We start from the raw sequence: 44,689 nt of genomic DNA on the forward strand, positions 1-44,689 counted from the left end.
CGGGACGCCGGGCGGCACCTGGACGCGGTCGGACTGCAGTTGTTCCTGGAGGCCGACGCCCCGCGTGTGTCGTGCGAGCGGCACGGGGTGGTGGTCGCGGCGGTGCCCTGGGCCCGACACGACGCCGGGCACACGTACGACTTCGACCAGCAGGTCGCCTGGCTGGCCACCGAGTGCTCCAAGTCGGCCACCGCACAGTTGATGCGGGTCGCCTGGCGCACCGTCGGCGCGATCCTGGCCCGCTACCAGCGTGATGCGGAGGCCGGGATCGACCGCCTCGCCGGGCTGCGACGGATCGGCGTCGACGAGATCTCCTACCGCAGGGGCCAGAAGTACATGACCGTGGTCGTCGACCACGACACCCGGCACGTGGTGTGGATGGCAGACGGCCATGGCAAGGACGTCCTGCGCTCGTTCTTTGATGCCCTGGGTGCCGAGCGCGCCCACCGGCTCACGCACATCAGCGCCGACGGCGCGGAGTGGATCGCGGACGTGGTCGCCGAGCGGGCCCCGAACGCCGTGCGCGCCATGGACCCCTTCCACGTGGTCGCCTGGGCCACAGAGGCGCTGGACGAGGAACGCCGCGCGAGCTGGAACCGGGCCCGCCGCCAGGCCGCGGACCCGGACCTGGCCCGCAGGCTGAAGCACTCCCGCCACGCGCTGTGGAAGAACCCGAGGACCTCACCGACCGGCAGACGGCCAAGCTCGCCTGGATCGCCGCCAACGACCCGCGCCTGCACCGGGCCCATCTGCTCAAGGAGGGCCTGCGCACGATCTACCGGATCGCCCGGGCCGAGGGCGTCCACGCTGCCGTCGCCGCGCTGGACCGCCGGCTGTCCTGGGCCGGACGCTGCCGCATCCCCGCCTTCGTCGACCTCGCCCGCAAGGTCCGACGCCACCGCGACGCCATCCTGCACGCGATCGTCGAGGCGTTGAGTAACGGGCTGATCGAGTCCACCAACACCAAGACACGCCTGATCATCCGACGAGGGTTCGGCTTTCGCAGTGCCGAGGCCGTCATCGCCCTCGTCATGCTCTGTCTCGGCGGCACCCGGCCTGCCCTGCCCCGCCGCCAACTCGTCTGATCACACCCACAGATCCAGCAGAAGAGCCGCATTTGGGCAGGGGGTGAGTCGCGCGTCACACGCCACACAAAGGGGGGAGTAATGGCATGTCCACGACACCATGTCGGGATCCAGTCAGGCCGATTGGCGACATCCGGAAAGCCTTCCGATGCCCTCGGCGAGCGGCGAAGCTATTGATCGCCGCCAGGGAAACAGCCGGAAGCGGTAGCCGAACGGAGCGTCAACCGCGGGACGCCCGGCCCGGCCCAGCACACCTCTCCCACCAGCAGAAGCAAGGACTCCGTCATGATCCGCACCCGTATCGCCCAGGCCACCGCGGTCGCCGCCGTCTTCCTCACCGCGCTCCTGATCGCCCCCGCCGCCTCGGCCGCCACCGCCGGGACCACGCCCGGCTCGACCGCCGTCACCTCCGACAGCCTCGGCTGGGGCGGCTGAGCACGCGATGGACATCGTCTACGCCAGCCTGAAACGCCGACACCCCGGCACGGGGGCGGAGGCGAGCGAAGCGGCCGAGGCCGTGGACGCCCTGTGGGCGCACGCCAAACCCGCCGACGGACTCCAGCACGCCAGCGCACAGCCCGCCTTGGACCGGATCGACCTCCTTCTCTACCTCCTCAGCCGCGACCCATCCGACCTGCCCGACGCCGTCGGCCGCGCCCACAGCCTGGTCTCCCGCAGCCACCGGACCTCGCCCCTGCTCCGCCGGTGCTACCTGCCCCCGGAGCCGCCGGGGGCCACCGGCCACACCGCCCGGTGACCACTGCGCCGCCAGCCGCCTGACACATCCCGCGCCCCCGCACCGCCGTGCCGTACGACCCGCGATGGCGCCCACCGAACTTCGCACCACCCCTCCGGCCGGGGCGACCACTGCCCGCCGGATACCCGACCGACCGTTCCGCCGCCCGCCGGCCCTGAACTTCCCGCTGCCCGCTCCCGGCCGGACACGCCCCGCCAGGCATGCCAGCAGTGCGCCAACAAAAACCTGCCCCGCTCACGACTTGGAGCTTTGCCATGTCCCGCGCCCGTACCCGCCTCGCCTCCTCCGCAGCCGCCGTCACCCTGGCCGCCTCCGGTCTCAGCATCCTGGCCGTCCCCGGTGCCCACGCTTCGACGCTCACCGATTCGATCGTCCAGACGGCCACGAGCCAGCTCGGCAACAACGCCTGCGGAAACGGCGGATACTACGCTTCCGGCACCGGCCAGCACTCCAGTTGCTCCGGCGGCCACCAGGCACACGCCTGGTGCGCGGACTTCGCCGGCTGGGTGTGGGCGCAGAACGGCGTCCAGAACCTCGGCATCCTGAACGACCTCGCCAACAGCTTCCAGACCTACGCGAACAAGTACCAGGGCGGGCTGTCCGGCACCCCGCACGTGGGCGACGCCGTCTTCTTCCACCCGAACGGCTTCAGCGGCACGGACTACGACCACGTGGCGCTCGTCACCGCGGTCAACTCGAACGGCACCATCGACTACATCGGCGGCAACCAGGGGAGCCCGAGCAGCGTCAGCCGCAACGCCGGGATGCCGTCCCAGCCCGGCTCGGTGGTGTGGACGACCAGTTCCGGATACCGCGTCAATGTCCAGGGCTACGCCAGCCCGGTCGGCGGCACCACCACGCCCCCGCCTGTCACCGACCCGGTCGCCCCCCAGGTGACGGACGTCGCGCCGGCCGCCGTCTACAACCCGGACAACGGCACCTCCGAGATCTTCGCGATCGGCACCGACGGCGTGCTGTCCCACGCCTACAGCACCAACGGCGGCCAGTGGAGCGACTGGTACCCGATCGACTCCTCGTTCCACTTCACCGGCAAGCCCACCGCGGTCTACAACCCGACCAACAAGACCACCGAGGTCTTCGCGATCGGCACCGACGGCGTGCTGTCCCACGCCTACAGCGTCAACGGCGGCCAGTGGAGCTCCTGGAGCACCATGGACCCCGGCTACCACTTCACCGGCTCGCCGTCCGCCGTCTACAACCCGTCGGTCAACGCGGTGGAGCTGTTCGCTGTCGGCACCGACGGCAAGCTCAACCACAAGTACTACGCGGGCGGCGCCTGGTCGGCGTGGAACACCATGGGCAACTGGACCTTCGTCGGTTCCCCCACCGCCGTCTACGAGCCCGACCTCAACACCGCCGAGGTGTTCGCGATCGGCACCGACGGCGTGCTGTCCCACGCCTACAGCACCAACGGCGCCGCGTGGAGCGACTTCTTCACGCTGGACCCGAGCTACCGCTTCACCGGAGCCCCGGCCGTCGTCTACAACCCGAACAACAAGACGGCCGAGGTATTCGCGGTCGGTGCCGCCGACGGCGTCATGTCGCACGCCTACAGCACCAACGGCGGCCAGTGGAGTGGCTGGGCCACCCTCGATGCGGGCTACAAGTTCGCCGGCGTGCCCTCGGCGGTCTACAACTCCACCACCAAGGCCGTGGAGCTGTTCGGCACCGGCACCGACGGCGTCGTCAACCACAAGTACTACCTCGGCAGCTCCTGGTCGTCCTGGGCGTCGCTCGGCAGCTGGAAGTTCGCCGGCACTCCGGTGGCCCTCAACGAGCCGAACACCAACGCCGCCGAGGTCTTCGGCATCGGCCAGGACGGCGTGATCTCGCACGCCTACACCAGCAACGGCAGCCCCTTCAGCAGCTGGTACTCCCTGGGCACCTGGAAGTTCAACACCCACTAATCGCAGGTCAACCCGCCCGCGGCCGCCGGGTCCCTCGGACCCGGCGGCCGCGCCCGTCTTCGCCTGACCGCAGCCACCGGCTGCTCCCACGACTTCCCGAAGGACCTCCAGATGACCCGCACCCCTTCCCACGCCCGCACTCGCATGAGCACCACCGTCGGCGCCCTCGGCCTGGCCGTGGCGGCGGCCTCCCTCGGCGCCGGCCAGGCGGACGCCGCCTCGGTGGCGACCTGGGACAAGGTCGCCCAGTGCGAGAGCACCGGGAACTGGTCGATCAACACCAACAACGGCTACTACGGCGGCCTGCAGATCAGCCTGAGCAACTGGAAGTACTACGGGGGCACCGCGTACGCGGCCCGCCCGGACCTCGCGACCAAGCAGCAGCAGATCCTGATAGCGGAGAAGATCCTCGCCGACCAGGGTGCCGGAGCGTGGACCTGCAGCCCGGGCACCGGCCTGGCCACCGACCGCACCAACCCGTACCCGGACCCGACCCCCACCCCGACGCCGACCCCGATGACGGCCCCCTCCTCGGCGGCGGCCCCCGTCCTCTACAACCCGGATACGGCGACAGCCGAGGTGTTCGCGGTCGGTGCGGACGGTGTGCTGTCCCACAGCTACAGCACCAACGGCGGTGCCTGGACCGACTGGTCCACGCTCGACCCGTCCTTCCGGTTCTCGGGTGCCCCGGCGGTGGTGTACAACCCGGTGAACAAGGTCACCGAGGTGTTCGCGACCGGCAAGGACGGCGTCATCTCGCACAACTACCTGTTCAACGGCGGCCAGTGGAGCGGCTGGTCGACCCTCGACCCGTCGTACAAGTTCTCCGGCAGCCCGACCGCCGTCTACAACGCTTCGACAAACGCGATCGAACTGTTCGGCACCGGCACCGACGGTGTGCTGAACCACACCTACAACCTCAACGCCGGCTCCTGGCAGGGCTGGACCTCACTCGGCACCTGGAAGTTCGCACGCACCCCCACCGCCGTCTACAACCCGGACACCAAGACGGCCGAGGTGTTCGACATCGGTGCGGACGGTGCGCTGTCCCACAGCTACAGCACCAACGGCGGCGCCTGGACTGACTGGTCCACGCTCGACCCGTCCTTCCGGTTCTCGGGTGCCCCGGCGGTGGTGTACAACCCGGTGAACAAGGTCACCGAGGTGTTCGCGACCGGCAAGGACGGCGTCATCTCGCACAACTACCTGTTCAACGGCGGCCAGTGGAGCGGCTGGTCGACCCTCGACCCGTCGTACAAGTTCTCCGGCAGCCCGACCGCCGTCTACAACGCTTCGACAAACGCGATCGAACTGTTCGGCACCGGCACCGACGGTGTGCTGAACCACACCTACAACCTCAACGCCGACTCCTGGCAGGGCTGGACCTCACTCGGCACGTACAAGTTCGCCGGCAACCCCACCGCCGTCTACGAGTCCGCCACGCACGCGGCCGAGGTCTTCGGCATCGGTGCCGACGGCCTGATCTCCCACGCGTACAGCGCCAACGGCGGCACCTGGAGCAACTGGACCACCCTCGGCACCTGGAAGTTCCAGACCACCTGATCCTGAGCGGCGAGGAACCCGCACTGCCCCGGGGCCCGATCAGCCCCGGGGCAGAGGACTGCGTGGGTACGGCCGGTGCGGCCTTCGGTGCGCGGAGGCGAGAAAGGACGGTCTGCCCGGGCCCGCTCGGGCGCCTCCAAAAGCCATTCTCTTCCAAACCCTCGCCCGCGCGTCCCCTCCCGGCGTCGTCCGCCCTCGCCGTGCGGGCCTACGGCTGGGCCGGGTCGGTGGTGAAGCGTTCGGGGTGGGCGGCGCTGGCGTAGGCGACGGTGGTGGCGACGGAGATCCCGAACAGGTGCATGAGGTGGACCGGGTCGCCGGTGTGGCGGGCCTCGTCGAGGATACGGTCGGCATCCATGCTGCGTGAGTGCCCGTAGAACCCGTCGGGACTCCGCTGTCCCCGCGGAGGCATCGACGGGCGGAGGCTGCTGCTGACTTGCTTCCCCTGATTTTCGTCGTCGTCCGGCGGCGCCGCAAGCGCCGACGGACGGTCATCGGGCGCACGAGGCGCCGAGTCGGTCGGCTTGGTTCGCGCCTATTGACTCGGCCCGCTCCAAGCTTTGACAGCAAAGCTTGGAAGCCGCCTTTGGCGACACCGGATGGCGCAGTCACCGGCGGAGGTCCAGCCTGGACTGGAAACGCGCTAATCACTCTCATCAAAAACGACAAGCAGAGAAGATGGTTCGGCCCGAGTGGGCGTTAAGTCCGATCTTCCCCGGTTTGTGATCACTCGATCGTGGGTACTGGCCGCTATGCGACAACTCCGTGGGCATGTCCATGCTGAGATGCCAGGCATGGAGAGAGAGCCGTACCCCAGTGACTTATCGGATGCACAGTGGCCGCTGATCGAGCCGATGATCACGGCCTGGAAACAGGACCGGGTGGCGCGGTCGGCGACCGGGGATCCGGGGTCCTGCGACCTGCGAGAGGTCGTGAACGCGATCTTCTACCAGAACCGGACGGGCTGTCAGTGGCGCTACCTACCCCATGATCTCCCGGCCTGGTCGGCGGTGTTCTACTACTTCAGCCTGTGGCGCCAGGACGGGCTGGACCAGCGGATCCAGGAACTCCTGCGCTGCCAGGTGCGGGAGAGGGCCCGCCGATTAGAGGACCCGTCCCTGGTGATCATCGACACCCAGTCCGTTCGGGCGGCCGCCGGTGTTCCGAAGACCACGACGGGACTGGACGCCAACAAGAAGGTGTCGGGCCGCAAGCGGGGACTGGCTGTCGATGTGATGGGCCTGATCATCGGCGTCGTCGTCCTGACCGCCTCCGCCCATGACAACGCCGCCGGCACCGCCCTGCTCGACCAGGCCGCCGAACGGTGCGGCAGTCGGCTGGAGAAAGCCCTGGTGGACCAGGGTTTCAAGGACGAGGTCATCATCCACGGTGCCCTGCTGGACATCGACGTCGAAGTCGTCCGCCGCAACCCGGCCGACCAGGGCAAAGGATTCGTCCCGCAACCGAAGCGGTGGGTGGTCGAGCAGACGAACGGCACGCTGATGCTCCACCGGCGCCTCGCCCGTGAGTACGACTACCGGCCCGATACCTCCGCCTCGCGCGTCTACCGGGCCTCCACCGCGAACATGACCCGCCGCCTCACCACACCCGCCCCGGCCTGGCGCGACACCCTCGGACTGGCCGCGTGAACGTCACCGAACTCCTGGCCGGCCTCCAGGCCCGGCAGGACGAGGCCACCACCCGGGCCGCAGAACTGCGCGACCAGATCGAGCACCTCACCGCCGCCCTGGCCGAGACCGAGGCCCGTCTCGCGGACCTGACCACCACCCGAAAGATCATCACGGAGGTCGCGCCGACAGGAACCGAACCGGAACCGCCCGAGAGGAACACCACTTACCAGGCCATCGTGAACGCCTTCAACCAGTACCCCGGCCGGGCGTTCCAAGCTCGCGAGCTGCACGAACTCCTCGACATGCCCACCGATGAGGCGTCCGTCAACATCACCCGCAGCCGCCTCGGACGCCTCACCCGCCAAGGCTTCCTCACCCAACCCGGACGAGGCCGCTACCAGAAACGGACTTAACGCCCACTGAGACTGGACCGCAGCGACCTGACCGGCGAACTGCTCCGGTGGGCACGACGCGAGATCCTCATCAAGACCGGACCCGGAACCTTCAAGATCCCGGCCGGGCCACCCAGGCCCTCCAAACTCGCCGTTCGCCGCGAGGACGTGCTCGCTGTCATGGCGACGGCGCCCGACCGCCACTGGCACACCCGCGAGATCGCCGCCGCGCTGAACACTGTCAAGGAGAACACCCTCACCATCCACCTGAGCGCCTGGGCACGCAAGAACCTGCTGGTCAAGACCGCACCGGCAACCTACGCTCTCCCCGAAGACGCACCAGCAGACGCCCGAACCAGCCAGCCCAATGCCGCGAACTCGCCGATCTACGCGTTGATTTGACAGAACTGCTCAAACCATAACTTTTCGGCATTGCCTCGGCGTTCGTCAGCACGAGGAGGGCTGTTCATCGCTGGCCCTGCCGGCTCGGGAGCATCGTGAGGGCCCGCGAGCGCTGAGCCACCAGTTCGTCGTAGGTGCCATCGCGCTCGGCCCACCGGTGCATCAGGACGCCATTGACGAGGATCTCGCGCGGAGTGGGCTCGCTCCCCAGCAGGTCCATCACCTCGGTGGCAAAGTCGTCGAGCGGCAGCGCGTGCGGATTCACCTTTTCCTGTCCTGCCGTGGCGACGGCCGGGGGGACGAGCTCGACGACGTCGACGCCGGTGCCGTCGAGCTGCGCGCGCAGTGCCTCGGAGTAGGCGTGCACCGCGGCCTTCGAGGCGGCGTAGCTGGGCATGGGCGGGAACGGCAGGAAGGCGATGCCGGAGGTGACGGTGATGAAGGTGCCGGCACCCCTCTGGACCAGGTGCGGAGTGAAGGCATCGATGACCCGGATGGTGCCGAGCAGGTTGGTGTCGATCGTCGTTGCTGCCGCCTGGAAGTGCGCCGGGTCGCGCAGGTCCTCCAGGAGCATGACGCCCGACATCGTCACCACGGTGTCCAGCTCCGGGTATCGGGCAAGCGCGGCGTCACGGAAGGCTTCGACGGAGGCGCTGTCGGTGACGTCGACGCCGATCGTGCCGAATCCCTCCTCGGCGAGTTCCGAGAGCGCCTCCGGGCTGCGGCCGCCAATGGCCACGGTGCTGCCCGCCGCAGCGAACCGCCAGGCCAACTCCCGCCCGATTCCGGATGTTGCGCCGACGATGAGAACAGTGCGGTTGGAGAGGTCCATGGGATCTTCCCTTCAGTCCGGGGCGCCGCCGGGCGTGCAGGCCGGCGGCGCAGACAGTGAGGCTCTGTCTCTTTCAAAACAGTGCTGTCGCAGTCTTGACGGCATCCGACGGGTGTAGAACGGCCCCCGTCTTCCCTGGTCCTGCCAGGGCCCCCTCTGAGATACGCGCACCGCACTACGGTGTCGGTATGAAGGACGAGAAATCCGGCAACCGGCTCGGCAGCTACCTACGTGCCCGGCGTGAGCTGGTCTCTCCGGCGCAGGCGGGACTCCCGCCCGGCGGGAACCGGCGTGTGCCGGGCCTGCGCCGCGAGGAGGTGGCCCTGCTCGCCGGCATCAGTCCCGACTACTACTTGCGCCTGGAACGGGGCCGCGACAAGAACCCCTCGCCGCAGGTCCTCGAAGCCATCGCGCGCGTGCTGCAGCTCGACGAGGTCGAGCGGACGTATCTGCTGGGCCTCTCGTCGGCACGCCCGAGAGCGCCGCGCCGTCGGCGGCCCGAGCACGTACCGGCGCGGGTGCACGAGTTGCTCGGGCACCTTCAGCTTCCCGCGTTCGTCGAAGGGCGAGCGTTCGACGTCCTGGCCTCCAACCCCATGGCGATCGCCCTCTCCCCCCGTCTGCGGCCCGGCGAGAACCGGCTGCGTTCCCTCCTCCTGGACTCCGAGGAACAGGCCTTCCAGCAGGACTGGGCAAGGGCCACCGCCGACTTCGTGGCTGCCCTGCGCACCACCATCGGGGACGACACCGACAATCCCCGGTTCGTCGAGCTCGTCGGCGAACTCGCCCTGTCCAGTCAGCGGTTCCGCACCCTCTGGGCCCGCCACGACGTCCGCACTCTGGATGGAGGCACGACCACGGTGAACCACCCCGTCGTCGGCGAACTCCGTCTCCACCGCGACAAACTCGCCATCGACGACGTCATCCTCGTCATCTACTACCCCGACAAAGGCAGCGACAGCGACGAGAAACTGCGCCTCCTCGCCGCACTCGCACACACCGAGCCCGCCTACACAGCGCGCGGCATGGCCGACGCCGCACTACGCAACTGGCCACCCGTCTGAGGCGCGCCCGGAGTTTTGTGTTTTTCGACCACCAGGGAAGGGGCTTGACGCCCTCGGGGTATCAGCCTGCCGCGTCAGTGCCATCACCGAGCCGGTGATGGCACATCACCCGCCACTCAGCACCTTCATATTCCTGCGATCCGCACGCTCCCTCGGGCATCGACTGTGAGATGGGTGGCCAGTTTCGCAGCGCCGCGTCGGCCACCTGCTGGAGTTCGGAGCGGTCCGACAATCATGGTGGGTCGTCTAGGTTTCTCACCGAGGCTCGGCGTGGGGTGGTGCGGGGATCCGGCGATGAACGTCCTCGAACAGATCCCGCATCGCCATGTGGAAGATCTCGGCCTGGTGTTCGCCGACAAAGGCGGTGTGTCCGAAGACTTCCAGGACGACCATGCCGTGCATGTGCCCCCATGCGCTGACGAGGAGAGCGGCCGCAGGAGGCGGCAGGGTGTCCGGGCCGTGCGGAATCAAGTGTTCCAGGTCCGCCTGGAGGGCTGACGAGAGGACCCGGGTGCCGGCCGCGGCCAGTTGTGACGTGGTGAACCCGCCGAACAACTCGCGCTGGAAGACCTCGCCCACCCGGCGCATCGCCTGAACGGTCGGACCCTCGGCCGGTGCCTCGTAGTGCCGCAACGGCGCCCCGTACAGCAGCTGGAATCGCTCGGGGTGGGTAACGGCCCATCGGCGGTAACCCTCGGCGGCGGCCAGGAACCGCAGAGCAGCCGGTTCGTCCGCCATCGTGTCGACAGCCGCTGTCACGGCGTCAGCCAGGTCCTCGTACGCCTTGGCGACGAGAACCGTGACGAGGGCGTCCCGGTTCGGAAAATAGTGGTAGAGCCCCTGCACGGTCATACCGAGGCCACGGGCGACCGCTCTCAGGGACAGGGCGTGCAACCCGTGCTCGGCGAGGTGGCTCTCGGCAGCGGCCACGATCTCCTGGGTGGCGACGGCCCGGCGTCGCTGGCGCAGGGATGGCAGGACCGTCGCGGACGCGTCTGCGGACATACGGCGATCCTATGGTGCCGACCCGACGGGGTCTCAGAGGTCTACGACTATCTGAATACCTAACAGTGTCAGGTAAATCTCCTCCTGCTCAAAGGCCGATCGCCTGACTAGCGTCGTGCCCTGGTGATGAAGAGCGCGGCGCCGCGCCCCCTCTGGCGGGGCGAAGGAGATCTGCGCCGCACTGCGCCGGCCCATGCCCGGCCCACCCCGTCTTGCCCCCAGAAGAAGCTTCAAAGGAGATCATCCGTGTTCGAACGTGTGGCCGGATTGGCGATTCGCCGATCCCGGCTGGTCCTGGTCGTCGCCGCCCTGGCCGTGGCCCTTATGGGGGTCGTGGGAGCGGGCGCCTTCGACAAGCTGAAGGGGGGTGGCTTCGATGACCCGGCCTCTCCCTCCACCCGGGCATCGAAGGTCATCGACGAGAAGTTCGGCGGCGAGACCAACCTCGTCCTGCTGGTCGGCTCCCCCGCCGGCCGCATCGACACCCCCGCCCACCGAGAGACCGGCCAAGCCCTGGTGGCCGAGCTCAAGAGGGACAAGCGCCTCAGCAACGTCGTCTCGTACTGGGAAACCAACAGCCCAGACCTGCTCTCCAAGGACGGCCGCGAGGCCATGGTGCTCACCCACGTGAGAGGCGACGCCACCCAGCAGCGGAAATACGCCAAGGAGATCCTCGACACCTACAGCGGCACCTACAGGAACACCCTCACCGTCCAGGCCGGAGGGGGCGCCGCCGTGGGCGCAGACCTGTCGAACCAGGTGGTCGAGGATCTGATCCTCGCCGAAGGGATCGCCATACCGCTGACTCTCGTACTGCTCCTGTTCGTCTTCGGCAGTGTGGTCGCGGCCCTGCTGCCGCTGATCATCGCGCTGATCGCCATCATGGGATCGTTCGCCCAGCTCTTCCTGCTCGGCAGCGTCACCGATGTCGCCGACACCGCGACCAACCTCACCACCGCCCTGGGCCTGGGACTGGGCATCGACTACGCCCTGCTGATGGTCAGCCGCTTCCGGGAGCAGCTCGCGGCCGGGGTGAGCGTGGACGACGCCGTCCGGCGCACCGTGCACACAGCGGGCCGCACCGTCGCCTTCTCCGCCGCTACCGTCGCGGCCGCCCTCGCGGCACTCCTGGTGTTCCCGCAGTACTTCCTGCGCTCGTTCGGCTTCGCCGGAGTCGGCGTCGTCGCGATCGCGGCCCTGAGCACCCTGTTCGTGATGCCGGCCCTGCTGAAGGTTCTGGGGCACCGGGTCAACAGCGGTCGGCTGCCGTGGGCGAAGACGCGGAACTCCGCCGCCCGCGCACCCCTGTGGGGACGGGTGGCACGCACCGTCATGCGGCGGCCCGCGCTCACCGCACTGCCCGTCCTCGCGGTGCTGTTCTTTGCGGCCGGCCCGCTGCTGAACATCACCTTCGGCACGCCGGACGAACGCGTGCTGCCCAAGGACGCCGAAAGCCGCCAGGTCTCGCAGGCACTGCGCCAGAAGTTCGGCGGCAGCGAGGACTCGGCCCTCCACATCGCCATCAACCAGCCCGTGGACAAGACCCCGCTGGCGTCGTACGCAGCCCGACTGGCCGCGCTCAAGGGCGTCGAGCGCGTCGAGACCAGCACGGGAACCTACACCGCGGGCCAATCCACGGCGACCGGGCCGGGCGACCCGACGCTGGGCCGACCCGACGCACAGCGGATCAGCGTGATGAGCGGCCTGACACCGAAGTCGGACGCGGCCCAGAGCCTCGTCGAGCAGGTGCGCTCGGCCACCCCTCCCCCAGGGACACACCCCCTGCTCGGCGGAACGGACGCCGAACTCGTCGACTCCAAGGAATCCATCGGCGACCGGCTCCCCCTGGCCGTGGCCCTGATCGTCGTCACCACCTTCCTGCTGCTCTTCCTGTTCACCGGCAGCATCGTGCAGCCGCTGCGCGCACTGGTCCTGAACGTGATCAGCCTGGGAGCCACCCTCGGCGTGATGACCTGGATCTTCCAGGACGGCACCCTCTCCTCACTGCTCGGCTTCACCGCACAGCCGATGGAGATGACGATGACCGTGCTGATGTTCTGCATCGCCTTCGGCCTCTCGATGGACTACGAGGTCTTCGTCACCAGCAGGATCAAGGAACTCCACGATCAGGGAGCGGACAACGAGACCGCCGTGGGCAACGGACTCGGCCACACCGGAAGCATCGTCAGCGCGGCGGCCTGCCTGCTCGCGGTGAGCTTCTTCGCCTTCGGCACCTCCAAGCTCAGCTTCATGCAGATGTTCGGCCTCGGCAGCGGACTGGCCATCCTCATCGACGCCATCGCCGTACGCGGCGTCCTGGTCCCCGCCGCGATGCGGGTGCTCGGCCGCTCGGCCTGGTACGCGCCCCGCCTCCTGCGCAGACTCCACAACCGCTACGGCCTGAGCGAGGGCGGACCCGAGCCGACCTCCCCATCCGGACCCGCGGCGGTGGCCCCGGCACCCACGGCGAACTGGACCAGGGGCTGACCAGCAAGCGCCGCCCGGCGCGACTCCGGTTTCCGTCTGTCCGCGCGCCACCGCGAGTCGGCACACGGCGGCGAGCTGCCTGCCCGGATGGCCTGATCATGCAGGACCACTGGTCACACGGGGGCACGCTTCGACACCGCCGGGGGCCCGGTACGGGCCCCCGGCGCTCAGGAATCCAAAGACGAGACGGTGCCGTACCAAGTTTTGAGGAGAAGGCCATGATCTTCCATATCAACCGCTTGACGCCCAAGCCCGACCTGAGTGAGGAGCAGCTCAAGGCCTGCCTCGACCTGCTGCGCCAGGTCGGCGAGACCTGTCCCGCCGTGAAGTCGTACGTGGTCGGCCCACACCCCACTGGGGGCTTCGCATACGGAGCCGTGTTCGTGATCGAAGACCTCGACGGCTACCACGAGTACCTGAACCATCCCGCGCACGTCCGCCTCGAACTGGAAGGCATCGGCTACCTCGCGCGGTTTGAGGCCTTCGACATCACGGACTCCGCCGACCCCGAGATCAAAGCAAAGATCGAGCAGGTACAGGCTCGCCACTTCGCCGAACACCCCGAGATCGCCGCACTCGTGGCACAGGCCGCCTCTTTCACCAGGCCCGGCGGCGAAGACACAACAACCCCGTCCTCCTGAGCGGCGAAATCCTGCCGGGCGCCCCACGGCCACACCCCTGACGAGGCGCCAGGCGTAGAGCGCACATTCAGAGCGCGCCCAGCGCGCAACAACCCGCGGAACCAGGAGCTCGCAATGAACACGAACGACCCGATCGACCGGCTCAAGGACGCGATCAACTCTCACGACCCTCACCAGGTCGCTGACTGCTTCACCACCGACTATCGGTCCGAGACCCCGCATCGGCCGCAAGACGGCTTCACCGGGAATGACCGGGTGCTCATGAACTGGACCGCCATCTTCGGTCGGCTGCCCGACATCCGGGCCGAGGTTCTTCGCCGCACCACGGCTGATGCCGAACTGTGGTCGGAATGGGAGATGGTCGGCACAGCCCCGGACGGCACCCAGGCCGTCATGCGTGGGCCAGTCATCATGACGACCCGCGACGGACGCATCGACTGGACACGTTTCTATCTCAGCCCTGTCGCGGTCAACGTCAACGGATGAGCTGACTGAGGTTTTCTCAACGAAATGGTCTGGTCCCCGCCGAGGTATGAAGGGCGGCCGCGGACAGACGTGAGCCCCTGGTAGGACAGGTCTTTCTCACAGGATGCCTGGTCACCGGGGGCTTCACGTTGGTCACCTATGCTGCAGTACTCGTTCCGCACATCGTGGAAAGGCTGGCCAATGAATCGGCTGGGCCGTGGGTGAGCGGGTCAGTAGGCTGCGGCCATGTTCGAATACCACGGCTGGATCAACGTTCAGGAGAGCGCCAGCGCCGACGATGACGACTACGACGACGGCCGTCTGCGGGGGATCGTCGAGGGCATCGAGCGGCGCATCCGGGAGATCGGCAGCCCGTATCTGCTTGATCTGCGATGGATGAACGGGCAGGTGTTCATCCACTTCGGGGGATTCCGCAACCACCGGGACGCGGAGATCATGGAGTTCTTCGGGGAGGTCGGTGAGCGGGCTCCGGGTTCGTATGGCCTGTTGCATGTGCACGATGACGAGGACCCTGTGAGTTCCCCGTCTTGATCCTTATGCCGTGAAGGGCTCTGGCAGCTGAATTCGTAGATTGAGCTGGAATCTATGGGGTCTCGCTCAGATGGCTCCTGGGATGGCCAGGAAGTGCTGGTGGAACTACTCCGGCAAGCACAAGACCCACGGCCTGCTGTTCCTCGCGCTCACCGACGAGCGGGGCAACCTGGCCTGGATCTCCGCGGCGTAGCCGGGCCGCTCCAGTGAGATCACCACCGCCCGCCACAACCAGATCACCGCACACCTTCGGGACGCCGGCCTCGGTGCCCTGGCCGATCTTGGCTTTGTCGGCCTCGATGACAACCCTGACGACCCGGTGATCGTCACCGGCCGCAAGGCCACCCGAGGCCACCCGCTCACCGCCGCGCAGAAGGAAGCGAACAGGCTGGTCAGCCGCGAACGCGCGGCCAACGAGCACGGCTTCGCCGACCTCAAGGCGTGGCGCATCCTCACCAAGGTCCGCATGAACGCCCGCCACGCCACCAAGCTCCTGCGGGCACTGCTCGTGCTGACGAACGCCGAGGTCAGCCGCTGACGGATGATCACCTGCTGGCGATCACGCTCCCGAGCAGCCCGAGGACCCCACCCCCGCCCCACACCAGAGCCCGTGACCTGCAGCTTTGAGGATGAAAACCTCTCACTGGTCGCACCGTACCCGCGCGCTCTGCGCCTGCCCCAACCGTCAGCGTGGGTGCCGGTGGGACATGGACGCCGGGCCTGACGGCCCGGGTGGTTGCGGTGGCTCCCGGCCCTGTCGGGTCGGCCGGTTGTTCGGCGGTGTGGTCTGGGGGCTGCCCGGATCGGGGACGGGCAGTGGCCAGTTGGGGTGGGCGAGGTGGTGGCGCAGGGCTTCGAGGCGGGCGAGGTGGTGGTCGAGGGCGGCGGTGACGGTGCTCGTGGTGGCGGCTACTCGTGCTTCGAGGTCGTGGATCCGGTCCAGGAGGTCCTGCCAGCGCCTTTCGGCGGCGGCGACGGGGTCAGGCGCGGCGTCGGTCGCTGTCATCGCGGAGCTGGGCGGTGTGGTGGGTGAGGGCGTCGAGGCGGGTGGCGAGGTCGCCCTGGCCGGTGCCGAGGTGGGGGCGGATGGCGGCGAGGGGCTCTATGAGGTCGGCGGGGTCGGTGGCGCCGAGGGCGGCGGTCAGGGCGGCCTGGGCGGGGCGGGCGCCGGGGGTGAGTGCGGTCGTGGTGATCTGGGCGGCGAGGACCCGCAGCTCGGCGGCGTTGTCGCGGGCCCAGGCGGTCACGGTTCGGTCGGCGGCCCGGCGGTCGCGGGCGGCCTTGACGCGTTCCGCTCCGGTACCGGCCTGCGTCGTGCCACTGGCGGGCTTGAGGCGCAGGTAGCGGTTCTCGGCGGCCTGGCGGCTGGCGACGCCCATGGGGCGGGCGAGGTCGGCCCAGGTGGCGCCGGCCTCCCGGGCGGTCTCCACCAGGCCGGCTTCCCAGCCGGCGAGTTCGGTGCGCAGTTCGCGCAGCAGCACCAGGGCGGCCAGCGCCTGCCCGGAGCCTTCCTGCTCGTCAGGGGTGGTCGGAGGCTGGGACGCGGGGTCCTGGGCGGTGCGGACGGCGTCGTCGATGGCGGCCAGCGCCGCCGCGGCCGCCAGGAACGAGGCGGGCTCGACCGGCCGGGGACCGTCAGGGGCGGCTCTGCGGGGCTTCTCGCTCATGCAGTCACTCTACAGGCGACACCAGGGCTTGTCATCGGGTGAATGACGCGCTAGAAAGGAGTCAGGTGAAGCGCACTGGCACCCATTCGATCAGTGGAGGTGTTTCGCGATGCTGCTGCGCACCGACCCGTTCCGCGAGCTGGACCGTCTGACCCAGCAGTTCCTCAACACGACCGGCACCTGGTCGCGTCCGACGCCGATGCCGCTGGACGCCTACCGGGCCGGCGACGAGTACGTCATCTGCTTCGACCTGCCGGGGGTTGACCCGGAGGCGATCGACATCGACGTCGAGCGGAACATGGTGACCGTCAAGGCCGAGCGCCGCCCGCGCCAGGAAGGCGAGGGCATCAAGTGGGAGCTGTCCGAGCGCCCGCTCGGCGTGTTCTCCCGCCAGGTCATGCTCTCCGACACCCTCGACCCCTCCGGGATCACCGCCGACTACGACGCCGGCGTGCTGACCCTGAAGATCCCGGTCGCCGAGAAGGCCAAGCCCCGCAAGGTCGCGATCAGCCACAGCGGCGACCGCAAGCAGATCCAGGCCTGACCGGCCCCCGATGCCGTTCCGCGCCGCCCCTGATCTCTCCCCCCTCGATCAAAAGGGGCGGCCGGAACACCCCCGACCGCAGGCCGCCCCCGCCCGGACCGGCCTGCCCACAGCGACGCGGAAACGCCATGAACGGCCAGAGCAACCAACCCTTCATCGTGCGGGCCAACGGCGAGATCGACCTCGACACCGCCCCCGCGCTGCGTCGTACTCTGGCCGCCGCGCTCGAGTCGCACCGGGAGGTGGTGCTCGATCTGTCGGAGGTGACGTTCATGGACTGCGCGGGCCTGGGCGCCCTCGTCCGGGCCCGCAACCAGGCCGACCGCAGCGGCAGGCGCCTGGTCCTGCACGACGCCGGGCGCCGCGTCGTCCGGCTGCTGAAGCTCACCAGTCTGTACCGGCGCCTGGCCGTCGATCCCTGACTGTCGGCGGGCGACGCCCGGGCCGGCCCTTGGGACGGAGGGAGAACCGCGATGACTCTTCGATGGGAGGCGTTCCTGGAGGAGGTCCGGGAACGCGGTGAGTACGCCACCCCGCAGGAGGCCGAGCGCGCGGCCCGGGTCGTCCTGGCCCTACTGGGCGCCCACCTGGTCGGCGACGTGCGCGCCGAACTGGCCGCCCGCCTGCCGGAGACCATGGCCCTGATCCTGCTCAACCCCTTGCAGACTGCCGAGCCGCTCAGCCCGGAACGGTTCGTGCGCGCCACCGCCGCTTGGATCGAGGGCGCCACCGAAGCCACGGCCCTGTGGGACATCGGCGCCGTCCTCAGCACGGTGGCCGACGCCGCCGGCGAGGACCTCACCGGGCGCGTCCTGCTCCAGTTGCCGCCCGGCTACGACCTGCTGTTCGGCCGGCCGACTGCAGGGACACGACCCTGACCACTCCCCTCACCCCGGCCGCGGGCCCGCGGCCGGCCAGCCCCTGGAAGGCTCCACGGTCATGACCCGCTACCGCCACCTTCTCCAGCAGGTCCGCGCTGAACTTTCCCGCCGGAAGACAACCGAGGGCTCGTACCGCTGAGTTCGCGTCTTGGACCCGCGGGAGGCCGGGAGTCGCGTCAGCCGATCTGTGGCAGGTCCTCGAACGAAGGGCCGGGCCACCACCGCGCGGCGCTTGCCCGGAGGCGGTCTGACGGTGACGGAGCGGCTGCTCACAGGATCGTCACCCAAAGTGGCCTCCACGGGGCTCGCCCGCGACTCAACGCGGTGGGTCGAGCACGTTGCGGATGTGGGTGGCAATGTGCAGATTGAGGCGTGTCTCGACGACGCCGAGGTCGTGGCCGGTGATCTCGCCGATGCGCTGGAGGCGGTAGCGGACCGTGCTGCGGTGGATGAGGAGCATCTCAGAGGTCGCGTCGTAGCTGCAGCCGCTCTCCAGGTAGCGCGAGAGCGTCATCACCAGCTCGGTGTGGTGCTGGGCGTCGTAGTCCAGCAGCCGGCCCAGCCATACGTGGACGAAGAGGTCGGCTTCCCGCTCGCCTTCGCCGGTGCCCATCATGCGGCACAGGCCCAGCTCGTCGAAGGCGGTGCTGCCGTACGGGTCCTGGGAACGGCGGCGGACGGCGAGGGCACGGACGGCCTCGTCGTAGGAGTGCGGCAGATCGGCGAGGACCTCGCACTGGCCGCCGACCCCGATCGCGCCTGCGCCGGTGCCCAGGCCCTCTGAGACGGCCTTGTACAGCTCGTCCCCGAGATGACGCGGGTCCTCACCGGCCACCAGGACGACCGCTGTCGCGCCACGAGAGCCGATGAGCACGTCCCGGCGCAACCGCTCCGCCGCCCGTGTCACCGCGTCGCAGAGCGCGGCCCCCTCGGGTGCCCCTGGCCACTCCAGTACGGCGACCTTGTGCGGCCGGTGCAGGTCGTGGCCCAGGGCTGCTGCCTGGGTGAAGGCGTCCTTGGTCCCCTCACCTGAGACCAGCCGGTCGACCAGGTCGCGGCACAGCGCGGGCTCCAGCTCGGCCAGTCTGCGCTCGTGGAAGAGAAGGGGAGCCAGGAGCCGGGCGGCCTGTTCGAGCGCCGATGTGTCCGCTTCCGCCGCCCGCCGGTCCGGATCATCCAGCACGATGACACCGAGCAGGTCTCCCGCCATTTCTATGGGCATGACCAGTCGGTCACGGTCCCGGACGGCGCCGGGCTGGCGCCGCGCGCGGTGCATCAGGGCGTCCCGGCGCCGGTCCTCCGACTCGGGGCGGGTTCCGCTGCCGACTCCCCTCTGGGGGCCGCCCGCGCAGGGACCTGCCCAGGCCCGGGGGTTGCCGAAGCTGTCCTCGGTGAGGGTCGCGAATCCTGTGTGCTCGTGCAGGGCCTGGAGGATTCCCGCCTCGCCTCTGCCGGAGACAGCGGCGCGGGAGAGCGCCTCATAGGTGGCGAGCCGCGAGGCCAGGGCGGAGGCAGTCCTCCTACCGAGGGCCACGGTGGGTGAGCCGTTCTCGGGCTCCGGCAGGTTCCCGGTATCGGACAGGTCCCCGCTCACCGGTATGTCCCCGGACCCGGCGGCCGGCTCGCCCCGGTGCCCGGTGAGGCGTGCGAGGACTGTCCCGGTCTGCCGCGCGAGCAGATCGGTCATAGCGGTCTCTTCAGCCGAGGGTGTGGTCGGGGACCGGACGACGAGATAGCCGAGGCAGGTTTCCCGGTACCGCAGTGCGATGGCCCACGCCCACGGTCCGCCCAGCTTGTGCAGGTGGTGGCTGCGGCCGTCCAGGGAGTCGATCCGCCGGTCGAGCAGGTCGGCGGCCACCACGTCGGCAGCGGCTGCTTCACCCGGGGCTCCGCCGGTTGGGCCCGCCTCGGGTTCCCGCGCCGCATCCCCGGGCCGGGCGACCGCGGTGGAAGCCGCCCGGAGTGGTGGGCAGCGCCGCGCCAGACCGTTGTGGACGGCATAGGCCGCTTCGGCGGTGAAAGGGCCGGTGGCGGCGATCGCCGCCATAGCCCCCCACAGCACCTCGCGCTCGTCCTCGCCGTCGAGCATGACCGTCACCAGGCGTAGCAGCGCGTGCTGCGCGGCCGCCGGCTGCGGGACGGGGAGGAGGGGGCCGGTGGTCGGAGAAGGCACGGCGTCCATGGCAGGTCCATGTGCGGCTCGGAAGTCCTTACCGTCTACCCGCTACGCCGCTCGACACACGTTCCCACGATGTCCGGTCCCTGTCCTCGGGGACCGGAACCGCAGCGCGGATTGGTCCTGCCGAGGCGAGGAAGTGCGCCGCGTACCGCGCGAGGCTGCTACCAGGTGTGGTACGCCGTCCGTACGCCTGGCTGCCCGCCGACCGGTCCCGCGTCGCGACGGAGGAGATTCCCATGGCGAAGGCAGTTGGCATCGATCTCGGCACCACCAACTCGGTCATCGCGGCCTGGGAGGGCGGTGAGCCCTCGGTCGTCCCGAATGCGGAGGGGGCCAGGACGACCCCGTCGGTGGTCGCCTTCTCCGAGGACGGTCAGCGGCTGGTCGGACAGCTCGCGCGCCGGCAGTCGATCCTCAACCCCAAAGGCACCATCACCTCCGCGAAGCGGTTCATCGGACGTCGCTACGACGAGATCTCCGACGAGGCCAAGGCGGTCTCCTTCGACGTCGTCGAGGGGCCCGGCGGGGTGGCCCGTTTCGAGGTGAGGGGAAAGCAGTACGCGCCGGAGGAGATCAGCGCGCAGGTGCTGCGCAAGCTCGCCGACGACGCCGGGAAGTCGCTCGGCGAGAAGGTGACCGAGGCGGTCATCACCGTACCTGCCTACTTCAACGACGCCCAGCGCCAGGCCACCAAGGACGCCGGGAGGATCGCAGGCCTCGACGTGCTGCGGATCATCAACGAGCCGACCGCCGCGGCGCTGGCCTACGGGCTGGACAAGAAGGGCCACGAGACGGTCATGGTCTTCGACCTCGGCGGCGGCACGTTCGACGTCAGTCTGCTGGACGTCGGCGACGGTGTGGTGGAGGTCCGCGCCACGGCGGGCGACTCCCACCTGGGTGGCGACGATTTCGACCGCCGTCTGGTGGACCACTTGGCGGACGGCTTCCAGAAGGCCGAGGGCATCGACCTGCGCAAGGACCCGCAGGCTCTGCAGCGACTGTTCGAGGCGGCCGAGAAGGCGAAGACCGAGCTGAGTTCGGTCAGCCAGACCCAGGTGAGCCTGCCGTTCATCACGGCGGACGCCTCCGGGCCGAAGCACCTCACCGAGACGGTCCGCCGCTCCACCTTCGAGCAGATCACCTCGGACCTGGTGGAGCGCTGCCTCGAACCGGTCAGGACCGCGATGGGCGACGCCAAGGTCACCGACAACGACATCGACGAGGTCATCCTCGTCGGCGGCTCGACCCGCATCCCGGCCGTGCAGAACCTGGTCCGCCGGCTGACCGGCGGCAAGGACCCGAACATGAGCGTCAACCCCGACGAGGTCGTGGCGCTGGGCGCCGCCATCCAGGCCGGCGTGCTCAAGGGTGAGGTCAAGGACGTCCTGCTGCTGGACGTCACCCCGCTGTCGCTGGGCGTCGAGACAGCCGGCGGCGTGATGACCAAGATCATCGAGCGGAACACCACCATCCCCGCCCGCCGGTCCGAGACCTTCTCGACGGCTGAGGACAACCAGCCGGCCGTGGACATCGTCGTGCTCCAGGGCGAACGCGAGCTGGCCGCCGACAACCGGGTGCTGGGCCGCTTCCGGTTGGAGAACCTGCGGCCGGCCCGGCGTGGGGAGACCCAGATCGAGGTCACCTTCGACATCGACGCCAACGGCATCCTCAAGGTCAGCGCCAAGGACCGGGACACTGGCGCCGAGCAGTCGATCACCATCAGTGAGGGCTCCAACCTCGACCCCTCCGAGGTCGAGCGGATGATCAACGAGGCCGAGAGCAACCGCACCAGCGACCTGGCCCTGCGCGAGGCCATCGACGCCCGCAACGAGCTCGACGCCGCCGCGTACCAGGTGGAGCGCCGGTTGGACGACCTCGGCGACGCCGCTCCGGAGCACGAGCGCGCCCGCGCCCGACTGCTCATCGACGAGGCCCGTTCCGCCGTCAAGGAGGAGGCGCCGACGGAACGGTCCCGGAGCCTGGCCTCCGAACTCCAGCAGATCCACGCGGCGCTGGCCGCCCACGCCGCCGGACCGGGCGAAGCCGGGGGTGGAGCCCAGCCCGGTGCGGCGGCGCCCGGCCAGGGTCCCGAGGGCGGCTCCCCGAGGGGCGACGACGACGTCATCGACGCCGATTTCGACAGGAGCTGAGGCGGCGACATGTCCGATCAGGAACAGACGCGTCCCGCCGAGGACCGCTCCCCTCCCGAGCCCGAGCAGACGTCGCCCGAGCAGACGCCCACACCGCAGACGATCCCACGGGCCCCCGGGGCCGGGGAGCAGGAGCAGCCGCCCCGCCGCCCCGAGGTCGAGGAGCTGGAGGATCGGTGGCGGCGAGCCCTCGCCGACCTCGACAACCTCCGCAAGCGTTACGCCCGTGAGCTTCCCCGGGAACGGGAGGCTGAGCGGGCCAAGGTGGCCGCGGCGTTCCTCCCGGTCGTCGACAACCTCGAACTGGCCCTCGCCCACGCGGGCGCCGACGACCCCGGCACGATCGTCAGCGGAGTCCGGGCGGTACGCGACCAGGCCGTCGAGGTGCTGCGAAGCCTCGGCTACCCCCGTTACGACGAGACCGGCGTCCCCTTCCAGCCCGAGCAGCACGAGGTGGTGTCCGTGGTGGACGAACCGGACACAACCGCGGGCACCGTCGTCCAGGTGCTGCGGCCCGGGTACGGCGAACCCGGCCACCAGCTGCGGCCGGCCGCGGTAGCGGTCAGCCGCAAGTGGGAGTGAGGCCGCCATGGCAGACGACTACTACGCGGTGCTGGGCGTCCCCCGCACCGCCGGCGCCGCCGAGATCCAGCAGGCGTTCCGTACCCTGGCCCGCCGCTACCACCCGGACGTCAACCGTGATCCGGCCGCAGAGGAGCGCTTCAAGCAGATCAACGAGGCGTACAGCGTGCTGTCCGACCCCGACACCCGGTCCCGCTACGACCGCTTCGGCCCCGACTTCCGGCAGATTCCGAAGGACTACGACGAGCGTGTCGCGGCCGGCCAGGGCTTCGGCGGCGGAGCCGGCGCGTACCGCGGCAGTCCCTTCGGAGGCACCCGGGGCGCCGACCGGGCAGGCGCCCGGACCTGGACGGAGACCGGCTTCGACGCCTCTGGCGTGGACTTCGAAGATCTCTTCGGAGGGATGTTCGGCGGCCGGGCGGGGGGCGCCGGACGGGGCAGCCCCATCCCCGGCGCGGACCAGGAGGCCGAACTCACGCTCAGTGTGGAGGAGGCGTACCGCGGCGGCCGGCGGAAGATCACCCTCGGCGGTCCCGGCGGGGAACGCAGCTACGACGTCACCATCCCGGCCGGCGTCGTCGATGGGCAGCGCATTCGGCTCGCGGGGGAGGGCGGCCGAGGCCGCGGCCCGGGTTCCGCCGGGGATCTCTATCTGGTGGTCCGCATCGCCCCCCATCCCCGCTATCGGCTCGTCGGGCGCGACATCCACGTCGAACTGCCGGTTACCGCCTGGGAGGCCGCGCTAGGGGCGACGGTGCCGGTCTCCGGTCCGGGCGGGACGGTCAAGGTGCATGTGCCGCCCGGTACCTCCACCGGCCGCAGGCTGCGGCTGCGCAGCGAGGGGATGCCCGACCCCAAAGGTTCCCCCGGTCACCTCTACGCCGAAATCCAGGTGATGGTGCCGCCCTCGCCCAGCCCGCGCGAGCGCGAGCTGTTCGAGGAACTGGCCGCCGTCTCCTCCTTCGACCCGAGGAAGCAGACATGAGAGCCGAACAGCGTTCTCCCGCCGAAGGCACCGGACAGCCCGGCACCAGGGCTGCCTATCCCCTGGTGCGGGTCTACCGAACCAGCCCCGGCCCCTATCAGCTCCCCATGGCCGGAGTGGCCAGCAGGAGTGGACTGCCGCCCGAACTCGTCAGCCGCTTCGTCGCCCTCGGGCTGGTGGACGCCGAGCGTGATGCCCGGGGCCGGCTGTGGTTCCGGCCGAGCGCGCCGTCGGCCATCGCCCGGGTGCAGCGGCTACGGACCGGACTGGGCCTCAACTACGCGGCCATCGGCGTCGTCCTGGACCTGCTCGACCGCATCGAACGCCTGGAAATCGCACTGCGGCGCAGCGAACGAGCCGCCAAGGAGCCCACACCATGGACATGAATCGCCTCACCCAGAAGTCCCAGGAAGCGCTGCAGGAAGCGCAGAGCGTCGCGGTACGGATGGGCCAGACCGAGGTCGACGGGGAGCATCTGCTGCTGGCCCTGCTCGATCAGCAAGACGGCCTGACCACCCGTCTGCTGGCCGGTGCCGGCGCAGACCCGGCAGCCCTACGGGCCGCCGTCGAGGCCGATCTCGCCAAGCGTCCGCGCACGACCGGTCCGGGCGCCGCCCCCGGCCGAGTGATGGTGACCCAGCGGCTGGCCCGACTGCTCGACACCGCGGAGCAGGAGGCCAAGCGGCTCAAGGACGAGTACGTCTCCACCGAGCACCTGGTGCTGGCCCTGGTGGACGAGGGTTCGATCACCGCAGCCGGCCGGCGGCTCGGTGAACAGGGCGTCAACAAGGACTCCTTCCTCACCGCCCTCACCACAGTGCGCGGGAATCAACGGGTCACCTCCGCCAATCCTGAGGAAGCGTACGAGGCCCTCGAGAAGTACGGGCGCGACCTCGTTGTCGAGGCCCGCAGCGGTCGCCTCGACCCGGTGATCGGGCGTGACGCAGAGATCCGGCGGGTGATCCAGATCCTCAGCCGCAAGAGCAAGAACAACCCGGTGCTGATCGGCGAACCGGGCGTCGGCAAGACCGCCATCGTGGAGGGCCTGGCCCAGCGGATCGTGCGCGGCGACGTGCCGGAAGGGCTGCGGGACAAGACGGTGTTCTCGCTCGACATGGGCTCGCTGGTGGCCGGGGCGAAATACCGCGGCGAGTTCGAGGAGCGCCTCAAGGCCGTGCTGTCCGAAGTCAAGGGAGCCGAGGGCCGGATCCTGCTGTTCGTGGACGAGCTGCACACCGTCGTCGGGGCCGGTGCCGCCGAGGGCGCGATGGACGCGGGCAACATGCTCAAGCCGATGCTGGCGCGCGGCGAGCTGCACATGATCGGCGCCACCACGCTGGACGAGTACCGCAAGCACATCGAGTCCGACGCGGCCCTGGAACGCCGCTTCCAGACGGTCCAGGTGGACGAGCCGACCGTCGAGGACGCGATCTCCATCCTGCGCGGCATCCGGGAGCGACTGGAGATCTTCCACGGCGTCAAGATCCAGGACGGCGCACTGGTCGCAGCCGCCACCCTCAGCCACCGCTACATCAGCGACCGCTTCCTCCCGGACAAGGCCATCGACCTGGTCGACGAGGCCTGCGCGCGGCTGCGGACCGAGATCGACTCCATGCCCGCCGAACTCGACGAACTCACCCGCCGGGCCACCCGGCTGGAGATCGAGGAGGCCGCGCTGGACCTTGAAACCGACCCGGCCAGCCGCGCCCGCCTGGAGGACCTGCGGCGTGAACTGGCCGATCTGCGGGGCGAGGTGGACGCCAAGCACGCCCAGTGGGAGGCCGAGCGCCAGGCCATCCGCAAGGTCCAGGAACTGCGCCAGAAACTGGAACGCGCCCGGCAGGAGGCCGAGCAGGCCGAACGAGCCTACGATCTCAACCGGGCCGCCCAACTGCGCTACGGAACCGTCAGCGAACTGGAGCGCCGGCTGGCCGCTGAGGAGGAACAGCTCGCCAACAAGCAGGGCGAGAGCCGGATGCTGCGTGAGGTGGTGACCGCCGAGGAGATCGCTGAGATCGTCTCCGCGTGGACCGGCATCCCCGTCACCCGGCTCCAGGAGGGCGAGCGGCAGAAGCTGCTCAGGTTGGACGAGATCCTGCGCGAGCGGGTCGTGGGCCAGGACGAGGCCGTCCAGCTCGTCGCCGACGCGGTGATCCGGGCCCGCTCCGGGGTACGCGACCCGCGCCGGCCGATCGGCTCGTTCATCTTCCTCGGCCCGACCGGCGTCGGGAAGACCGAGCTGGCCAAGACGCTGGCCGCCGCATTGTTCGACAGCGAGAGCAACATGATCCGCCTCGACATGAGCGAGTACCAGGAGCGGCACACCGTCAGCCGCCTGGTCGGCGCGCCCCCCGGATACGTAGGCTACGAGGAGGGCGGTCAGCTGACCGAGGCGGTGCGTCGCAAGCCGTACTCGGTCGTCCTGTTCGACGAGATCGAGAAGGCGCACGCCGACGTCTTCAACACGCTGCTCCAGGTGCTGGACGACGGCAGGATCACCGACGCGCAGGGCCGTACCGTCGACTTCCGCAACACCGTCATCATCATGACCTCGAACCTGGGCTCCCAGCATCTGCTCCAGGACGCCACCCAGGCCGGCGAGATCAAGCCTGAGGTGCGGGACCTGGTGATGGGCGAACTCAACGGCCATTTCCGGCCCGAGTTCCTCAACCGGGTGGACGACATCGTGCTCTTCCACCCGCTCGGCATCGCGCAGATCGAGCGCATCGTCGACCTGCTGCTGGAGGACCTGCGCCACCGCCTCGCCGAGCAGCGGATCGACCTGGTACTCACCGAGGACGCCCGCCGGCTGATCGCGGCCGAGGGCTACGACCCGGTCTACGGCGCCCGGCCGCTGCGCCGCTTCATCGCGCACGAGGTCGAGACCAGGATCGGCCGCGCGTTGCTCAGCGGCGAGGCACGCGAAGGCGTGACCATCCTGGTCGACGCCAGGGCCGCAGAACTGACCGTCACCCTCCAGGACGAGCTGCAGGAGCGGTGATGACTACTTCTCCAGAAGGCCGCGCCGCCCGCAGGGGCCGTGACGGCAGTACCGACGGCGCCGGGGCCTCGCTGCCGACGGTCGCCTGCGCCAACTGCGGCCGGACCAACCGTGTACCCGCCGCGGCGGAGGGCAGCCCGCGCTGCGGAAACTGCCGTGCCCCGCTGCCGTGGATCGCCGAAGCGGGCGACGCCGACTTCGGGGAGGTCGCCGAGCAGGCGAGCCTGCCCGTGCTCGTCGACCTCTGGGCCACCTGGTGCGGTCCCTGCCGAATGGTGAGCCCAGCCCTCGAACAGGTCGCCAAGGATCTGGCCGGCCGGATCAAGCTCGTGAAGGTCGACATCGACAAGTCGCCGGCTCTGGCGCGGCGGTTCGAGGTCCAAGCCGTACCCACCCTGCTGATCCTCGACCATGGCAGGCCCGTCGCCCGCCAGACCGGAGCCGCGCCCGCCAACGCGCTGCGCCGGTGGGTGGGCGAGTCACTCTCGGCGCCCCGCGGACCGGCCGACTCCACCTCCGGGAGGCCGCGATGACCAGCCTTCCCGACCCGCACCTGTCCATGGTTCGGCCCGTGGCGCCCAGAACACCGCAGGGTTGCGAGGACCGCCTGCGCACGGGGACTCCGTGGCTGCACCTGCGCCTGTGCCTGACCTGCGGCAACGTCGGCTGCTGCGACTCCTCGCCGATGCGGCACGCCTGCGTTCACGCGGCGACCCGCGGGCACCCGATTGTCCGGTCGTTCGAACGCGGCGAGGACTGGCGGTGGTGCTTCGTGCACGAGGCGATGGTCTGAGCCCGGCGTACTCGCCCGGCGTCTATTCCAGCACCATTGCTTCCGCCGCTGCTCTCCGCATCCGCCTTCCGCCTTCGCCTCCGTTTCCACCGAAGGGAGTGAATCGTGCCGACGCTCACGCCGACAGCTGACGTCTACGGCGCTTATCCGCTGCTGTCGGACGACCAGATCGCGATCCTGGGATCCTGCGGACAGGTACGGCCGGTCCGCGAGGGGGAACAGCTCTTCCGGGCGGGCGACCTCAGCGAGGAGTTCTTCGTGGTCCTCAGCGGCACGGTGGCCGTGGTCGAAGGCCACGGCGAGCAGGAACGGGTCGTCCACCTGCACGAGGCGCACAGCTTCCTCGGCGAACTCGGCGTACTGGAGGGCCAGACCGCCCTCCTCAGCGCGGTGGTGAGCACGCCTGGCGAGGTTCTCGCGGTCGGTTTGGCCGCCCTGCGCGACCTGCTCAGCCGCGAACCCGCGCTCGGCGACGTGATCCTGCGGGCCTACCTGCTGCGCCGCACGATGCTGGCCGGCGCGGGCACGGGCTTCCGTATCATCGGCTCCGCCTTCTCCCCCGACACCCGGCGGCTGCTGGACTTCGCCGCCCGCAACCGCCTCCCGCACCGCTGGGCCGATCTGGAGAAGGACACCGAGGCCGAGGCGCTGCTGACGCGTCTTGGCATCGCTCCGGAGGACACTCCGATCGTCGTCTGGCACGAGCACCGGGTGCTGCGCAATCCCTCCAACGCCGAACTCGCCCAGGTGATCGGGCTGCGGACCGAGACCGTCGCGAGGGCTGTCTGCGACCTGATGGTGGTCGGCGCGGGGCCCGGAGGCCTGGCCGCAGCAGTGTACGGCGCCTCCGAGGGGCTCTCCACCGTCGTCCTGGACGCGGTGGCGACCGGCGGCCAGGCCGGTACGTCCTCCCGGATCGAGAACTACCTCGGTTTCCCCGCGGGGATCTCCGGCATGGAGCTCGCCGAACGCGCCGTCGTGCAGGCCACCCGGTTCGGCGCCCGTATCACCGTCCCCGCCGAGGCCGCTGGCCTCGAACAGCGCGACGGTGCCAACGTGGTGCGGCTCGCCGACGGCAGCACGGTCGCCGCCAACAACGTGGTGGTGGCCACCGGCGCTCGCTACCGGCGGCTGACCGCCCGCGGCGTCGAGCGGTTCGAGGGACTTGGGGTCCACTACGCCGCCACCCTCTGGGAGGCACGGACCTGCCGTCTTGACACGGTGGCCGTCGTCGGCGGCGGCAACTCTGCCGGCCAAGCAGCCCTGTTCCTGGCGCGCGAGTCGCCCGCCGTGCATCTGCTGGTCCGCGGCGGAGACCTGGGCCACAGCATGTCCCGCTATCTGATCGACCGGATCGAGCAGCACCCACGGATCCATGTCCGGCTGCATACCGAGGTCCAAGAGGTCACCGGCGAGGACCGGGTCGAAGCCGTCGTCGTCCAGGACAACCGCACCCGCGGGCAGCAGGTGCTGGAGGCCCGTGCCCTATTCGTCTTCATCGGTGCGCGCCCTGCCACCTCCTGGCTCGCCGGCGCCGTCACTCTGGACCCGCGCGGCTTCATTCCGACCGGGCAGGACGTGGCCCATGTGGCAGCGGACCTCTGGAAACCCCTGGGCCGCGCCCCACTCGCCCTGGAGACCGGCCTGCCGGGGGTCTTCGCCGTCGGCGACGTCCGCAGCGGCTCGGTCAAGCGGGTGGCCTCCGCAGTCGGCGAGGGCGCCATGGCCGTCCGCCTGGCCCACGAGCACCTCGAGGAGGTGAGACCACCCGTCATCCGATGACCTCAGCTCATCCATCGACGCGAGAAAGGAAAAATGCCATGCCCGTCATGGGTATTCCCAAGTTCGAGCGCTTCTTCCGCGCAGCCGCCGGCCTCGATGTCAACAAGAACGACCTCAAGCGCTACAACGACTTCGTGGACGCCAAGCTCTACGACCTCTTTCTCATCGGCATGGCCAATGCCAAGGCCAACGACCGGGACATCGTCGAGCCGCAGGACCTCCCCGTCACCAAAGGCCTGCAGGAGAGTATCCACGCCTTCAAGAAGCTGGATGAGGGCATCGAACTACGCCCACTGCTCGACCAGCTCGCAGCCCGCCCTGCCCTCGGCATGGAGGCCGCCGAGGACACCCAGCAGCGGCTGCCCGTCCTGGCCGGCGGCCTCAGCGTCGCCCTCGCCCGCGCCCTCAGAACCATCGCCCGTGACACCCGCCGCCCCTCCACGGACCAGTGGGATGAGGCCTTCGAACTCTTCGACCTGCTGATCTGAGCGGGTATCCACCAGGCCGGCGGTTCCGCCGGCCCTGCCGGGTGAGATCGTCCTTGCCCAGGTGCAGCAGGTCGACGGCGACGAAGTGCGCCGGCCACTCCCGTGACGCCGCCTCCGCCCGGGCACCGCGCGCTGTGGCGCGGGCCTGGAGCCGCTCGAACACGAGCCGGTCGTTCTCCCAGACGACCAGCTCCCCGTCCAGCCCCGCCCCGGTGGGGAGCTGGGCGAGCGCGGCCTGCCGGATCTCGGGGAAGGCACAGCGGCCAAGTCGGCGCCATGCCGCGAGCGCAGAGAACGACCCGGCCGCCAGGATGGACGACAAGCCCGGTCCGGAAGCCGTCGAACCTGGGCTCTGCGGCGTGGCCGGCGGGCAGCGCGGGCTCGCTCACCGCGAGGGCCGGCATCGGCTCCGGCAGCGTCCACGTCATGGCCAGCGCCTAGCGCGGTTCGCGCCAGGCCGCGCAGCCAGGGGTGGGCGTGGTCGGTGTCGTAGCGCTGATGCCACGACAGGTTATCGGTGCCGACGGCAGTTCGAGCGGGAGGGGGAGCACGACCAGGCCGAGGTCGGCGGCTGCGGACCGGGTGGTGGCTTCGGGGACGGTGATCAGGAGATCGGAGCCGCGCGCGAACTCCAACGCGGCCGCTTCCGTGGGCGCGGTCGCCACCACACGGCGGGTGAGGCCGAGCCGTGCGAGGGCGTCGTCCGTGGCCAGCGGGCGCAGCAGCCGCAGGTTGCGGACGTCGCCGACGAAGAGCGCGCCGCCGGGGGCGAGCAGCCGCGTCAGCTCCCCGACCACGTCCGCGAGGTAGTCGGCGGACGGGAAGTACTGCACCACCGAGTTGATCACGATGGTGTCGAACTCCCCGGCGGGCAGGCCGTCGGTGTCTGCGCCCAGGCGAAGCGCTTTTCCTATTTGCCTATTACCGGTGATCGCCTTCATGACGGCTGCCGAGCTCGCGCGCCACCCTCCGCCGCAGGGCGGGGAACGGCAGCCCGCCACCACCCAGCACCGCCTCGTGGAAGACCCGCACGTCGAACCCTGCGCGCAGCTCCGCCTCGGCCCGCGCCCGGAGCCCGCCGAACTCCAGGAAGCCGGCGCGGTAGGACAGCGCCTGCCCCGGCAGGTCCGTCGCGTAGCGCAACAGGTCCGAGTCGATCTGACCGTCCGCCTCGGTGGAGTTGGCCCGCATGAACTCCCGGGCCTGCGCGAGGCTCATCGTCCCGAGGTTCAGCCCGGTGTCGACCACCAGCCGCTGCGCGGTGAACCGCTCCTGCGCGAGGCGCCCGTACGCGTCCCACGGGTCGTCGTAGAGCCCCATCTCCCAGCCGAGCCCCGCCGCGTACTCGGCCCAGCCCTCGCTGAACGCACCGAACTCGGCTGCCTCACGCCGCAGTCGCGGCAGTGAGCGATCCTCCGCCTGGCGGGCGAGGTGGAAGTGGTGCCCCGGCGCCAGCTCGTGGTAGATCAGGGAGGCCGAGCCGATCAGCGATCTGCCCTCCAGGCCCGACCCGTTGTAGCGGTAGCGCCCGAGCGGACTCGCCGCGGTCGGCAGCTCGTAGTACCCGAAGGTCATCCCCGCCTCCAGCGCCGGGTCCAGCCGCGCCAGCCCGTACGACGCGGCCGGCAGCACGGCGAACCACTGCGGCAGCAGCGGGGCCAGCCGGTCGAGGTGGCCGCGGAACCGGGCCTCGACCTCCTCGGGCGTCCGGGCGTACAGCCGGGGCTCGGACCTGAGCCGGTCGTGGAACTCGGCCTCGGAGCCCTGGAAGCCCAGGGTCGCGCGCACCTCCCGCATCCGCCCGGCCAGTTCGCGGCACTGGTCGCGGCCGAGCTCGTGGAGCCGCTCGGGCGGGGTGTCGCCCCCGGTGCCGGTCCGGACGAAGTCCCGGTACGCCTCCTCGCCGCCCTCGTAGCGCGCCCAGCCAACCTCCTGCGGCGCCGCTGCCGGATAGGCCGGGTCGTCGACGAGGCCGAGCAGCCGGTCGAAGGCCGGCGTCAACTCGGTCTCCACCAGCCGCCGTACGCCGTCCCGGAGGCGTCCTCGCTCAGCCGGCCCCAGGCCGCCGAGCCGGTCGTCCGCCACCGTCACCCGGCGCGCCGCGGAGGACCGCAGGCCCTCGACCGTGGTCCGCACTCCGGCCAGGGCGGGTGCGGGCACCCGGAAGCCGCGCGCGGCCTGTCCGACCACCTTGTCGCCGATCGAGCCGACCACCCGCGCCAGTTCGCGCACCAGCGTCAAGTAGCGCCCGGCGTCGCCTCGTTCGTCGAACCGGAAGGGACCCAGGACGGCGTCGACGTACAGCGACAGCGGGAACAGCCGGTACGGCGTGACGGCCGGCGTCAGCCAGTACCACCGGCGGGCCCGCAGCTCCTGCTCGGCCAGCGCCGCGAGGACGGCCGCGGTGTCGGCGTCGGCACCGGACAGCTCCGCACCGTCGAGCACCCGGACCCGCTCCAGCACGCCCGCCGCGAACCGTGCCCGCTCCTCGGCCTCCGCGAGCGACGCCCCCGGCAGCGCCTCGACCGGGAGCCCCTGACGGACTCGCAGCAGCGGATCCCGCTCCAGCAGGAACTCCCAGTAGCGGTCCGCCAGGTGACCGACCTCGCGACCCGGTTCGTTCGTCCTCATGCCGACATCCTGGCCGTGCCGGACCGCCACGTCACCCGGCCGGCGACACCCAGGCCGCGACACCCCTCGAAAGAGTGAATCAAGATCTCCGCCCCGCCGTCACGCACCGACGCCCACTGCTCCCACCCAGGCGAGAGGCGGCGCCCCTCATTCGAACACTCCTTCCCCGCACGCGCGTTGAATCTCCGCCGCCGATGCCGGAGGGCACCATGACGGCATGCCCCGTCGCACCCTGCCGGTCGCCCTGACGGCCGCCATGACCGCTGCCGCCGTCGCGCCGAGCGGCTGCGGCGGCGCCGCCCCGTCCTCGACGACCACACCGCTCGTGGACCGCGGGGACCGTCCGCATCGCGGCGGCCGGTGAGACGCCGGGCTTCGACCCGTACTCCGCCTTCGGCGCCGCCCGGGCCCACTACTCCTACGTCGCAGCTCCAGCCGTTCACGGACGAGTGGACTCCCGGCCGACGGCTGGCCCACCGGTTGCCGCGAACGCCAGCATGGGCGCCATGACCACCACGTGCCCCCGAGCCGAGCGGGCCGCCCAGGCCCGAGAGGCCGAAGCCCAGCTCGCCGCCGCCGGAATCGACGGGGTGGCGTTCGGCTGGGTCGACAACGCCGGGCTCACCCGGGTGAAGTCCGTTCCGCTCGCCCAGCTCGAACACGCCGCCGAGTACGGTGTCGGCGCCGTACCCTGCTTCGACGTCTCCCTGGTGGACGACTCCTTCACGACGACGCCTTCGAGCATCGGCCCGGTGGGCGACCTGCGGCTCGTCCCCGACCTCGACCGGCTCACCCCGCTCGCCGCCCAGCCCGGCTGGGCCTGGGCCCCGGCCGACCGCTACACCCAGGACGGCACTCCGCACCCCCGGCTGCGAGCGCCACTTCGCCCGCCGGGTCACCGAGGCCGTCGAGCGGCGCGGGCTCTCGGTGCGGGCCGGGATCGAGATCGAGTGGGTGGTGGCCGACGCCGCCGGGGCCCCCGCGACGGTCGGCCCCGCGTACGGGATGACCCGCTTCATCGAACACTCCGACTACCTGCGGGAGGTGCTGCGCGCCCTCACCGCCCAGGGGTTGGCCGTGCTCCAGCTCCACCCCGAGTACGCCGCCGGGCAGTTCGAGGTCTCGGTCGCCGCCGAGGGGCCGGTCGAGGCGGCCGACACCACGATGCTGGTGCGCCACACCATCCGGGCCGTCTCCGCCCGGCACGGCCTGCGGGTCTCGTACGCGCCCGTCTTCACCGAGGGCTCGGTCGGCAACGGCGGTCACCTGCACCTCAGCCTCTGGCGACAGGACCAAAACCTCGGGGCACCGCTCGATAGGCAGAACCACCCGAACGGCGTCGGTGTGAGCCTCCACGGCCTTGACGATCAGGTCCCGCCGGACGCTGTCGCGCACGAGGAGCCTGATCAACTCCCTCCGCAGCTCGTGGCCGGCGTCGTTCCAGGCCTTCCGGATGCTCGCCTCTTCGAGCAGTCACCATCGCGACCGGTTACCGCACGTAACGCCGGTCTGCCGTCCGCTCCGCGGACGCGGGGAAGTGCCTCTGGAAGCACGCCGCGAGCAGAGTCGAGAGCTCAACCGGACAGGACCCCGCCCAGCCGCCGCGTCATCGCGGTCCGTGGGTGTGCAGGAAGACCACCGGGCCGCCCTCCAAGCGGCCGGCCGCGTCCAGATCGAGCAGGGCGGCGAGCGCCTTGGCGGTGTAGGTGCGCTCCAGGGCCAAGCCGGCCTGCGCGGAGGCGCGCGCGAGGGCCTGGTCGCCGGCCCGGGTGGGGTGGGCGTAGCCCTCTCCCAGCCAGGCCGTCTCGGTGCGGATCGCGCCGGGTGCAGGCTCGGCTCCGCTCAGGTCGGCGCCCCGGGACCGGAGCAGGGCGGCGGAGCGGCGGGCCAGTCCGAGGAGGGTGGCGGAGTCCAGCCGCAGGGTGTCGTTGACCACGACGCCGAGGACGCGGGTGCGCAGCCCGGCGAGGCGCAGCCCGAGGGCCAGCCCCGCGGCGGTACCGCCGGAGCCCACGGGGGTGACCAGCCACGCCGGTTCCGGCAGTTCCCCGGCCCTGACCTGTTCGCCCAGCTCCAGGGCGGTCTCGACCGCGCCGAGTGCGCCGAGCGGTGAGGAGCCGCCGGCCGGGAGGTAGTACGGCAGGGTGCGACCGTGGGTGTGCCGGGCGAAGAGCCAGGGCGCGGCCAGGATCAGCCTGGTCTTGGTGTGCAGGAAGTGCAGCGTGGCGCCGGAGGCGCGCAGCCGTGCCAGCTGGGCCCGCACGTGCTCGTCGACCGGGTGGTCGATCAGGCCCAGAGCCACCTCCAGCCCCTGCTCCCGCGCGTACCAGGCGGCGGCGAGGCCCCAGTTGGTGCCGAGGCCGCCGACCGTGAGGATGGTCCTCGCGCCGCGCCGCCGGGCCTCCGGCAGCAGCCACTCCAGCTTGCGGACCTTGTTGCCGCCCCAGCCGCCGTCGCCGTAACCACTCTCGTCCTTGAGCCACAGCTCGGTACGTGTGCCCAGCCCGGGCAGCGCCCGAACCGGCGTGGGCGCCTCACCCAGCCGCAGGAACGGAAGCCGTCCGGCCAGTTCGGGACAACGCTGGTGCAGCAGCGGAAGTCGCATGAGGAGACGGTAGAGCACCGGGCCGGGGCGCGGACCGGCTTCGGCGTCAACTCGGCGCAATCGCTCAAAGGGCACTGGCCACGCGGTGCACCTGGCGGCGCCGCTGCTCGATCCCGAGCAGTGCCCGGTGCTGGAGCTGCGAGCCGAGGAGGAGCACGCGTGTGGCGGGGACGGCCGAAGCCGTCCCCGCCACACGCATTGCTGTTTCCGGTCAGCCGAGCGGCGAACCGGCCGCACCGAGGGTGTCGCGAAGCCACTGCTCGACACCTGCCACGTGGACCGTCGCCCAGGAGTGCGCGAGCTCCGGAGCACGGCGGGTGATGGCGTCGAGGATGGCGCGGTGCTGCTGACGGGTGCGCTCGACGGCGCCCTCCTCCGTCAGTCCGCGCCAGATCCGCGCCCGTGCGGTCGGGCCGGACAGGCCGTCGATCAGCGAGCAGAGCACGGTGTTGCCCGAGCCGGCGGCGATCCGGCGGTGGAACTCGAGGTCGTTGTCGATCAGTTCCTGCAGCGTGGCGTCGTCGCTGAGGCCGTCCAACACCTCGCGCAGGGCCGTGATCTCCTCGTCGGACATGACCCGAGCGGCCATGGCCGCGGCGGCGGGCTCCAGGATGCGGCGGACCTCCAGGAATTCCAGAACCGTGTCGTCCTGGTGGAAGTCGACGACGAAGCCCAGGGCGTCCATCAGCAGGTTCGGTTCCAGGCTGGTCACGTACGTGCCGTCGCCTTGGCGCACATCGAGTACCCGGATGAGCGAGAGGGCCTTGACCGCCTCGCGCAAGGAGTTGCGCGAGAGGCCGAGCCGCTCGGCGAGGTCGGCCTCCCGGGGAAGGCGGGAGCCGGGGCGGAGCTCGCCACTGACGATCATCGCCTTGATCTTCTCGATCGCCTCGTCGGTGACTGGCACTGCATGCCTCCCATGGTCATGTGCTGTGCAGCATAGTCCTCGCGGCGCCATTCGAACGCCTATTCGAACTGGCGCGCCCATCAGGCACCGCCGTAGTCGCCCGGCCCGGGCTGACGGACTGCGGTCCTGTCGCCCCGGGGTCGCTCACGCCTCGCCGGCGGCCGGCCCGAGCGGCCGCAGCCCGTACACCCGGGTCGCGTTGCGGCTGAACACGGCCTCCTTCTCCTCTGAGGCGAGCCGGTCGGTGAGGCGGTCGGCGATCCGGACGACCTCGGGGTATCCGGCCTGGAGGGTGCAGACCGGCCAGTCGGAGCCGAAGAGGATCCGGTACGGGCCGAAGGCTTCCAGCGCGGTGTCGGCGTAGGGCTTGAGGCCCTCGGTCCGCCAGCTGCCGGGGGTGGCCTCGGTGACCATTCCGGAGAGCTTGCACACGGTGTTGGGCAGCGCGGCCAGCCTGCGTAGGTCGGCTGCCCAGGGGTCGAGCGCGCCGGTGGCGATGGGTGGTTTGCCGAGGTGGTCGAGGACGAAGGTCAGCCCGGTGATACCTGCGGCGGCGAGGGCGGCGGCGGGCAGCTGGTGCGGCTTGACGACGAGGTCGTAGGCGAGGCCGGCCGCGGCGACGGCGAGCAGCCCGTGACGGACGTCCCGGCGGAGCAGCCAGTTCGGGTCGGGCTCGTCCTGAACCTGGTGGCGGATGCCCACCAGTCGCTCCCCGCCGGGTAGTTCGCGCAGGGCCGCGATCGTGTCGGCGATGTCCGGGGCGGTGAGGTCGGTCCAGCCGACGACGCCGGCGACCAGGTCGCTGTCGGCGGCGAGGGCCAGCAGCTCCGGGGTCTCTTCGGGAACACAGACCGTCTGGACGGCGATGGTGCCGACGACGCCCGCACCGCGGGCTGCGGCTTCGAGGTCCGCGACGGAGAAGGAGCGGTCGAGCGGGGCAAGGGCCTCGCCGGTGATCCAGGGCTGCGGGCGGACGGCCAGGTCCCAGACGTGGTGGTGCGCGTCGATGATCTGCCGGCCGGTCACAACTGCCACACCACCGGCAGACCTGCGGTGCCGCCGGCCTTCGAGTAGTCGTGGACCACGTCGAGGAGGTCTGCCATCCGGGTCTGCCAGGCGACGTTGACCGGCAGGCGCTCCAGCTCGGCGAGCAGGCGATCGTAGTCCTCGCACTCCAGGAGGTGGAAGAGCTCGCAGCCGCTGCGCCAGATGGTCCAGGAGGTCACGTCGGCAGCCCGGATTGCGGCGGTGAGTTCGGCGGGCACGGCGCGGTGTGCGGCCTCGTACTCCTCGATCCGGTCCTCGCGGACGCGGGTGTGCAGGGCGATTCTCATGGCTGCTGCTCCGGGTGGGCGGGGTCGACGATGATGACGTTCAGGATGCGGGGGCCGTGGACGCCCTCCACGCGGTCGAGTTCGATGTCGCTGGTGGCGGACGGGCCGGAGATGAAGGTGAGCGGCCGGGTGGGGTCGAGGCGCGAGAGGGCGTCGGGGACGTCGTCGGCGATCTGCTCGGCACGGAGGATGCACAGGTGGTAGTCGGGGACGAGGGTCAGGGCGCGGCGGCCCTGGCCGGGGCCGGCGTCGAGGACGATGGTCCCTGTGGCGGCGATGCCGGCGGCGGCGAGGGTGATCGCGCCGTCCAGGGCATCCAGGGCGGGGACGTTCAACGGCTCCGGATGCCACTCCCAGGTGCCGGACGGCAGCAGCTCGATGGGGAACCCGCCCGGCAGCGCGAGACGTTCGACGCCGCCCGCAGTGAGCGCGGCGGCGATGGCATCGGACAGTCCGGCCCGGTCGGTGCGGGTGACGGTGGCGCGGTAGTCGGCGACGCGCTCGGCGAACAGGGCCACCGTGTTCTCGCCCGCCCCTGTGTGAGTACGGCGGTAGTCACGGGGCACGGGCACATCGCCCGGGGTCTCGTCGGCCGGGACGTCGGCGAGGGCGGCGCGGATGCGGCCGAGGACGGCCTCGCGGCTGCTCATCGCTCCCCTTCCTTGTTCTTGCGCCACCAGGTACGGAAGGACTCGGCGGGCGGCGCGGGGGTGTCGCGGGTGTCGGACCAGCCGTGCAGTGGGCCGGGCAGCCGGCCGATGCGGCCGCGTCGGGCGAGAGCGCGGCCCCCGACACTCGCCGCCTTCTGCGCGGCGGCGAGCAACTGCGGGGAGTCGAGGACGGCGGCGGCGGCTTTCATCGCCACGGCCTCGGCCGGGGGAAGTCGCTTGGAGGCCCGCTTGGCCTCAACGACCTCGGCCCGCAGGTGGGCCAGCACCTCGGGGATGTTGATCTTCACGGGGCAGGCGTCGTAGCAGGCCCCGCACAGGGTGGAGGCGAACGGCAGCGACGCGGCGTTCTCCACTCCCACAAGCTGCGGGGTGAGGACGGCGCCGATCGGCCCGGGGTAGACCGAGCCGTACGCGTGGCCGCCAGTGCGCTCGAAGACCGGACAGACGTTGAGGCAGGCCGAGCAGCGGATGCAGGCGAGGGCCTGGCGTCCGACCTCGTCGGCGAGGGTGTCGGTGCGGCCGTTGTCGAGGAGCACCAGGTGGAAGTCCTGCGGCCCGTCGCCGTCGGTGGTGCCGGTCCAGGTGGAGGTGTAGGGGTTCATCCGCTCGCCGGTGGAGGAGCGGGGCAGCAGTTGCAGGAACACCTCCAGGTCCGTCCAGGTGGGAACGACCTTCTCGATGCCCATCACGGTGATCAGCGTCTCGGGCAGGGTCAGGCACATCCGGCCGTTGCCCTCGGACTCCACCACGACGACGGTACCGGTGTCGGCCACGGCGAAGTTGGCGCCGGAGACGGCGACCTTGGCGGTGAGGAACTTCTCGCGCAGGTGCAGGCGGGCGGCCTCGGCGAGCTCGGCCGGGTCGTCGCCCAGTCCCTCGGGCGCCGGCTGCCCCCACTCCCCCATCCTGGCGGCGAACAGGTCGCGGATCTCGGTGCGGTTGCGGTGGATCGCGGGGACGAGGATGTGCGAAGGACGGTCGTCGCCCAACTGGACGATCAGTTCGGCAAGGTCGGTCTCGTACGCGGTGATCCCGGCCTCGGCGAGGTGTTCGTTGAGGCCGATCTCCTGGGTCGCCATGGACTTGACCTTCACGACCTCCCGCTCGCCGGTGGCCCGCACCAGCTCGGTGACGATCCGGTTGGCCTCGGCGGCGTCGGCGACCCAGTGCACGGTGCCGCCCGCCGCGATGACGGACTGCTCCAACTGCACCAGGTAACGGTCCAGATGGCGCGCGGTGCGCTTCTTGATCGCGGCGGCCGACTCGCGCAGCTCCTCCCAGTCGTCCAGCTCCGAGGCGACGGCGAGGCGCTTGTCGCGGATGGTGCCGGTGGCCCGCTTCAGGTTGGCACGCAGCTGGGTGTCCTTCAGTGCCTCGCGGGCGGCGTCGGGGAAGGACGGGGAGCCGAGCCAGACGACGCCGCGGTCGCCGGGGTTGCTCATCGTGCGGCTCCTTCGGTGGCGGCGAGGATCTCGGCCAGATGCATGGTCCGGACCGGACTGCCCTGTCTGGAGAGGCCGCCGCCGATGTGCATCAGGCAGGAGTTGTCGGCGGCGCACAACACCTCGGCGCCGGTGTCCCTGACTCCCCGCGTCTTGTCGGCGAGCATCGCGCCGGAGGTCTCGGCGTTCTTGACGGCGAAGGTGCCGCCGAAGCCGCAGCAGGAGTCGGCGGCCGGGAGGTCGATCAGCTCGATGTCCTCGACGGCGCGCAGCAGTTGAAGCGGACGGTCGCCGAGGCGCAGTCCGCGCAGCGAGTGACAGGTGGGGTGGTAGGTGACGCGGTGCGGGAAGCGGGCGCCGACATCGGCGACACCGAGGACGTCGGTGAGGAACTCGGTGAACTCGTGCACTCTGGGCACCACTTCGGTGACCTGCCGCTGGAGCTGGGCGCTGCCGTACTGCTCGGCCAGCACCGGGTGGTTCTCGCGGACCATGCCGGCGCAGGACGCGGACGGGGTGACCACCGCGTCGTACTCGGCGAAGGTCCGGGCGAAGCGTGACACCAACGGCATGGCGTCCGGGCGGTAGCCGGTGTTGAAGTGCATCTGCCCGCAGCAGGTCTGCTCCTGCGGGAAGTCGACCGTGTGGCCGAGCCGCTCCAGGACGGTCACCACCGCCCGGCCGGTGCCCGGGAACATGGTGTCGTTGAAGCAGGTGACGAACAGGGCGATCCGCATCAGCCCTCCTCCGAGGGGGTCGGCACGTCTGCGGCGAGCAGCCCGCGCTCCTTCAACTCCGCCCATAGTGCGTCCGGGACGCCGTGGTGGAGCATGGCGGTGGCGTCCCGGACCTCGGCGGCGCTGCGGGTGCCGACCAGCACACTGGCGACCGCCGGGTGCCCGAACGGGAACCGCAGCGCGGCGGCCCGTAGTGGCACGCCGTACCGCTCGCAGACGGCCTTGAGGTCGAGGGCGCGGGACACCAGGCCGGCGGGCGCGGCCGCGTAGTCGAAGGTGGCGCCGGGCCGAGGATCTGCGAGCAGGCCGGAGTTGAAGACGCCGCCGATCACGACGCCGACGCCACGCTGCTGTGCGAGCGGCAGCAGTTCAGCAAGTCCGCGCTGGTCGAGGAGGCTGTAGCGGCCGGCCAGCAGGACGGCGTCGATGTCCGTCTCGCGGACGAAGCGCGCGAGCAGGTCGGCCTGGTTCATCCCGACGCCGATCGCGCCGAGGACGCCTTCGGCGCGCAGGCGTTCCAGCTCGGGATAGGCCTGGTCGAGGGCCTGGCCGGCATGGTCGTCGGGGTCGTGGAGGTAGGCGATGTCGATCCGGTCCGTGTCCAGCCGGTTCAGGCTCTCCTCGATGGAGCTGCGCACGCCCTTCGCGCTGAAGTCCCAGCGTCGGCGGTGGGTGGCGGGGACGGCGAAGCCGTTGGCGAGGTCGTCGCCGCCGAGGTCGGCCGGCTCCAGCAGCCGGCCGACCTTGGTCGACAGCACGTACTCGCTTCGGGGCATGGCGCTCAGCGCATCGCCGAGGCGGCGTTCGGACAGGCCGAGGCCGTAGTGCGGGGCGGTGTCGAAGTAGCGGACGCCCGCCTCCCAGGCGGCGTGCACGGCCTGCTCCGCCTGCTCGTCGCTCACCGCCGTGAAGAGGTTACCGATCCCGGCCGCGCCGAAGGCGAGCTCGCTGACCCGCACCGGGCTTCGGCCCAGTCGGTTCCGACGCAGGTTCATGGCTTCGGCTCCGGGCGAAGGCGTAGGCCGGCCATACCGCCGTCGACCGCCAGGGCGGTGCCGGTGATGCTGCCGGCGGCCGGGGAGGCGAGGTAGGCGATGGCCGCGGCCACCTCCTCGGCGGTGACCAGTCGGCCGGTCGGCTGGCGACCGTTCAGCGCGGCGCGTTCGGCGGCCGGGTCAGCCGCGGCGCCCAGCAGCCGCCCGACCCATGGGGTGTCGACGGTGCCCGGGTTGACGCAGTTGACCCGGATCCCCTCGCGGACGTGGTCGGCGGCCATCGCCAGGGTGAGTGAGAGCACCGCGCCCTTGCTGGCCGAGTAGAGGGCGCGCTGCGGCAGGCCGGCGGTGGCGGCGATGGAGCAGGTGTTGACGATCGCGGCGCGCTTGGAGCGGCGCAGGTGCGGCAGGGCGGCGCGGGTGACGCGTACCAGCCCCAGGACGTTGACGTCCAACACCCGGTGCCACTGCTCGTCGTCGTTGTCCTCCACCGTCCCCGCCGCTCCGATGCCGGCGTTGTTGACCAGGATGTCGATGCCGCCGAGCGCCTCGGCCGCGCCGACGACGGCGGCGCGGACCGAGGCGTCGTCGCTGACGTCGGCGGTGAAGCCGCGCAGCGGGACGGGGGCGCCGCTCGGGTCGAGGTCGAGGACGGCGACCTGAGCGCCGCGCTCCGCGAGCAGCCGGGCAGTGGCCAGGCCGATGCCGGAGGCGCCGCCGGTGACCAGGGCGGTGAGGCCATTGAGATCGGTGGTCATGCTCGCGCCTCCGTGCGGACCCGGGCTTCCGTCGCGGCCAGGTCGGCCGTCCAGAACGCCCCGTCGGGGTAGCGGTAGGTGTCGATGGTCGCCTGGTGCATGGTGGCGGAGAACCCCGGCGAGGTCGGCGCCCGGTAGTGGCCGTCGTCGATCCTCACCGGGTCGAGGAAGTGCTGGTGCAGGTGGTCGACGAACTCGATGACGCGGTCCTCGGTGGTGCCGGAGAGCGCGACGTAGTCGAACATCGACAGGTGCTGGACCAGCTCGCACAGGCCCACGCCGCCCGCGTGCGGGCAGACCGGGACGCCGAACTTCGCGGCGAGCAGCAGAATGGCCAGGTTCTCGTTGACGCCGGCCACGCGGGCGGAGTCCAGCTGGAGAACGTCGATGGCGCCGGCCTGGAGCAGCTGCTTGAAGACGATCCGGTTCTGCACGTGCTCGCCGGTGGCGACCTTGATCGGGTGGACGCCGCGCCGGATGGCGGCGTGGCCGAGGATGTCGTCGGGGCTGGTGGGCTCCTCGATCCAGTACGGGTCGAACTCGGCGAGTGCGTTCGTCCACTCGATCGCCTCGGCGACGTTCCAGCGCTGGTTGGCGTCGACCGCCATCCGGATGTCCGGCCCGACGGCCTCGCGAGCGGCGCGGCAGCGGCGGATGTCGTCCGCCAGGTCGGCGCCGACCTTCAGCTTGATCTGGGTGAAGCCCTCGGCCACCGCCTGCGTGGCAAGGCTGGTGAGCTTCTCGTCGCTGTACCCGAGCCACCCGGGCGAGGTGGTGTAGGCGGGGTAGCCGCGGCGCAGGAGTTCGGCGGCCCGGTCGGGTGCGCCCTGTCTGCCCTTGCGCAGCAGTCCGAGGGCCTCGGCGGGCGTCAGCGCGTCGGTGATGTAGCGGAAGTCGACCTGGGACACCAGCCACTCGGGGTCGGCGTCGGCGAGCAGCTGCCACAGCGGCTTGCCCTCGCGCTTGGCCGCGAGGTCCCACACGGCGTTGACCACGGCGCCGATGGCCATGTGCATCACGCCCTTCTCGGGACCGAGCCAGCGCAGCTGGCTGTCACCGATCAGGTCACGGTACAGCGAGCCGGGGTCGGCGCACAGCTCGGCGACGGAGCGTCCGACGACGTGGTCGGCGAGCGCGTCGATGGCGGCGGCCTGGACGTCGTTGCCACGGCCGATGGTGAAGGTGAAGCCGTGCCCTTCGTGGCCGCCTGCCGAGGTGCGCAGGATCACGTAGGCGGCGGAGTAGTCGGGGTCGGGGTTCATCGCGTCGGACCCGTCCAGCTCCCGCGAGGTGGGAAAGCGGATGTCGAAGGTCTCGACGGCGGTGATCCGCGCAGCGGTGGTTGCGGACAACTCGGTGCCTTTCACGCGTTGATGAACGTCTGGCGCTGGGTGCCGAGGCCGTCGATGGACAGCTCGACCGTGTCGCCCTCACGCAGGTACGGGGTGCCGGGCAACCCCAGGGCCACACCGGCCGGGGTGCCGGTGTTGATGACGTCGCCGGGGCGCAGCACCATGTACTGGCTCAGGTACCAGACCAGGTACGCCACCTCGAAGATCATGTTCTTGGTGTCGCCGTCCTGCCGCACCTCGCCGTTGACCGCGAGCCGCAGCCCCAGCGACTGCGGGTCGGCGATCTCATCGGATGTCACCAGCCAGGGACCGAGCGGGTTGAAGGTCTCGCAGGACTTCCCGAGGTCCCACTGCGCGGAGTACTCCAGCTGGAACTCACGCTCGGAGACGTCGTTGCTGATCGTGTAGCCGGCGATGCACGCGCCGGCCTCGGCGGGGCTCGCCAGGTAGCGGGCCTCGCGGCCGATGACGACCGCGAGCTCCACCTCCCAGTCCGTCTTCACCGAACCACGCGGGATCAGTACCCGGTCGTAGGGGCCGACCACCGTGGAGGGGTCCTTCATGAAGACCACCGGCCGCTCGGGGACGGCCGCTCCCGTCTCCGCCGCGTGGTCACGGTAGTTGAGGCCGACGCACACCACCTTCCCCGGGCGGGCGAGGGGAGCGCCGACCCGCAGGCCGGCTGTGTCGACGGTCGGGAGCGAGCCTTCGACCAGCGCCTCCCGGACCCGGTCGATCCCCCCGGAGGCGAGGAACGCCCCGTCGATGTCGGCGGTCAGGGCCGTGAGCACGAACGTGGCGCCCGCCTGGTCGATGACGACCGGAGTCTCGGCTCCCGGTGCGCCGATGCGCCCTAGTCTCATGTCTTCTTCTCCTGTCGTCACGCCGAGGACGGAGGCCTCACAGGCGCCAACACATCGGATGAATCTGCAGTGCCCCGACCATACGAGCACCGACCGCGCCACCGCAAGAAGTCCTCCGATGACTGTCGGCAGATCCGGCCGCGTCCGCCCATGACCGCAGCTCAGGTTGCACGCTTCAGGCCCATCAGGTCCCTCCGGGAAACCCGGATGTCACGGTTGGGAATCATCCGAGGTCTCCTCTTGTCAGCCAGATGTCGGACTCGTAAGGTCCTCACTGCCGCAAGCCATCCGATGACTGCGGGCTGAACGGTCCGCTGCCAGCTGCCACGGACCGCCACAACCGCGGGCCGGTCGCCCCCCCACTGCGCCGGGCCGCACCGCTTGCGAACTCACCCCGCAGGGGCGCCTGCCATCCCAGCCAAGGAGATCAGCACCATGAACCCTCGCTCCTCCAGCATCGCGGCCACCGCCGCCGCCGTGGTCGTCCTGGCGGGGCTCGCCACGGGCTGCAACCGCGGCAGCGACTCGAACGCAACGC

The 44,689-nt window shown here is 70.6% G+C and carries 45 protein-coding genes and 4 pseudogenes; 28 read left to right on the forward strand and 21 right to left on the reverse strand.

Going from position 1 to position 44,689, the window contains the following annotated elements; all coding sequences use genetic code 11:
- The 5 genes and pseudogenes from C2142_RS04520 to C2142_RS41425 form a co-directional block, all read left to right on the forward strand.
- Positions 1-1,085: pseudogene (locus C2142_RS04520) on the forward strand (ISL3 family transposase); the annotation flags it as partial.
- A 285-nt stretch (positions 1,086-1,370) separates the two neighbouring features.
- Positions 1,371-1,520: a hypothetical protein gene (locus tag C2142_RS04530; protein WP_153882755.1), complete on the forward strand. Its 150-nt coding sequence runs from the start codon at positions 1,371-1,373 to the stop codon at positions 1,518-1,520.
- A gap of 7 nt (positions 1,521-1,527) precedes the next feature.
- Positions 1,528-1,842, forward strand: coding sequence for a hypothetical protein (locus tag C2142_RS04535; protein ID WP_148641188.1), 315 nt, complete (start codon positions 1,528-1,530; stop codon positions 1,840-1,842).
- 254 nt (positions 1,843-2,096) lie between these two features.
- On the forward strand, positions 2,097-3,770 hold the full coding sequence (locus tag C2142_RS04540; RefSeq protein ID WP_162002405.1) for a CHAP domain-containing protein: 1,674 nt from the start codon (positions 2,097-2,099) through the stop codon (positions 3,768-3,770).
- A 111-nt stretch (positions 3,771-3,881) separates the two neighbouring features.
- On the forward strand, positions 3,882-5,333 hold the full coding sequence (locus C2142_RS41425) for a transglycosylase family protein (protein WP_277347224.1): 1,452 nt from the start codon (positions 3,882-3,884) through the stop codon (positions 5,331-5,333).
- Between the two features lie 208 nt (positions 5,334-5,541).
- Here C2142_RS41425 and C2142_RS04550 read toward each other — a convergent pair whose 3' ends face one another.
- The gene (locus C2142_RS04550; RefSeq protein WP_174315580.1) at positions 5,542-5,691 is read right to left on the reverse strand and encodes a hypothetical protein; all 150 of its coding nucleotides are present in this window, start codon (positions 5,689-5,691) and stop codon (positions 5,542-5,544) included.
- 436 nt (positions 5,692-6,127) lie between these two features.
- Here C2142_RS04550 and C2142_RS04555 point away from each other — a divergent pair, with 436 nt between their 5' ends.
- From C2142_RS04555 to C2142_RS04565, 3 genes are all read left to right on the forward strand, one after another.
- Complete coding sequence (locus tag C2142_RS04555; protein ID WP_148641190.1) at positions 6,128-6,982, forward strand: IS5 family transposase; 855 nt, start codon at positions 6,128-6,130, stop codon at positions 6,980-6,982.
- Entirely contained in the window at positions 6,979-7,377 is a 399-nt protein-coding gene (locus C2142_RS04560) for a hypothetical protein (RefSeq protein WP_174315581.1), read from the forward strand. Before C2142_RS04555 ends, C2142_RS04560 begins: the two co-directional genes overlap by 4 nt.
- 159 nt (positions 7,378-7,536) lie before the next feature.
- Positions 7,537-7,758 carry a hypothetical protein gene (locus C2142_RS04565; protein WP_148641191.1) on the forward strand — a complete coding sequence of 74 codons (222 nt, stop codon included), beginning with the start codon at positions 7,537-7,539 and terminating at the stop codon, positions 7,756-7,758.
- Positions 7,759-7,822: 64 nt separating this feature from the next.
- Here C2142_RS04565 and C2142_RS04570 read toward each other — a convergent pair whose 3' ends face one another.
- Positions 7,823-8,590 carry an SDR family NAD(P)-dependent oxidoreductase gene (locus C2142_RS04570; protein ID WP_148641192.1) on the reverse strand — a complete coding sequence of 256 codons (768 nt, stop codon included), beginning with the start codon at positions 8,588-8,590 and terminating at the stop codon, positions 7,823-7,825.
- A 188-nt stretch (positions 8,591-8,778) separates the two neighbouring features.
- On the opposite strand from C2142_RS04570, the gene C2142_RS04575 reads away from it, so the two are divergent.
- A complete protein-coding gene (locus C2142_RS04575; protein WP_148641193.1) occupies positions 8,779-9,654 on the forward strand; it encodes a helix-turn-helix transcriptional regulator in 876 nt (291 codons plus the stop codon).
- Positions 9,655-9,909: 255 nt separating this feature from the next.
- Here the strand turns inward: C2142_RS04575 and C2142_RS04580 are convergent, their stop codons facing one another.
- Entirely contained in the window at positions 9,910-10,659 is a 750-nt protein-coding gene (locus C2142_RS04580) for a TetR/AcrR family transcriptional regulator (protein ID WP_148641194.1), read from the reverse strand.
- Between the two features lie 246 nt (positions 10,660-10,905).
- On the opposite strand from C2142_RS04580, the gene C2142_RS04585 reads away from it, so the two are divergent.
- The 5 genes from C2142_RS04585 (at position 10,906) to C2142_RS04605 (ending at position 15,342) form a co-directional block, all read left to right on the forward strand.
- Positions 10,906-13,146: an MMPL family transporter gene (locus tag C2142_RS04585; protein WP_148641195.1), complete on the forward strand. Its 2,241-nt coding sequence runs from the start codon at positions 10,906-10,908 to the stop codon at positions 13,144-13,146.
- Positions 13,147-13,364: 218 nt separating this feature from the next.
- Entirely contained in the window at positions 13,365-13,787 is a 423-nt protein-coding gene (locus tag C2142_RS04590) for a Dabb family protein (RefSeq protein WP_162002406.1), read from the forward strand.
- Positions 13,788-13,901: 114 nt separating this feature from the next.
- Positions 13,902-14,273 (forward strand): nuclear transport factor 2 family protein, encoded by a 372-nt coding sequence (locus tag C2142_RS04595; RefSeq protein WP_148641197.1) that lies wholly within the window; start codon positions 13,902-13,904, stop codon positions 14,271-14,273.
- A 225-nt stretch (positions 14,274-14,498) separates the two neighbouring features.
- The gene (locus C2142_RS04600) at positions 14,499-14,804 is read left to right on the forward strand and encodes an Imm7 family immunity protein (protein ID WP_148641198.1); all 306 of its coding nucleotides are present in this window, start codon (positions 14,499-14,501) and stop codon (positions 14,802-14,804) included.
- Between the two features lie 235 nt (positions 14,805-15,039).
- Positions 15,040-15,342, forward strand: a complete 303-nt coding sequence (locus C2142_RS04605) for a transposase family protein (protein WP_241003110.1) — start codon at positions 15,040-15,042, stop codon at positions 15,340-15,342.
- A 147-nt stretch (positions 15,343-15,489) separates the two neighbouring features.
- Here C2142_RS04605 and C2142_RS04610 read toward each other — a convergent pair whose 3' ends face one another.
- Positions 15,490-15,810, reverse strand: a complete 321-nt coding sequence (locus C2142_RS04610; RefSeq protein WP_148641200.1) for a hypothetical protein — start codon at positions 15,808-15,810, stop codon at positions 15,490-15,492.
- Complete coding sequence (locus tag C2142_RS04615; RefSeq protein WP_148641201.1) at positions 15,785-16,471, reverse strand: hypothetical protein; 687 nt, start codon at positions 16,469-16,471, stop codon at positions 15,785-15,787. The genes C2142_RS04610 and C2142_RS04615 overlap by 26 nt, the downstream gene beginning before the upstream one ends.
- 109 nt (positions 16,472-16,580) lie before the next feature.
- Here C2142_RS04615 and C2142_RS04620 point away from each other — a divergent pair, with 109 nt between their 5' ends.
- The 3 genes from C2142_RS04620 (at position 16,581) to C2142_RS04630 (ending at position 17,893) form a co-directional block, all read left to right on the forward strand.
- Positions 16,581-17,015 (forward strand): Hsp20/alpha crystallin family protein, encoded by a 435-nt coding sequence (locus C2142_RS04620; RefSeq protein ID WP_148641202.1) that lies wholly within the window; start codon positions 16,581-16,583, stop codon positions 17,013-17,015.
- Positions 17,016-17,143: 128 nt separating this feature from the next.
- A complete protein-coding gene (locus tag C2142_RS04625) occupies positions 17,144-17,437 on the forward strand; it encodes an STAS domain-containing protein (RefSeq protein WP_148641203.1) in 294 nt (97 codons plus the stop codon).
- A 51-nt stretch (positions 17,438-17,488) separates the two neighbouring features.
- Positions 17,489-17,893 (forward strand): DUF2267 domain-containing protein, encoded by a 405-nt coding sequence (locus tag C2142_RS04630; RefSeq protein WP_148641204.1) that lies wholly within the window; start codon positions 17,489-17,491, stop codon positions 17,891-17,893.
- 319 nt (positions 17,894-18,212) lie between these two features.
- Here the strand turns inward: C2142_RS04630 and C2142_RS04635 are convergent, their stop codons facing one another.
- Complete coding sequence (locus tag C2142_RS04635; protein WP_148641205.1) at positions 18,213-20,069, reverse strand: helix-turn-helix domain-containing protein; 1,857 nt, start codon at positions 20,067-20,069, stop codon at positions 18,213-18,215.
- Positions 20,070-20,311: 242 nt separating this feature from the next.
- Between C2142_RS04635 and dnaK the strand changes: the two genes are divergently transcribed.
- From dnaK to C2142_RS04680, 9 genes are all read left to right on the forward strand, one after another.
- Positions 20,312-22,225 (forward strand): molecular chaperone DnaK, encoded by a 1,914-nt coding sequence (dnaK, locus tag C2142_RS04640; protein WP_148641206.1) that lies wholly within the window; start codon positions 20,312-20,314, stop codon positions 22,223-22,225.
- A 9-nt stretch (positions 22,226-22,234) separates the two neighbouring features.
- Entirely contained in the window at positions 22,235-22,807 is a 573-nt protein-coding gene (locus tag C2142_RS04645) for a nucleotide exchange factor GrpE (protein WP_148641207.1), read from the forward strand.
- A gap of 7 nt (positions 22,808-22,814) precedes the next feature.
- The gene (locus C2142_RS04650; protein WP_148641208.1) at positions 22,815-23,792 is read left to right on the forward strand and encodes a DnaJ C-terminal domain-containing protein; all 978 of its coding nucleotides are present in this window, start codon (positions 22,815-22,817) and stop codon (positions 23,790-23,792) included.
- The gene (locus tag C2142_RS04655) at positions 23,789-24,178 is read left to right on the forward strand and encodes a chaperone modulator CbpM (protein WP_148641209.1); all 390 of its coding nucleotides are present in this window, start codon (positions 23,789-23,791) and stop codon (positions 24,176-24,178) included. Before C2142_RS04650 ends, C2142_RS04655 begins: the two co-directional genes overlap by 4 nt.
- Positions 24,169-26,793 (forward strand): ATP-dependent chaperone ClpB, encoded by a 2,625-nt coding sequence (gene clpB, locus C2142_RS04660; RefSeq protein ID WP_148641210.1) that lies wholly within the window; start codon positions 24,169-24,171, stop codon positions 26,791-26,793. The genes C2142_RS04655 and clpB overlap by 10 nt, the downstream gene beginning before the upstream one ends.
- On the forward strand, positions 26,793-27,326 hold the full coding sequence (trxA, locus tag C2142_RS04665) for a thioredoxin (RefSeq protein WP_148641211.1): 534 nt from the start codon (positions 26,793-26,795) through the stop codon (positions 27,324-27,326). Before clpB ends, trxA begins: the two co-directional genes overlap by 1 nt.
- The gene (locus C2142_RS04670; RefSeq protein ID WP_148641212.1) at positions 27,323-27,586 is read left to right on the forward strand and encodes a UBP-type zinc finger domain-containing protein; all 264 of its coding nucleotides are present in this window, start codon (positions 27,323-27,325) and stop codon (positions 27,584-27,586) included. The genes trxA and C2142_RS04670 overlap by 4 nt, the downstream gene beginning before the upstream one ends.
- A 105-nt stretch (positions 27,587-27,691) precedes the next feature.
- Positions 27,692-29,368, forward strand: coding sequence for an FAD-dependent oxidoreductase (locus C2142_RS04675; RefSeq protein WP_241002377.1), 1,677 nt, complete (start codon positions 27,692-27,694; stop codon positions 29,366-29,368).
- A gap of 47 nt (positions 29,369-29,415) precedes the next feature.
- Positions 29,416-29,856, forward strand: a complete 441-nt coding sequence (locus C2142_RS04680) for a DUF1931 family protein (protein ID WP_174315582.1) — start codon at positions 29,416-29,418, stop codon at positions 29,854-29,856.
- On the opposite strand, the gene C2142_RS41910 is transcribed toward C2142_RS04680, so the two are convergent.
- From C2142_RS41910 to C2142_RS04690, 4 genes and pseudogenes are all read right to left on the reverse strand, one after another.
- Entirely contained in the window at positions 29,774-30,178 is a 405-nt protein-coding gene (locus C2142_RS41910; RefSeq protein ID WP_346766357.1) for a hypothetical protein, read from the reverse strand. The genes C2142_RS04680 and C2142_RS41910 overlap by 83 nt on opposite strands.
- Before the next feature lie 116 nt (positions 30,179-30,294).
- Positions 30,295-30,560: pseudogene (locus tag C2142_RS39310) on the reverse strand (LysR substrate-binding domain-containing protein); the annotation flags it as partial.
- Between the two features lie 54 nt (positions 30,561-30,614).
- Positions 30,615-30,797, reverse strand: a pseudogene (locus tag C2142_RS39315) (class I SAM-dependent methyltransferase); the annotation flags it as partial.
- Entirely contained in the window at positions 30,778-32,487 is a 1,710-nt protein-coding gene (locus C2142_RS04690) for a DUF885 domain-containing protein (RefSeq protein ID WP_148641214.1), read from the reverse strand. The gene C2142_RS04690 and the pseudogene C2142_RS39315, both read right to left, overlap by 20 nt.
- Positions 32,488-32,704: 217 nt before the next feature.
- On the opposite strand from C2142_RS04690, the gene C2142_RS04695 reads away from it, so the two are divergent.
- Together C2142_RS04695 and C2142_RS04700 are read left to right on the forward strand one after the other, a co-directional pair.
- Complete coding sequence (locus C2142_RS04695) at positions 32,705-32,851, forward strand: hypothetical protein (RefSeq protein ID WP_241002378.1); 147 nt, start codon at positions 32,705-32,707, stop codon at positions 32,849-32,851.
- 142 nt (positions 32,852-32,993) lie between these two features.
- Positions 32,994-33,789: pseudogene (locus C2142_RS04700) on the forward strand (glutamine synthetase); the annotation flags it as partial.
- 304 nt (positions 33,790-34,093) lie between these two features.
- Here C2142_RS04700 and C2142_RS04705 read toward each other — a convergent pair.
- The 11 genes from C2142_RS04705 to C2142_RS04755 form a co-directional block, all read right to left on the reverse strand.
- Complete coding sequence (locus C2142_RS04705; protein WP_148641215.1) at positions 34,094-35,092, reverse strand: pyridoxal-phosphate dependent enzyme; 999 nt, start codon at positions 35,090-35,092, stop codon at positions 34,094-34,096.
- Between the two features lie 211 nt (positions 35,093-35,303).
- The gene (locus C2142_RS04710) at positions 35,304-35,999 is read right to left on the reverse strand and encodes a FadR/GntR family transcriptional regulator (protein ID WP_148641216.1); all 696 of its coding nucleotides are present in this window, start codon (positions 35,997-35,999) and stop codon (positions 35,304-35,306) included.
- A 144-nt stretch (positions 36,000-36,143) separates the two neighbouring features.
- Positions 36,144-37,025, reverse strand: a complete 882-nt coding sequence (locus tag C2142_RS04715; protein ID WP_148642186.1) for an amidohydrolase family protein — start codon at positions 37,023-37,025, stop codon at positions 36,144-36,146.
- A complete protein-coding gene (locus C2142_RS04720) occupies positions 37,022-37,333 on the reverse strand; it encodes an L-rhamnose mutarotase (RefSeq protein ID WP_148641217.1) in 312 nt (103 codons plus the stop codon). The genes C2142_RS04715 and C2142_RS04720 overlap by 4 nt, the downstream gene beginning before the upstream one ends.
- A complete protein-coding gene (locus C2142_RS04725; protein ID WP_148641218.1) occupies positions 37,330-37,983 on the reverse strand; it encodes an LUD domain-containing protein in 654 nt (217 codons plus the stop codon). Before C2142_RS04725 ends, C2142_RS04720 begins: the two co-directional genes overlap by 4 nt.
- Positions 37,980-39,446, reverse strand: a complete 1,467-nt coding sequence (locus tag C2142_RS04730; RefSeq protein WP_148641219.1) for a LutB/LldF family L-lactate oxidation iron-sulfur protein — start codon at positions 39,444-39,446, stop codon at positions 37,980-37,982. The genes C2142_RS04725 and C2142_RS04730 overlap by 4 nt, the downstream gene beginning before the upstream one ends.
- Positions 39,443-40,183, reverse strand: coding sequence for a (Fe-S)-binding protein (locus C2142_RS04735; RefSeq protein WP_148641220.1), 741 nt, complete (start codon positions 40,181-40,183; stop codon positions 39,443-39,445). The genes C2142_RS04730 and C2142_RS04735 overlap by 4 nt, the downstream gene beginning before the upstream one ends.
- The gene (locus C2142_RS04740; protein WP_174315584.1) at positions 40,183-41,178 is read right to left on the reverse strand and encodes an aldo/keto reductase; all 996 of its coding nucleotides are present in this window, start codon (positions 41,176-41,178) and stop codon (positions 40,183-40,185) included. The genes C2142_RS04735 and C2142_RS04740 overlap by 1 nt, the downstream gene beginning before the upstream one ends.
- The gene (locus C2142_RS04745) at positions 41,175-41,936 is read right to left on the reverse strand and encodes an SDR family oxidoreductase (protein WP_148641221.1); all 762 of its coding nucleotides are present in this window, start codon (positions 41,934-41,936) and stop codon (positions 41,175-41,177) included. The genes C2142_RS04740 and C2142_RS04745 overlap by 4 nt, the downstream gene beginning before the upstream one ends.
- Positions 41,933-43,288 carry an L-fuconate dehydratase gene (locus C2142_RS04750; protein WP_148641222.1) on the reverse strand — a complete coding sequence of 452 codons (1,356 nt, stop codon included), beginning with the start codon at positions 43,286-43,288 and terminating at the stop codon, positions 41,933-41,935. The genes C2142_RS04745 and C2142_RS04750 overlap by 4 nt, the downstream gene beginning before the upstream one ends.
- Positions 43,289-43,299: 11 nt before the next feature.
- Complete coding sequence (locus tag C2142_RS04755; protein ID WP_148641223.1) at positions 43,300-44,151, reverse strand: fumarylacetoacetate hydrolase family protein; 852 nt, start codon at positions 44,149-44,151, stop codon at positions 43,300-43,302.
- Positions 44,152-44,689: the final 538 nt, after the last annotated feature.

This window comes from Streptomyces sp. CB01881 (genome assembly GCF_002953255.1).
GTDB lineage: Bacteria > Actinomycetota > Actinomycetes > Streptomycetales > Streptomycetaceae > Kitasatospora.

Bases quoted from the DNA above. Each gene is read 5' to 3' on its own strand.
- C2142_RS04645 (WP_148641207.1), top strand. From the start codon at position 22,235: ATGTCCGATCAGGAACAGACGCGTCCCGCCGAGGACCGCTCCCCTCCC.
- dnaK (WP_148641206.1), top strand. From the start codon at position 20,312: ATGGCGAAGGCAGTTGGCATCGATCTCGGCACCACCAACTCGGTCATC.
- C2142_RS04590 (WP_162002406.1), top strand. From the start codon at position 13,365: ATGATCTTCCATATCAACCGCTTGACGCCCAAGCCCGACCTGAGTGAG.
- C2142_RS04735 (WP_148641220.1), bottom strand. From the start codon at position 40,183: ATGCGGATCGCCCTGTTCGTCACCTGCTTCAACGACACCATGTTCCCG.
- C2142_RS04550 (WP_174315580.1), bottom strand. From the start codon at position 5,691: ATGGATGCCGACCGTATCCTCGACGAGGCCCGCCACACCGGCGACCCG.
- C2142_RS41425 (WP_277347224.1), top strand. From the start codon at position 3,882: ATGACCCGCACCCCTTCCCACGCCCGCACTCGCATGAGCACCACCGTC.
- C2142_RS04725 (WP_148641218.1), bottom strand. From the start codon at position 37,983: ATGAGCAGCCGCGAGGCCGTCCTCGGCCGCATCCGCGCCGCCCTCGCC.
- C2142_RS04620 (WP_148641202.1), top strand. From the start codon at position 16,581: ATGCTGCTGCGCACCGACCCGTTCCGCGAGCTGGACCGTCTGACCCAG.
- C2142_RS04530 (WP_153882755.1), top strand. From the start codon at position 1,371: ATGATCCGCACCCGTATCGCCCAGGCCACCGCGGTCGCCGCCGTCTTC.
- C2142_RS04625 (WP_148641203.1), top strand. From the start codon at position 17,144: ATGAACGGCCAGAGCAACCAACCCTTCATCGTGCGGGCCAACGGCGAG.
- C2142_RS04740 (WP_174315584.1), bottom strand. From the start codon at position 41,178: ATGAACCTGCGTCGGAACCGACTGGGCCGAAGCCCGGTGCGGGTCAGC.
- C2142_RS04555 (WP_148641190.1), top strand. From the start codon at position 6,128: ATGGAGAGAGAGCCGTACCCCAGTGACTTATCGGATGCACAGTGGCCG.
- C2142_RS04720 (WP_148641217.1), bottom strand. From the start codon at position 37,333: ATGAGAATCGCCCTGCACACCCGCGTCCGCGAGGACCGGATCGAGGAG.
- C2142_RS04705 (WP_148641215.1), bottom strand. From the start codon at position 35,092: ATGCGACTTCCGCTGCTGCACCAGCGTTGTCCCGAACTGGCCGGACGG.
- C2142_RS04615 (WP_148641201.1), bottom strand. From the start codon at position 16,471: ATGAGCGAGAAGCCCCGCAGAGCCGCCCCTGACGGTCCCCGGCCGGTC.
- C2142_RS04575 (WP_148641193.1), top strand. From the start codon at position 8,779: ATGAAGGACGAGAAATCCGGCAACCGGCTCGGCAGCTACCTACGTGCC.
- C2142_RS04535 (WP_148641188.1), top strand. From the start codon at position 1,528: ATGGACATCGTCTACGCCAGCCTGAAACGCCGACACCCCGGCACGGGG.
- C2142_RS04540 (WP_162002405.1), top strand. From the start codon at position 2,097: ATGTCCCGCGCCCGTACCCGCCTCGCCTCCTCCGCAGCCGCCGTCACC.
- C2142_RS04650 (WP_148641208.1), top strand. From the start codon at position 22,815: ATGGCAGACGACTACTACGCGGTGCTGGGCGTCCCCCGCACCGCCGGC.
- C2142_RS04745 (WP_148641221.1), bottom strand. From the start codon at position 41,936: ATGACCACCGATCTCAATGGCCTCACCGCCCTGGTCACCGGCGGCGCC.
- C2142_RS04565 (WP_148641191.1), top strand. From the start codon at position 7,537: ATGGCGACGGCGCCCGACCGCCACTGGCACACCCGCGAGATCGCCGCC.
- trxA (WP_148641211.1), top strand. From the start codon at position 26,793: ATGACTACTTCTCCAGAAGGCCGCGCCGCCCGCAGGGGCCGTGACGGC.
- C2142_RS04630 (WP_148641204.1), top strand. From the start codon at position 17,489: ATGACTCTTCGATGGGAGGCGTTCCTGGAGGAGGTCCGGGAACGCGGT.
- C2142_RS04570 (WP_148641192.1), bottom strand. From the start codon at position 8,590: ATGGACCTCTCCAACCGCACTGTTCTCATCGTCGGCGCAACATCCGGA.
- clpB (WP_148641210.1), top strand. From the start codon at position 24,169: ATGGACATGAATCGCCTCACCCAGAAGTCCCAGGAAGCGCTGCAGGAA.
- C2142_RS04600 (WP_148641198.1), top strand. From the start codon at position 14,499: ATGTTCGAATACCACGGCTGGATCAACGTTCAGGAGAGCGCCAGCGCC.
- C2142_RS04690 (WP_148641214.1), bottom strand. From the start codon at position 32,487: ATGAGGACGAACGAACCGGGTCGCGAGGTCGGTCACCTGGCGGACCGC.
- C2142_RS04595 (WP_148641197.1), top strand. From the start codon at position 13,902: ATGAACACGAACGACCCGATCGACCGGCTCAAGGACGCGATCAACTCT.
- C2142_RS04695 (WP_241002378.1), top strand. From the start codon at position 32,705: ATGCCCCGTCGCACCCTGCCGGTCGCCCTGACGGCCGCCATGACCGCT.
- C2142_RS04655 (WP_148641209.1), top strand. From the start codon at position 23,789: ATGAGAGCCGAACAGCGTTCTCCCGCCGAAGGCACCGGACAGCCCGGC.
- C2142_RS04680 (WP_174315582.1), top strand. From the start codon at position 29,416: ATGGGTATTCCCAAGTTCGAGCGCTTCTTCCGCGCAGCCGCCGGCCTC.
- C2142_RS04755 (WP_148641223.1), bottom strand. From the start codon at position 44,151: ATGAGACTAGGGCGCATCGGCGCACCGGGAGCCGAGACTCCGGTCGTC.
- C2142_RS04580 (WP_148641194.1), bottom strand. From the start codon at position 10,659: ATGTCCGCAGACGCGTCCGCGACGGTCCTGCCATCCCTGCGCCAGCGA.
- C2142_RS04670 (WP_148641212.1), top strand. From the start codon at position 27,323: ATGACCAGCCTTCCCGACCCGCACCTGTCCATGGTTCGGCCCGTGGCG.
- C2142_RS04610 (WP_148641200.1), bottom strand. From the start codon at position 15,810: ATGACAGCGACCGACGCCGCGCCTGACCCCGTCGCCGCCGCCGAAAGG.
- C2142_RS04730 (WP_148641219.1), bottom strand. From the start codon at position 39,446: ATGAGCAACCCCGGCGACCGCGGCGTCGTCTGGCTCGGCTCCCCGTCC.